The sequence below is a fragment of the Pantoea sp. SGAir0175 genome (assembly GCF_043547855.1).
This window is the reverse complement of the sequence record NZ_CP028081.1, coordinates 2,008,013-2,065,683: the sequence shown is the minus strand read 5'-3', so window position 1 is coordinate 2,065,683 and position 57,671 is coordinate 2,008,013. Positions and strand designations below refer to the sequence as shown.

Genomic DNA, 57,671 nt, shown 5'->3' with positions numbered 1-57,671 from the left:
CGGGTTCGTGCAGGCTGCCCGCGCCGACGCGCACCAGCGCCGCGCTTTCCCGCGCGTCGGGCTGGTGCGACAGATGACAGCGCAGACCGTTAGCCAGCGTCAGGCTGCGTTCGCACATCAGGTGACCCGCTGTTTGAAAATCAGCTCAGAATTGCTGCGGTTGCGGAACTGCAGCTGGGCGATTTTGATATCGCTGCAGCTGGCTTCTCGGCGTGCCTCAAGAATTTTTCCATGATGCGGCGACTTGCTGCACACCGGGTCGGTGTTATCGGCATCGCCGGTCAGCATGTATGCCTGGCAGCGGCAACCGCCGAAATCTTTCTCTTTCTCATCGCATGAGCGGCACGGTTCCGGCATCCAGTCGAAGCCGCGATAGCGATTGAAGCCAAACGAGTTGTACCAGATATCCTCCAGGCTCTGCTCCAGCACTGAAGGGAACTGCACCGGCAGCTGGCGCGCGCTGTGACAGGGTAACGCCGTACCTTCCGGCGTCACGCTGAGAAATATCGATCCCCAGCCGCCCATACAGGGTTTGGGCCGCTCTTCGTAGTAATCCGGCGTGACGAACATCAGATTGGTGAGATTACCGCTGCTGCCCATGCGCTCACGGTAGCGCGCAACCACCGCTTCGGCGCGGGCAATCTGTTCGCGTGTTGGCAGCAGCCCCTGGCGGTTAAGATGCGCCCAGCCATAGAACTGACAGGTGGCCAGCTCGACATCATCCGCCTCCAGCTCGATACACAGATCGATGATTTTATCGATCTGGTCGATGTTATGGCGATGCAGCACGAAGTTCAGCACCATCGGGTAGCCGTGCTTTTTCACCGCTTTTGCCATCGCCAGCTTCTGCTGAAACGCCTTCTGCGAACCGGCCAGCGCGGCGTTCAGCGTTTCATCGCTCGCCTGGAAACTGATCTGGATGTGATCCAGCCCGGCGTCGGCGAAGGCGTCGAGCTTTTTCTCCGTCAGGCCAATGCCGGAGGTGATCAGGTTGGTGTAAAAACCCAGATCGCGCGCGGCGCGAATCAGCTCCGGCAGATCTTTGCGCGTCAGCGGTTCACCACCGGAAAAGCCCAGCTGCACGCTGCCCATGGCGCGAGCCTGGCGGAACACCTCGATCCACTGTTCGGTGCTCAGCTCTTGTTCCTGCTGCGAAAAATCCAGCGGGTTCGAGCAGTAAGGACACTGCAGCGGGCAGCGATAAGTCAGCTCCGCCAGCAGCCACAGCGGCGCATTCACGCCAGGTTTATTCGGGTTCACGACACTGGATCCACTTCTGTTCAATGGCCGATTGCAGGAAGTCTTTGACGTCATCATCGACGCCGCCCGCCTCCGGAAAACGCGCATTGAGCGTGGCGATAATGGCCGCCACATCCTGCTTGCCGGTCACCAGTTCCAGAATGGCGGCAGCGGTTTCATTCAGCTTCGCCATCCCTTCCGGGTAAAGCACCACGTGGCTGTCCTGCGCGGCTTCCCACTGCAGACGATAGCCGCGGCGAAACGCCGGAATCAGAGTCTCTTTCATGTGATTACACCAGTCTTGTACTGTGCCAGGCGACCTGATCGGTCACCGTGTGGTACGGCGGACGCTGCAGTGCGTATGCCATGGTCATGGCATCCAGCATGGTCCAGAGAATGTCGAGTTTAAACTGCAGGATCTCCAGCATACGGTTCTGCTGCTCAGCGCTGGTAAAAACTTCCAGCGCCAGTGCCAGACCATGTTCCACATCGCGGTTCGCCTGGCTCAGGCGGCTGCGGAAGTAGAAATAGCCTTCCTCTTTGATCCACGGATAGTGTTGCGGCCAGCTGTCGAGGCGCGACTGATGAATCTGCGGGGCAAACAGCTCGGTGAGCGAGCTGCACGCTGCTTCCTGCCAGTTGGCGCGACGCGCAAAGTTGACATAGGCATCAACGGCAAACCGTACACCCGGCAACACCAGCTTCTCTGACAGCAAGACTTTGCGATCGAGACCAACCGCTTCTCCCAGCTGCAGCCAGGCTTCAATGCCGCCTTCCTCGCCGTTACGGCCGTCGTGATCGAGGATACGCTGTACCCATTTACGGCGCGTTGCCGGATCCGGACAGTTGGCCATGATCGCCGCATCTTTCAGCGGAATATTGGTCTGATAGTAAAAACGGTTCGCCACCCAGCCCTGAATCTGCTCGCGCGTCGCGGCACCGTTGTGCATCGCGATATGGTAAGGATGGTGAATATGGTAATACGCGCCTTTGGCACGCAGCGCCTGTTCAAAGGCTTCGGGTGACAACGCCTCGGTAATGATCACGATGCGGACTCCTGCAAATGAATCGCCATGCCGTCCCAGCTCACTTCAATGCCCTGCTGCGTCAGGAACTGGCGCTGCGGCGAATGCTCGTTGAGAATCGGATTGGTGTTGTTAATGTGAATCAGAATTTTGCGTCTGGCCGGCAGAGCGGCCAGCAGCGCCATCAGCCCCTGCTCTTCCGCCAGCGCCAGATGGCCCATGGCTTTGCCGGTATTTTTGCCGACGCCGGTGGTCAGCAGCTCATCATCCTGCCACACGGTGCCGTCGATCAGCAGGCAGTCGGCTTTTTGGAGCCACGGCATAATCACCGCATCCGGTTCGCCGAGGCCTGGCGCATACAGCAGCGTCTGCCCGCTGGCGGTGTTTTCGATAAACAGCGCCACGTTATGTCCCGGCAGCGGACGATCGCGATACGGCGAATACGGTGGCGCATTGCTGAGAATCGGAATGGCGGTGAATTGCAGACTGGCGCAGACGTCAACGCGAAACGGCTCAAGCGGCGTAAGCGCACGATGCTGCAGGCCACCGTTCCAGTGCTGCAGCATGGTAAAAATCGGGAAGCCGCTGGTGAGGTCGGCATGCACTTCCGGCGTGCACCATACCTGATGCGGGCAGCCCTCACGCAGGCTCAGCAGACCGGTGGTGTGATCGATCTGGCTGTCGGTCAAAATAATGCTGCCAATCGCGGTTCCGCGCAGCACGCCGTGTTTCACCAGTTCCGGTGTCCGGGCGATTTGCTGGCTGATGTCCGGCGAAGCGTTGCACAACACCCAGTCGGTACCGTTATCGCTGACAATGATTGAGGATTGGGTGCGCGCCTGCGCCTGGAGCGTGCCGTTACGCAGCCCGCTGCAGTTGGCGCAGTTACAGTTCCACTGCGGAAAGCCACCGCCAGCCGCCGAACCGAGGACTTTAATAAACATGTGAAGGACCGAAGCAGGAAAAGAAAATGCCCGCACGAACGGCGGGCAGGACGTCTTAGCGGTTGGAGATGTACAGCGTTACTTCCAGGCCCAGACGCAGGTCAACAAACTCAGGTTTTTTCCACATAATATTCTTCCTCATAGTCTTAAAACGCAGAGCAGGCTCTGCTAAAAACATTGCGACAGAAACAAAGCTTCCGCCAGCAATGGATAACGCGGGGCGATGTTGCGCCAATGTAGCGAGCAGATCAACCCTGATAGCGTAAGGAAATACACTTACGCCTGCCAGATTTGGTGCAATACCCGCTGCCAGTTGCCCCAGGCAAGTTGTTCCAGCAATGCCTGATCATAGTTGAGACTGCGCATCAGCGCATACAGCCGCGGCAAACCGGTGACATCTTTAAGCTCTGCGGGCACGCTGATGCCGTCAAAATCCGACCCCAGCGCGACGTGATCGCTTCCCATAATAGTCATCAGATGCTCACAGTGTTTAACAATTTCGATCAAGCCGCCATCATCGTCGCGCTTACCGTCGGCGCGCAGAAAGGCGTTGCCGAAGTTAATGCCGACCACGCCACCGCTATCGCGAATCGCCCGCAGCTGGTCGTCGGTAAGGTTGCGCGGCTGCGCGCACAGTGCGTGCGCATTCGAGTGGCTGGCGACCAGCGGCGCGGATGAGAGCCGGACCGTGTCCCAGAACGCTTTTTCATTCATGTGCGACACGTCGATCATCATGCGCTGCTGACTCGCCAGCGCGATCAGCCGCTCGCCATCGGCGGTCAGTCCCGGACCGCTATCCGGCGAACCGGGAAACGCGCCGGTGACGCCAGCGCCAAAGCGATTTTCCAGATTCCAGAACGGACCGATGCTGCGCACGCCCGCCTGCCAGAAGGCGGCAAGATCGGCGCCGTCGCCGTCAAAACCGTCCGCGCCCTCAATGTGCGCCACCATCGCCAGCACGCCGTCGCGCCGGCAGGCGGCGATATCGGCGGTGCTGAGGCACAGACGCGCCCGGCCGTCAGAACGGGCAACCAGTGTTTTGAGAATCTCCAGCTGCTGCCACAGGATCTCCAGCGGCTGCCACGCTTCACCGGCCAGCTGAGGTGCTACTTCGCTGACGTAGCGCTGCGGCGGCACAAACAGCGCAAACAATCCACCGGCAAAGCCGCCCTGCTGCATGCGCGGAAAATCGAGGTGTCCTTTTTCGATACCGGTAAAGAAGGCAGCGGCTGGATCGTCGCGATGATGCAACCACAGGTTGAGCAACAGGTCATTATGACCATCAAAGGTTTTGATTAACATTGGGTTATCCGCCACGGATTTGATGCCGCCATGCTACGCGCATCACGCCTGTTCGCCAAATACCGGCGCACAAAGCGTGTGTTCAGTCTGGCCAGCACAAAAAAAAGCCCGCAACACGAGGTGCGGGCAACGTAATACTGGAAGCAATGTGAGCAATGTCGTGCTCTTCTTCGGTAGAGCCACCGTCGAAGCGCAGAAGAATAATAATCATTCCTATTATCATCTGTAAAGCTCTAATTGAGAATTTTTCTCATTTACACACTAAGGTTGTGCTTACCCCCGTCGCCCGCTGGGTAAAAAAAGCGCAGATGCGCGGCGAATTTGGGGAGTGCGCGTGCTTTGCGATACACTCTCGCTATTGCCCGAGAATCGTTGAGTTCTATGCCAAAATTATTCCCCGCGCTGCTGCTTGGTCTCAGCGTCCTGAGTGCCTCTGCGTTCGCCGCGCCCGCGGACTCTATCCGCCACAGCGGCTTTGTCTATTGCGTAAACGGCACGGTTAACACCTTCAACCCGCAGATGGTCAGCAGCGGGCTGGTGGTCGATACGCTGGCGGCACAGTTGTATGACCGCCTGCTCGACGTCGACCCTTATACCTATCGCCTGATCCCCGATCTGGCGCAGAGCTGGGAAGTGCGCGATAACGGCGCGACTTACCGCTTCCACTTACGCAAAGATGTTTCGTTCCAGCACACCAACTGGTTTACGCCGACGCGCAAAATGAATGCCGACGACGTGGTCTTCAGTTTTGCCCGCATGTTTGATCGCCAGCATCCGTGGCATAACGTCAACGGCGGCAGCTATCCCTACTTCGACAGCCTGCAGTTTGCCGACTCGGTGCAGAGCGTGAAGAAGCTGGATAACAACACGGTAGAGATCCGCCTCAACAGCCCGGACGCCTCGTTCCTGTGGCATATCGCCACCCACTACGCGCCGGTGTTGTCGCAGGAGTACGCCAGCCAGCTGAGCGCAGCAGGCCAGCAGGAACAGCTGGATCGCCAGCCGGTGGGCACCGGCCCGTTCCAGCTGAGTGAGTACCGTACCGGGCAATATCTGCGTCTGGCGCGCAATCCGCACTACTGGAAAGGCGTGCCGCGTCTGCAACAGGTGGTGATCGACCTCGGCGTGGGCGGCACTGGCCGCCTGTCGAAATTGCTGACCGGCGAGTGTGACGTACTGGCCTACCCGGCCGCCAGCCAGCTGTCGATTCTGCGCGACGATCCGCGCCTGCGCATGACGCTGCGTCCCGGCATGAACATCGCCTATCTGGCGTTTAACACCCGCAAACCGCCGCTCGACCGTCCGGAAGTGCGCCACGCGCTGGCGCTGGCAATCAACAACGAGCGGCTGATGGAGTCGATTTATTACGGCACGGCGGAAACCGCAGCCTCGATTCTGCCGCGTGCCTCGTGGGCTTACGATAATGATGCGCGCGTGACGGAATACAATCCGGCAAAAGCGCGTGAGGCATTAAAAGCGCTGGGCATTGAGGATTTGCATCTGCGTCTGGTGGTGCCGACCACCTCGATGTCGTGGAACCCCAGCCCGCTTAAAACCGCCGAGCTGTTGCAGGCAGATCTGGCGCAGGTGGGCGTACGCGTCACCATCGCGCCGGTCGAGGGACGTTTTCAGGAAGCACAGCTGATGGCCATGAACCACGATTTAACCCTGACCGGCTGGGCCACCGACAGTAACGATCCGGATAGTTTCTTCCGCCCGTTGCTCAGCTGCGCGGCGATTCGTTCGCAGACCAATTACGCGCACTGGTGTTCGCCGGCGTTTGATGAAGCGCTGCAGCGCGCGCTGCTGTCGCAGCAGTTGTCGGCGCGTATCGATAGCTACGATCGCGCCCAGCAGATGCTGGCGCAGGCGCTGCCGGTCCTGCCGCTGGCGTCGTCGCTGCGTCTGCAGGCTTACCGGCACGATATTAAAGGCCTGGTGCTGAGTCCCTTCGGTAATGCCTCGTTCGCCGGGGTTTACCGCGATGAGCACGGCGAGGAGTAAGCATGATCATCTATCTGTTGCGTCGCCTGCTGTTGCTGATCATCACCCTGTTCTTACTCTCGCTGGTGAGTTTCAGCCTGAGCTATTTCACGCCCAACGCGCCGCTGGAAGGCGCCTCGCTGTTCGATGCCTGGTGGTTCTGGTTTAAAGGGCTGCTGCAGTTTGATTTTGGCGTCTCCAGTACCAACGGTCAGGCAATTGATATACAGCTGCGCGAGGTGTTTCCCGCCACGCTGGAACTGTGCGTGCTGGCTTTTATGCTGGCGCTGCTGGTTGGTATTCCGCTCGGCATCTGCGCCGGCGTAATGCGCAATAAATGGCAGGATAAAGCCATCAGCGCGCTGGCGCTGCTCGGCTTCTCGATGCCGGTGTTCTGGCTGGCGCTGCTGTTTACCCTGCTGTTTTCGCTGACGCTGGGCTGGCTGCCGGTTTCCGGCCGTTTCGACCTGCTCTATCCGGTGCAGAACATTACTGGTTTTGCCCTGATTGACGCCTGGCTTAGCCCTTCACCGTGGCGGCATGAGATGCTGGTCAGCGCGCTGACGCACCTGATTCTGCCGGTGATTGTGCTGGCTGTGGCACCGACCACCGAAGTGATTCGCCTGCTGCGCAACAGCACCAGCGACGTGATGGATAAAAATTACGTCAAGGCAGCGGCAACGCGCGGCTTGTCGCGCTTCACCGTGATTCGCCGTCACGTGTTGCACAACGCACTGCCGCCGGTGATCCCGCGTCTTGGCCTGCAATTCTCCACCATGCTGACGCTGGCGATGATCACCGAAGTGGTGTTCAACTGGCCCGGACTGGGGCGCTGGCTGATTAACGCCATCCGTCAGCAGGATTACGCGGCGATCTCCGCAGGCGTGATGGTGGTTGGCGGGCTGGTGATTCTGGTCAGCGTACTGTCGGATATTATCGGTGCGGCGCTCAATCCGCTGAAACACAAGGAGTGGTATGCCCTCAGATAGAGTTTTATTTTAGATAAAAACATTATATATCAATATAATGCATGAAGTGACTCAGCAAAATCATAATTGAAGCACTCTGAGATGGATACATTATTATGCTTTGGCAGCTGCGGCGATGAGTGACTAACACCCTGGTAAAAAACCAGCTCTGCAAAATAAGCTGTGCAGAGTATAATATTTGGTGGAAAGTTAAAGGCCGCAGGCTGGAGTAGAACTTTCAAATCATAGGCTTCAGATTATGGATGAAGCGGATTTGCGAGATTTCGAATGTTATGTTTCAGTGCGTGGTGACGACACATAGCAGATTACAACTCTTTTTGCGTAACGCAGTAGAATTATTTATATTATTGAGAGCTTTATTGGACGCGCCTCACTTAAGCTTTTTACACCAATAGTTGGAGAATGGAATCATGGCACGTAACATCGCCCCCGGATATTGTGTAGTAGAACGCGCCGGATCTCTGGATTATCAGGCAAGGGAGATCTTCAGGGACATTCGCAGCCCAGCCGTAAGCATGTTTATGCAACTAAATGCCGATACGCCCTGGTTAAGGCCGGGACAGATACTGATTGTAGCTGACCCGGATACACCCGCTCCTTTAACTATGCAGGCACTCACAACATTAAAACAGGCAAAATCACGCACTAATAACGCATTAATCGGCGTTAATGTCGAAGAAGCCGGTTTTATGCAAAAGCACTACGGCATGATTGCGGCGCTAACCAGTGCCGGAGATAAAATTTTCGGAACCGCCGGAGATGCCGGTGAAAAATATTTCAATGCCATTGAGCAGACGCTAAAGAAAATTGAGGCAAGTTATCAGAATCAGTTTCGCACTCAGGGAACGCTGATTGGGCAGCAGTTTTTTGTCGAGCGAAATCAGTTGCTGAATCAGTTAAAGGAATTAGTAAATAAGCCCTTACTCAAAAATCTGGCCCGATACTCCATAAAATTCCAGCAGTACGAGAGTATGAAACGTGCGCTGAACTTGTCCAGTCGTTCGATAGTTCACGAGTGGTCGACGGTGGGTATAGGCGCTATACCAGGATATTCCTACTATGTAGGCAATGCAGCTAAAGCCGCCAGATTCATGAAAATGGGAGGTTTTATTGGCATTGGATTTTCATTTGCTGGGACCACGAATGATGTGGTGGATGCTTGCAGTAAAGGCCGGGAAGGTGAATGTGGGAAAATTGCGGTTAAAGACTATTCAAAATTTGCGTTTACAACAGGTGGGGGCATGCTGGGTGGCGTATGGGGTAGTTCTGCCGCATTAGCTGGTTGTGCTGCTATAGGAATTGTAACAGCGGGTGCTGGAGGGGTTGCATGCGCAGTTGTTGGTTCAGTCGCCGGTGGTTATGTAGGAAGCACAGGGGCAGAGACAATACTCAACAAAGTAATAGACCATTATGATAACTAATAAAATATTGGCTGGCTCATCACTGTTTTTTGGGGCTTTAGGCTGCGTCCTTCTAATCGTGTCACTTGTCGTTTACATCTTTAAAAGACAGGATTACACTAATTTAGTATCCTCTTATCAAGAAAGGTATAAATTACCTGCCCCTTGCACATTCTATTATATGACTGGATTTTTTGGGGCATTCCCCGTCATTAGGTTTTTTATAAAATTAAGCAAAAAGAAAAAAATGAGCTACATTAACTTAAACGATCCCGCTTATTCTTTTTTTGATGACGAAAAAATGAAAATACGTAAGTGGATGAGGCTTTATTCTTTTCTTTGGTTCACTGCTACCGCATGTTATGTGTTATTTGCTATTTTTGGCCTGCTTTTGCCATGATACTTCAATGGTCCCTATAAGAGCCAAAGTATAGAATCAGTCCACCTCCAGACTGACATCACTTCATCCGGCATGTCGGTGAGCGCGCCGATGCCCTTTACATCCATCTTGCCGGTTGACACGATTTCGTTGGTGTTACAGATGTGCGTATCCAGGATCACATGGCAGTTGTGCTGGCCTTTCTTTTGCTGGAACCACGAAAGATGTGGTGGATGCCCCAGTAAGGGGAATGTGGGAAAATTGCTGTAAGGGACTACTCAAAATTTATAGTTGGCACTGCCGGAGGGGTAGTTGGAGGGGCATATGGCGGTGCTGCAATGGCCGGTGTTTGTGCTGCTGTAGGTATTGCTACCGTGGGTGTATGTGGGGTGGCATGTGCTGTTGTAGGATCTGTAGCAGGTGGTTACCTTGGCAGCACTGGTGCAGAAGCGATCGTCAATAAAGTAACAGAGCTACTATGATAACTGATAAATTATTAGCGAGCACATCATTATTTTTTGGCTTATTGGGTAGTGGGCTGATATTTTTTTCATTTCTTGTCTATGTGGCAAAAAGAAAAGGCTATTATAAATTAATCTCTTCTTACAGCATGAAATATAAATTCCCCTCCCCTTGTTCTTTCTATTACATGGTGGGGTTTTTTGGTGCATTTCCGGTTATACGGTTTTTTATAAAACTGAGCCAGAGGAAGAAAATATTTCTTATGGACATTAATGACCCGGCATACGCCTTCTTTGATGATAAAAACATCAAAATACCCCGCTGGATGAAGCTTTTTTCTGCACTGTGGTTTGCAGCTACGACATGTTTCATCGTTTTCGCTATTATCGGTCTCCTGTTACCATAATAATTAAAGGCCCACCTCAGGGCCTTTTCTCAGTCCCAGCTATCCATCTTCAGCCTGTCATCCAGCATCGCCAGGCAGCCTTCAATAAACCCGTTTGCCACCTGAAACTTTATCCGGGCACATTTGCTTCAGCCAGCACATACAGGAATCGATTATCAGAGCATCATTTTCTTTGCAACTGATACCGGGAGCGCTTTCCTGAAGCAAACTTTTAAAACCAGCCACTGTTGATGGACAGCCAATGTCGTTTTCAATTTTTATGCTGTCTGGAGCTACCTGCTGGCGAGGATCTAGCCCCTCGGTGATTAACAGTCTATATTGCTGACGCCCTTCCCTTGCCTGCGACAGGGGTATCGACGGATAATCCCCTATAGTTAGCTGGATGGGCTTGCCCTCCAGCGATACCGAAAAAAACGAAATCGAGATAACCGCCTGATATGAATTTTTTGAATAAAAATTGCGCGAATTAAACCCTAGTAAAACGGATACGTATGCCCTCAGATAACATCTACGCCGAGAAGCGGCTGCCGAGTGCATTTCGCCTCAGCTGGCAGCGTTTTTATCGCGATACCAGCGCCATGATTGGCCTGTACGGCTTCGGCATCCTGCTGTTTCTCTGCCTGTTCGGCGGGCTGCTGTCCCCTTACGGTATCGACCAGCAGTTTCTCGGCTATCAGCTGTTGCCGCCGTCGTGGTCGCGCTACGGCGATGTCTCCTTCTTTCTCGGCACTGACGATCTCGGGCGCGATGTGCTAAGCCGTTTACTGAGCGGCGTGGCGCCGACGGTTGGCTCTGCGTTGCTGGTAACGGTGCTGGCAGCAATCTGCGCGCTGCTGCTGGGCGTGCTGGCGGGAATTACCCACGGTTTGCGCTCGGCGGTGATGAATCACGTGCTGGATACGCTGCTGTCGATTCCCTCTCTGCTGCTGGCGATTATCGTGGTGGCCTTTCTTGGCCCGCGGCTGGAGCATGCGATGCTGGCGGTACTGCTGGCGCTGATCCCGCGTCTGGTGCGCGAAATCTACACGGCAGTGCATGACGAGATGGAAAAAGAGTATGTGGTGGCGCTGCGGCTGGATGGTGCGCGCAACCTGAATATTCTGTGGAATGCGGTGCTGCCAAACGTTCTGCCGCTGCTGGTCAGCGAATTTACCCGCTCGCTGTCAATGGCGATCCTCGACATCGCCGCGCTCGGCTTTCTTGACCTCGGCGCGCAGCTGCCCTCGCCCGAATGGGGTGCGATGCTGGGTGACGCGCTGGAGCTGATTTACGTGGCGCCGTGGACGGTGATGCTGCCGGGTGCCGCGCTGATGATAAGCGTATTGATTGTTAACCTGCTGGGCGATGGCATCCGTCGCGCCGTCGCTGCGGGAGTGGAATAATGCCGTTACTGGACATCCGAAATCTGACCATTGAATTCATGACCGCTGAAGGTCCGGTGAAAGCGGTCGATCGCATCAATCTGACGCTAAACGAGGGCGAAGTGCGTGGCCTGGTGGGCGAATCCGGCTCGGGGAAAAGTCTGGTGGCGAAAGCCATCTGCGGCGTGACCAAAGATAACTGGCGCGTCACCGCCGACCGTATGGTGTTCGATGATATCGACCTGCTGCGCCTGTCGCCGCGCGAACGGCGGCGCATCGTTGGCCATAACGTGTCGATGATTTTTCAGGAGCCGCAATCCTGTCTCGATCCTTCTGAAAGTGTCGGCCGCCAGCTGATGCAGGCCATTCCACGCTGGACCTTTAAAGGCCGCTGGTATCAGCGCCTGTGGTTCTGGCGCAAAGAGCGCGCCATTGAGCTGCTGCACCGCGTCGGCATTAAAGATCACAAAGACATTATGCGCAGCTTCCCGTATGAGCTGACCGAGGGCGAATGTCAGAAGGTGATGATCGCCATCGCGCTGGCCAATCAGCCGCGCCTGTTGATTGCCGATGAGCCGACCAATGCCATGGAGCCCACCACCCAGGCACAGATTTTCCGTCTGCTGAGCCGCCTCAATCAGAATAACAACACCACAATTTTGCTGATCAGCCATGACCTGCGCACCATGAGTCAGTGGGCGGACCGCATTAACGTGATGTACTGCGGACAAACGGTGGAAACCGCGCAGAGTGACGATCTGATGGAAACGCCGCACCATCCGTATACGCAGGCGCTGATCCGCGCCATGCCCGACTTTGGCCGCGCGCTGCCGCATAAAAGCCGCCTGAATACGCTGTCCGGCGCGATACCGTCGCTGGAACATCTGCCGATTGGCTGCCGTCTCGGTCCGCGCTGCCCTTACGCACAGCGTAAATGCATCGAAACGCCGCGCCTGAGCGGCAGCAAAGCGCATCTTTACGCCTGTCACTTCCCGCTGAATATGGAGAGCCAATAATGGAAACCCTGCTGGAAGTGCGCAACCTGAGCAAAACCTACCGCTACCGCACCGGGCTGTTCCGACGCCAGCATGTTGAAGCGGTGAAAAACGTCAGTTTTACCCTGCGTGAAAAGCAGACGCTGGCCATTATCGGCGAAAACGGTTCGGGCAAATCCACGCTGGCGAAGATGCTGAGCGGCATGGTGGCGCCAAGCGAAGGTGAGATGCTGATTGACGATCACCCGCTTAGCTACGGCGATTACGGCTACCGCAGCCAGCGGATTCGCATGATTTTTCAGGATCCGTCGACGTCGCTCAATCCGCGCCAGCGCGTCAGCCAGATCCTTGATTTTCCGCTGCGGCTGAATACCGAGCTTGATGATGAAGCACGCGAAAAGCGCATCATTGCCACGCTGCGTCAGGTCGGGCTGCTGCGCGACCACGCCGGCTACTATCCGCACATGCTGGCCCCCGGACAGAAGCAACGTCTGGCGCTGGCGCGCGCGCTGATTCTGCAGCCGAAGGTGATTGTCGCTGATGAAGCCCTCGCCTCGCTGGACATGACCATGCGTTCGCAGCTGGTGAACCTGATGCTGGAGCTGCAGGAGAAACACGGCATCGCCTATATTTATGTTACTCAGCATCTTGGCATGATGAAGCACATCAGCGATCAGGTACTGGTGATGCATCAGGGCGAAGTGGTGGAGCGCGGCGGCACCGCTGACGTGCTGGCCTCGCCGCTGCACGACTTAACCAAACGGCTGATTGCCAGCCATTTTGGCGAAGCGTTAACCGCCGAGGCGTGGCGGCGCGAGCGTTGAGTGCTACGGCCGTAGCGGAAAACGCGGCGCGATTTACCCCATTTGATACAGACGTGCTAGAATCCGCACGTCGATTAACGTCGGTCGCACAATTTTTAATCATCGCGACCGCCAACAACAATGACCATAAGGATTACAGCTATGGGTTTTCTTTCCGGTAAGCGCATTCTGATTACTGGCGTTGCCAGTAAACTTTCCATCGCCTACGGTATTGCGCAGGCGATGCACAAACAGGGCGCAGAACTGGCTTTCACCTACCAGAACGACAAACTGAAAGGTCGCGTGGAAGAGTTCGCTAAAGAACTGGGTTCAGACATTGTTCTGCCATGCGATGTGGCAGAAGACGAGAGCATCACTGCCCTGTTCACTGAACTGGCAAAAACCTGGCCGAAATTTGACGGCTTTGTTCACTCCATCGGCTTCGCCCCGGGCGACCAGCTGGATGGCGACTACGTGAACGCCGTTACCCGTGAAGGCTTCAAAATCGCGCACGACATCAGCGCCTACAGCTTTGTGGCGATGGCCAAAGAGTGCCGCGCGATGCTGAACCCGAACGCAGCACTGCTGACCCTCTCTTACCTGGGTGCAGAGCGCGCTATTCCGAACTACAACGTGATGGGTCTGGCGAAAGCGTCGCTGGAAGCCAACGTGCGTTACATGGCGAACGCGATGGGTCCGGAAGGCGTGCGTGTTAACGCCGTGTCTGCTGGTCCAATCCGTACCCTGGCTGCATCAGGCATCAAAGATTTCCGTAAGATGCTGGCACACTGCGAAGCGGTTACCCCGATTCGCCGTACCGTCACCATCGAAGACGTGGGTAACTCTGCGGCCTTCCTGTGCTCAGACCTGGCGGGTGGTATTACCGGTGAAGTGGTGCACGTCGATGGCGGCTTCAGCATTGCCGCAATGAACGAGCTGGAACTGAAATAAGTTCTGCGGGCGAGCCAGGTGCTCGCCCTTTTTCTTTTCTCTCCCCCGCCTTATAGCCACACGCTATTAATTATTCCCCATCATTCTTTTGCCGTGGACAGCCGTTCAGCGACGATAAGCTAGCCCTTGAGTGGCGATGCGCTTTTCAGATTTGCCCGTTGTGCACTCAGTCCGTTTTTTGCGAAAGGAATGACCATGGAACACCGCCGTTCTCCCGGCCATGACCACTGGTTTTATGAAAGCCAGACTCGCCCGAATACGTCCGCTGCTGCTCCCCTGGTTCCCGAAGCCGCTCATATTGATGACCGTTTTCTGCTCGGCCTGCAGCAGGAAGCCAGCGCACTGCAGCCGCTGCTGCAGCGCTTTCAGCCAGTGCTACAGGCGGCACGCGACCTGAGCCATACCCTGCTGCCTGATGTGGTCAGCACCTCGCTGACCCACACGCTAACGCTGTACGATCGTCTCAGCACCGCACTCACGGTGGCGCAGGTGGCTGGCGTGCAGCGGTTGTGCAATCACTACTCGGCGCGGCTTAATCCGCTGCCGGGACCGGATTCTTCGCGCGAAAGCAATAATCGCCTGACGCAAATCACGCAGTATGCGCGCCAGCTGGCGATGCAGCCTGAGCTGATTACCGCCAGCAGCATCAGCGCGCTGGATGCGGTAGGCCTGACTGAACCCGATATCGTTACGCTCAACCAGCTAGTCGGCTACGTCAGCTATCAGGCGCGCGTGGTCGCCGCGCTTCAGGCGATGATGGGCCTGCCGGTGCGCTGGATCCCTGGCGTCACGCCGCCCGCCGACGCCGATGCGGCGCTGTTCAGTCAGGCTGCTGCCTGGCAGCACGCCATCAAGCCGGTTGAGCTGCGTTATGCCAGTGCTGACCAGCTGGTGGCGGTGACCTTTTGTCAGGGTATGGCCGGACTCGACGACGCTGTCTGGCTGCTGGTGCACGATGCCCAGGCGCTGTATGGCTGGGCGACGCTGCGTCAGCGGCTTGAGGCTTATGGTGGGGAAGAGGAACAGCTGGCGCAGGCAGTCAGCGCGCGCGTACTGGGCTGCCGACGCCAGTTCGCGCAGCTGGCGAACGGCTGGCGCACGCGTTTGCTACACGATGTGGATCAGGCCAGCGATGACAGCCTGACGCAGCAGGTGATCGCGCTGAGCGCCCAGCTTACCCGGCTGCCGGAGCGCTTCAGTGCCGCCCATCTGCAGCCGCTGTTAAACGCGGGCTGGGGCAGCGAGCGCCTGTTCACACTGATGCAGGCGGTGGCATTTGCCAGCTGGCAGGATCGACTGCTGATGGCGCTGGGCGAAGCGCGCTAATCCGCCAGGTGGCGTCGTGCTTCGTCAAAGAAGTGCTGCGACAGCGGCGACGCCCTGCCCGGCTCGGCAATCACCAGCGCCGCCTGACGTCCCATCGGCGCGATATCAATCGGCCGGCGCGCCAGATGGTGCAACATTTCCGGTAGCAGATGGCCGCAGGGCGACACCATGACGCCCAGGCCAACCTGCGCACTCTGAATCAGCTGCATCACCGAGGCGCTTTCCACAATCACCCGCGGCAGCACGCCGGTTTCACGCAGCTGTCCGTCAAGGTAACGCCGGAAATAGCGCGTGGGCTCGGCCAGGCACAGCGGCTGGCTCGCCAGCGTGTGCAGCGACAGCCGCTCATGCTGCAGCAGCGCCGGGAAGTGATCAGGATGGAAAATGGCTTCGACACCGCGATCGTTGAGCAGCGCGGTCTGGAAATGCAGTTCCCGCAGTGACGTCAGCTCAAAAAAGCCGATACCGCCGTCCACGGTGTGGCTGTTAAGCGCTTCCAGCAGTTGATCGGCGCTCATGGCGGAAACGCGATAGTCGAGTTGCGGATAGCGCGCTTCCACCGCTTTCAGTAACGCCGGCAGCGCCACGCTGCACTGCGGCATCACGCCCAGCCGCAGCGTGCCGTTGACGCCGTGTTTGAGCGACTCCACTTCCAGCTTCAGTCCCTGATACACCGAAACAATTTCGCGCGCCCACGTCAGCACGCGTTCCCCTTCTGGCGTGAAGCCGTCAAAGTTGTTGCTGCGATTGATCAGCGACAGCCCAAGCTCACGCTCAAGGTTTTTAAGCCGCATCGAGAGCGTGGGCTGGCTGACGAAACTGGCCTCCGCCGCGCGGCCAAAATGGCGTTCTCGCTCCAGATTGCACAGGTAAATCAATTGCTTGATGTCGATTTTCTTATCCACCGTCGAATTTTTATCGCGTTATGGTAGCAAAACTCGTCGCGCCCCAACGCGCACTCAGCGAAGAAATTTCTGCGTTGTGAGGAGGATTGCTCAGGCGGATAGCGGGTGATGCATGTACTGAGACGCGGCGGGTCGCCACCGGCCGCGCCCCGCATGATTAAAGGTACCGCCCGGCATCAGGCGACGCCGAGCGCACTTTTCACCTCGTTAGCGATCTTCTCGACCTGCGGCCCGTAAATCACCTGCACATCGTGCTCGCTGACGCGGTTGACGCCGTTGGCACCGGTCGACAGCAGCGTTTGATCCACCACTTCTTTCATCTCTTTGACCCGCACGCGCAGGCGAGTGAAGCAGCAATCGACGTCCTCTATATTGGCCTCTCCGCCCAGCCCGCTGATGATCACGCGGGTGCGTTCATCCGCCGCCACCTGCAACGGTTTGGCTTCCTCTTCGGATTCGCGCCCCGGCGTTTCGACCTGCATCCGGGTAATCACCAGGCGAAAGCCCCAGTAATAAACCGGCGCATAAATGGCGCCCAGCACCAGCGTCCACCACCAGTGGGTTTTGCTGCCGCCGAGAATGCCAAACACCAGCAGATCAATCGCGCCGCCCTGCACATTACCGATCATCAGGTGCAGCATCGACATCAGCATAAATGACAGGCCGGTCAGCAGCGCGTGCATCACGTACAACACCGGCGAGACGAAGATGAAGCAGAACTCCAGCGGTTCGGTGATGCCGGTGGTAAACGAGGTCAGCGCGCCGGCCAGCACCAGCGCTTTGACCCGCTGCTTATGTTCAGGTTTGGCGGTGTGATAGATGGCCAGCGCGGCGGCGGGCAGACCGAACATCATCACCGGGATTTTGCCCTGGGCGAGAAACTGCGTGGCGGTGCGCACGGTGTCGTCCGGAATCGCGCCGGGATGGGTCAGCGAAGTGTTAAAAATATTCAGCGCGCCGACGATGGTCTGGCCGTCCACCGTCGCCATGCCGCCAATCGGCGTAAAGCGCACGGTTTCATTGAGGATGTGATGCAGGCCGGTCGGAATCAGCAGGCGCTCGCAGGCACCGAGCAAAAAGGCACCGTACTGACCGCTTTTACCGATCATCTGGCCGACCCACGCAATGCCCTGGCCGATGGTTGGCCAGATTAGCGCCAGCAGCACGCCCGTCAGCGGCAGCACCACCACCGTCACGATGGGCACAAAGCGACGGCCGCCAAAAAAGCTGATCGCCGTGGGCAACTGCTGGGTATAGAAGCGGTTGTGCAGCATCACAGTGAGCAGGCCGGCAATCACCCCGCCCAGCACGCTCATGTTGTAGGTAAAAATGCCGAGCATGTCGATGTACTCGGCTGACGTCATCATGGCGCTGGTCTGGTCCATACCCGCCTGCTGCAGCGCCTCGGGCGTGGTGGTGGCTGCCGTCAGCCCTTTCGCCGCCAGCGTGGCGCTGATCCCCACATTCATGGCGATATAGCCAATCACTGCCGCAAACGCGGCGGTGGGTTTCTCCGCTTTGGCCAGCCCAATTGCGCTGGCGACGGCAAAAAATACCGGCAGGTTGGCAAACAGCGCGCCCGCCACTTTACGAATAAAACCGATGATCAACTGCGGCACCTGTAAACTGGCAAATGCTTCACCGGTGATCGCCGGATTCTGCAACGCGGCGGCCAGACCGAGAAAAATACCGGCGGCAGCAATGACGGAGATCGGCATCATTAAGGCTTTGCCGAATGCGTGAACCTGACTGGCAAGTTGCTTCATGGAGCGCGCCCTTTTGCTAACGGAAAGAGCAATTATTAGCCACTATTTGGCCGCGCACTTACCCGCCGGCGCGCGACAGCCGATAATTTATGATGGCGATCACGCTTTTACCCCTGGCGCGCGATAAACGTTAACTATCGCACCATTAAGTCAATCAATTAGACAACTTTTGCCGTCAGTCGCACACTTCTCACCAACAGAAGTCATATTCTGATAACAATTCATAAACAATAAGCCTGCGACTATCATGAAATTTAAACGTAAGATTCAGCCCTATCGCGCCGCTGCGGGCGGCTGGGGCTCGCTGGAAGCCACCACCCGTTTTGTCCTTGACAGTAAAGCTGCCCTGAAAAACATGCGTAACCTGATGCGCATGAACAAAGCGCGCGGCTTTGACTGCCCGGGCTGTGCCTGGGGCGATGATAACAAGAGCACCTTCAGCTTCTGCGAAAACGGCGCGAAAGCCGTGACCTGGGAAGCGACACGCCGCGTCGTCGAGCCAGAATTTTTTGCCCAGCACAGCGTCAGCACCCTGTATCAGCAGAGCGACTATTTCCTCGAGTATCAGGGCCGCCTGACCCACCCGATGCGCTACAACAGCGCGACCGATCACTATGAACCGATTAGCTGGGATGACGCCTTTGCGCTGATCGCGCAGCATTTGCAGGCAATGGATCATCCGGATCAGCTGGAGCTGTACACCTCCGGTCGCGCCAGCAATGAAGCCTCGTGGCTGTACCAGCTGTTTGGTCGCGTGCTGGGCACCAACAATTTCCCTGACTGCTCCAACATGTGCCATGAAGCCAGCGGCACCGGACTGAAACGCAGCATTGGCGTCGGTAAAGGCACCATTCGCCTGGACGATTTCGACCACGCTGATGCGATTTTTGTCTTTGGCCAGAATCCCGGCACCAACCATCCGCGCATGCTGCACAGCCTGCGTCACGCCGCCGATCACGGCGCCAGAATTGTGACCTTCAATACCCTGCGCGAGCGCGGCCTGGAACGTTTTGCCGATCCGCAGAAGCCGCTGGAAGTGGTGACGTCGATGGCCGGCAACATCAGTTCTGCCTATTATCAGCCCAACCTCGGCGGCGATATGGCGGCGGTGCGCGGCATGGTTAAAGCGCTACTGGAAGAGCAGCGTAAACGGCTGGCTGCCGGTGAAAAAGGCATATTCGATCAGGCCTTTATTGACGCCAATACTCAGGGCGTTGAGCAGTATCTGGCCGCCGTGGACGACACCCGCTGGGAGCAGATTGTGCAGCAGTCGGGCCTGAGCGAAGCGCAGATTCGCGAAGCCGCCGCCATTTACCAGAGCGCCGAACGGGTGATCATCACCTGGGCGATGGGCATTACTCAGCACAAACACTCGGTCGATACGGTACGGGAAATCGTTAACCTGCAGCTGCTGTTTGGCCAGCTCGGCAAACAAGGCGCGGGTCTGTGTCCGGTGCGCGGCCACAGTAACGTGCAGGGCAACCGCACCATGGGCATCGACGAGAAACCGTCGAAAGCGTTCCTCGATGCACTGGGCGCACATTTTGCTTTTGAACCGCCGCGCGAGCACGGTCATAACACGGTTGAAGCGCTCAACGCCATGCTGCGTGATGAAGTCAAAGTGCTGATTGCGCTGGGCGGTAACCTCGCCGCGGCGGCGCCGGACTCACCGGTTACCGAAGAAGCGCTGCAGCATTGTGGTCTGACGGTACACATCAGCACCAAGCTGAACCGCAGCCATCTGGTACCGGGCCAAGAAGGCCTGATTCTGCCGACGCTGGGCCGTACCGAGCGCGATCGCCAGGCCAGCGGCAACCAGTTCATCACCGTGGAAGATTCGTTCAGCATGGTGCATGCCTCAGAAGGTGTCGGTATTCCGCTGGCGGAGACGCAGCGTTCGGAAACAGCCATTGTGGCCGGTATCGCGCACGCAACGTTGGGCAGCGACCACATCGACTGGCTCGGCATGGCCGCTGATTACAACATCATTCGCGATCACATTGCGGCGACCATCCCCGGCTTCGCTGATTTTAACCGTCAGTGTGATATTCCCGGCGGCTTTTACCTCGGTAACGCTGCCGCAGAACTGCGCTTCAATACGCCATCGCGTCAGGCAGAATTCAGCGCGGCGGCACTGCCGACCTCGCTGTTCCCGCAGCTGGGCAATGACGTTGAAGTGCCGTTCACGTTGCAGACGCTGCGCTCACATGACCAGTACAACACCACCATTTATGGACTGGATGACCGCTATCGCGGCGTGTACGGTCAGCGTGAAGTGGTGTTTATCCACCCGGACGACATGGCGTCACTCGGTTTCAGCGAAGGGCAGCTGGTTGACATTGAAACCCTGTGGAATGACGGTCTGACGCGTCGCGTCAGCGGCTTTAAGCTGGTGCCGTATAATATTCCGCGCGGTAACCTCGCCGCCTACTATCCGGAGACCAATCCGCTGGTACCGCTCTCCAGCTACGGTGACGGCAGCGGCACGCCCACCTCCAAATCGGTACCGGTGAAGCTGGCGCTGACCGCCGCCGCGCCCACCCAGCGTATCGCCTGAGTTCTGTGCGTTACCAGAAAGTAAAAAGCCGCGTAAAGCGGCTTTTACGCCTGTTTTAGCCTTGCCGCGCGGACCTGATTCGCGTAAAACTGTCCACCGCTCTTAGGCCACGAAACTAAATATATTATGTTCCAGGATAACCCGCTGCTCGCGCAGCTGAAAGAGAAGCTTCACGCGCAGACCCCGCGCGCCGAAGGTGTTGTGAAAGGCACGGAAAAAGGCTTTGGCTTCCTCGAAGTTGACGCTCAGAAAAGCTACTTCATTCCCCCTCCGCAGATGAAGAAAGTGATGCACGGCGACCGCATTTCCGCTGTGATCCACACTGATAAAGACCGCGAGAGCGCGGAGCCGGAAACCCTGATTGAGCCGTTTCTGACGCGCTTTGTCGGCCGCGTGCAGAAAAAAGATGACCGCCTGTCTATCGTGCCGGATCATCCGCTGCTGAAAGACGCGATTCAGTGCCGTGCGGTGCGTGGCCTGACCCACGATTTCCAGAACGGTGACTGGGCCGTAGCAGAGATGCGCCGCCATCCGCTGAAAGGCGATCGCGGTTTCTATGCCGAACTGACCGAATTTGTTGTCACCGCGGACGATCACCTCGCACCGTGGTGGGTCACGCTGTCGCGCCACAATCTGGAGCGCGAAGCGCCGGAAGTGGGCTTTGGCGAGATGCTGGACGAACAGCTGCAGCGTGAAGATCTCACTGCGCTGAACTTTGTCACCATCGACAGCGCCAGCACCGAAGATATGGACGATGCGCTGTATGTTGAAGAGCTGGCAGAAGGCAAGCTGGCGCTGACCATCGCCATTGCCGACCCGACCGCCTACGTTGCCGCCGGCAGCGAACTCGACCAGATGGCCTCCAGACGCGCCTTCACCAATTATCTGCCGGGCTTTAATATCCCGATGCTGCCGCGCGAACTGTCAGATGATGTCTGCTCGCTGCGCCCTAACGTCAGGCGTCCGGCGCTGGTGTGTCGCGTTACTGTGCTGCCGGATGGCAGCCTGGCTGACGATGCCCACTTCTTTGCCGCGTGGATCGAATCCAAAGCCAAGCTGGTGTACGACGAAGTGTCGGACTGGCTGGAGAACAGCGGCAGCTGGCAGCCGGAAAATGACACCATCGCGCAGCAGATTCGCCTGCTGCATCGCCTGTGCCTGGCACGTGGCGAGTGGCGTCAGACGCACGCGCTGGTGTTCAAAGATCGCCCTGACTACCGCTTCGTGCTCGGTGAGAAAGGCGAAGTGCTGGATATTATTGCGGAACCGCGCCGCATCGCTAACCGCATCGTGGAAGAAGCGATGATCCTCGCCAACGTCTGCGCCGCTAAAGTGCTGCAGGAGAAGCTTGGCTTCGGTATCTACAACCTGCACACCGGTTTCGACCAGGCGAACGCGGAACAGGCGGCTGGGGTACTGGCTGGTCATGGTATCACGGTTGATCCGCAGGCCATTACCACGCTGGAAGGCTTCCGTCAGCTGCGTCGTCAGCTTGATGCGCAGCCAACCCAGTATCTCGACAGCCGCATTCGTCGTTTCCAGAGTTTCGCCGAAATCAGCACCGAACCGGGCCCGCACTTTGGCCTCGGCCTCGACGCCTACGCGACCTGGACGTCACCGATTCGTAAATTCGGCGATATGATCAACCATCGTCTGCTGAAGGCTATCGTGCGCGGCGAAAGCATTGCGCGGCCACAGGATGACGTGACCCTGATCATGAGTGACCGTCGCCGTCTCAACCGCATGGCCGAGCGCGATGTCGGTGACTGGCTGTACGCGCGCTTCCTCGCGCCGTTTGCCGGCACTGACCGCAAATTCAGTGCCGAGATCATCGACGTTTCGCGCGGCGGCATGCGCGTGCGCCTGCTGGAGAACGGTGCGGTCGCCTTTATCCCTGCCCCGTTCATTCACGCCGTGCGTGACGAACTGGTGTGCTCGCAGGAGAGCGGGACCGTGCAGATCAAAGGTGAAGTGGCCTACCGCGTGACCGATGTGATTGATGTGACCATCGCCGAAGTGCGCATGGAAACACGCAGCGTGGTGGCCCGTCCGGCCGCCTGAGCATGAAATCGTGCGGGATAACAGCCGTTATCCCGCATTTTTCCCCGCCCGCCTGAACAGTTGTTAAATTTGTTTCCCGCTTCACACTTCTGATCCGATTCCCTGTCGTTAACAATTCATTACATTACTTTTAACTTGTTGTATTCCGATCGCCTTTTTCCCGGTCCCTACAAGGAGTTAACTCATGAACAACGTCAGAACCGGATTGATCTGGTTAGCGGTGGCGTTAATTGGTGCGGCTGCGTTCGCCATGCTGGCACTCAGTCGCGGCGAGCACGTTAATGCCGTCTGGCTGGTGATCGCCTCCGTCGCCTGCTATAGCATCGCGTATCGCTTCTACAGCCTGTTTATCGCCAGGCGCATTTTTGAGCTGGACGACCGGCGCCGCACGCCGGCAGAGCGCTTCAATGACGGGCTGGACTATGTTCCCACCAACAAATGGGTGCTGTTTGGCCACCACTTTGCCGCGATCGCCGGTGCCGGTCCGCTGGTCGGGCCGATCCTGGCGGCGCAGATGGGTTTTCTGCCCGGCACCATCTGGATTCTGGTTGGCGTGATGCTGGCCGGCGCGGTGCAGGATTTTCTGGTGCTGTTTATCTCCACGCGCCGCGACGGTCGTTCGCTGGGTGAGATGGCGCGCCAGGAACTGGGCTCGTTCGCCGGCGTGGTCACCATGCTCGGTGCGCTCGGTGTGATGATCATTATTCTCTCCGCGCTGGCGCTGGTGGTGGTGAAAGCGCTGGCTAACAGTCCGTGGGGGCTGTTTACCATCGCCGCCACCATTCCGATTGCCCTGTTCATGGGCGTGTATATGCGCTTTCTGCGTCCGGGCAAAATCGCCGAAGTGTCGATCATCGGCTTTGTGCTGATGATGGCGGCGATCATTTACGGCGGTGACGTGGCGGCCGATCCGTACTGGGGACCGATTTTTACCCTGAAAGGCACCGAGCTGACGTGGGTGCTGGTGATCTACGGTTTTGTTGCCTCGTCGCTGCCGGTGTGGCTGCTGCTGGCGCCGCGTGATTACCTCTCCACCTTCCTGAAAATCGGCGTAATCATCGGGCTGGCGGTGGGCATTCTGTTCGCCATGCCGGAACTGAAGATGCCGGCGGTGACGCGCTTTATCGACGGCACGGGCCCGGTGTTCTCCGGAGCGCTGTTCCCGTTCCTGTTTATCACCATTGCCTGCGGCGCGATCTCCGGCTTCCACGCGCTGGTGTCGAGCGGTACGACGCCAAAACTGGTGGAGCGCGAAAGCCATATTCGCTTCATCGGCTATGGCGCCATGCTAATGGAGTCCTTTGTGGCGATCATGGCGCTGATTTGTGCCTCGGTGCTCGATCCAGGCGTCTACTTTGCTATGAACTCACCGGCGGCGCTGATTGGCACCACGGTGGAGAACGCGTCGCAGGTAATTAACGGCTGGGGCTTTGTGGTGACGCCGGAGATGCTGAGCGGTATCGCCGGCGAAGTGGGCGAAAGCACCATTCTCTCCCGCGCCGGTGGCGCTCCGACGTTTGCCGTCGGGATGGCGCATATCATCACCGAGGTGTTTAACAGCCGCGCGATGATGGCGTTCTGGTATCACTTCGCCATTCTGTTTGAGGCGCTGTTTATCCTCACCGCCGTGGATGCCGGTACCCGCGCCTGCCGTTTTATGGTGCAGGATCTGGTCGGGACCGTGGTGCCTTCGCTGGCTAACAATCGCTCGTGGCTCGGAAACATGGCCGGTACCACCGTGGCGGTGGCCGGCTGGGGTTTCTTCGTGTATCAGGGCGTGGTCGATCCGCTCGGCGGCATCAATACCCTGTGGCCGCTGTTTGGCATCGGTAACCAGATGCTGGCGTCGATGGCGCTGATCCTCGGTACCGTGGTGCTGTTCAAAATGAAAAAGCAGCGTTACGCCTGGGTGACGATTGTGCCTACCGCCTGGCTGTTTATCACCTCCATGACCGCCGGCTGGCAGAAAATTTTCCATGAGAAACCGTCAATTGGTTTCCTCGCGCAGGCCAGTAAGTTCCGTAAAGGTCTCGATGAGGGCGTGATTATCGCACCGGCGAAAACCGTGGCCGACATGCAAACCATCGTGTTCAGCAACCAGATCAACGCGGCGCTGTGCGGCTTTTTCATGCTGGTCGCGGTAACCATGCTGATTGCGGCGTTCTTCGTGATCCGGCGCGCGCTGCGCAGTTCAGTGCCGACCACTCATGAGTCAGACGTGTCACTGCGTCAGGAGGTGCGAAATGTCTGAGGCCATTTTACGCTGGAAAAAGCCGCACGCGGGCTGGCAAATTCAGCAGTGCTTACCGCTCGCTGCCCGCGCCCCTGCCGTGCCGCGCTCACGCTGGCAGCGTCTGTGGCAGGGATTACAGCAGAGCTTCCGGTTAATGGTGGGCGTGCACGACTATCAAACTTATCTGAAGCATATGCGCGAAAAACATCCGGAACAGCCCCCCATGGATGAGCGCGCCTTCCATCGTTACTGCCTGGAGGCGCGTTTTCCCAGCCAGGCGGGCAAACTCGGCAAGTGCCCCTGCTAACCTTTCAGCCCCGGAATTCGGGGCTTTTTCGTGCCATTCTTTAATAAAAACAAAAATATATTCAGTTTGCATCTTGTGCTGGCGCAGGAGGTTGAATACTGTTGCTAAAATAATGAGATACCCCTGCTGCGCATTCCCCCGGAGGAAGTTTCCATGACCGATGAACAAGGGCAAACGTTGCTATATACCTTGTTTGGCACAACCAGCCCTCATTGGCGTTTAACTTCAGATAGCGATGCGCTACATTTTGCCGAAGATGAAAATGCCAATACCAATATGGCGGTGCCCCTGACGCCGGCTCAGGCCAGTCTGCTGCGTGCCATGACGGTGATTACCTCCAGCATTAACCTGACTCTTTCACTGCACGGCTCGCCAGTGCCGATGCACTTTGTTGGCCGTAAAGTGAATCAGTCCACCTGGGCCGGTACCGCATCCGCCTGGGGCGATACCTCGTCGGTGGCGCGCGATTTAACCCTTGGCCTCTCCTTCGCCGAACAGGTGGTGTCAGAAGCGAATTCGGTAATCGTCATCCTCGATCAGCGCGGCAACATTCAGCGTTTTAACCGCCTGAGCGAAGAGTACACCGGCCTGAAAGAGCAGGAAGTGATTGGCCGCAATGTGTTTCAGCTGTTCATGACCAAGCAGGAAGCGCAGGCGTCGCGCCGTAACATCGCCGGCTTCTTTCGCGACGGCAACTCCTACGAAGTGGAGCGCTGGGTTAAAACCCGAAAAGGTCAGCGACTGTTTCTGTTTCGTAATAAGTTCGTCCACAGCGGTAGCGGAAAAAATGAAATTTTCCTCATCTGTTCCGGAACCGACATCACAGAAGAGCGTCGGGCGCAGGAGCGCTTACGCGTTATGGCCAATACCGACACGGTGACGGGCCTGCCGAATCGCAATGCTATCCATCAGCAAATTAGCCTGGCACTGGAGCTGGCTAACGGCAGCCAGACCGGCGTGGTTTACCTCGATCTCGACAATTTCAAGAAGGTAAACGATGCCTACGGCCATATGTTTGGCGACCAGCTGCTGCAGGCGGTGTCGCTGGCGATCCTCAGCTGTCTCGGCAAGGACCAGACGCTGGCGCGCCTCGGCGGTGATGAATTTGTGGTGCTGGCTGAGCACACCAGTCAGGCGGCGCTGGAGGCGATGGCCTCACGCATTCTGGAGCGGCTGCGTCAGCCGTTCCGTATCGGGCTGATCGAAGTCTATAGCGGCTGCTCGATTGGTATCGCCCTCGCCCCGCTGCATGGTGAAGATCGCGAAAGTCTGATTCGTAACGCCGATACCGCGATGTACCACGCTAAAGAGAACGGGCGCGGCAAATTCTGCGTGTTCGCCAGCGAGATGAACCAGCGCGTATTTGAATATCTGTGGCTGGATACTAATCTGCGCAAAGCGCTGGAGCAGGATCATCTGGTGGTGCACTATCAGCCGAAGATCGATCGCGACGGTGAAGTGCGCAGTGCCGAGGCGCTGGTGCGCTGGAATTCACCTGAACGCGGCCTGGTGCCGCCTGGCGATTTCATCTCTTACGCGGAAGAGTCCGGACTGATTGTGCCGCTCGGGCGCTGGGTGATGCTGAACGTGCTGCAGCAAATCGTTAAATGGCGCAGCGAAGGCATTTACCTGCGCGTCGCAGTGAACGTTTCCGCCAAGCAGCTGATCGACCAGAGCATCTACAGTGACCTGAAACAGGCGCTGAGCGAAGCGGGCATCAGTGAGTGCCCGATAGACATCGAGCTGACGGAAAGCTGCCTGATCGAGAACGAGGCCGGTGCGCTGAAGCTGATGAAACAGTTTCAGGAGTTAGGCGCACAGGTGCATCTGGATGATTTCGGCACGGGCTACTCCTCGCTCTCCCAGCTGGCGCGCGTGCCGATCGATGCGATTAAGCTGGATCAAAGTTTTGTGCGCAATATCAACAAGCAACCGGTATCGCAGTCGCTGGTGCGCGCGATCGTTGCCGTGGCGAAAGCCCTGGATTTACAGGTCATTGCCGAAGGCATCGAAACCAAAGCCGAAGAGAAGTTTGTGCTGACCAACGGTGTCGATGGGCGTCAGGGTTATTATTATGCGAAACCAATGCCCGCAGAGCAGCTCGGGCATTGGCTGGCTAAGCATCCTGCCCGCGTTTAACGTCTTAGCGTACTGCTAACCGGCTTTACGCAGTGATGCGCTGTGACGATTTTGCAGCTGTACCAGACGTTCCATGTAGGCAATATCTTTCGGTTCCAGCGTGAAAGCATAGTCGACCCAATCCTCAGTGATATCCATCAGTTCTGCCCGTGACAGCTGCAGCACGCGCTGTCGCGCTTTCAGCATGGCACGGACTCCATTCAGTTTTGGCCGCAGCGTATCGATGAAGGTACGCGTGGTGCGGTAGCTGTCACCGGGCTGGAACACTTTGTCGACCAGACCACGGGTTTCATACCACTCTGCGCTGTGCGACTCCCCTTCACAGATCAGCTCTTCGGCCAGCTTCATCCCGGAGCGGCGCGCGACCAGCGAGTAGCCGCCCATGCCGGGGAACAGGTTGAAGGCAATTTCCGGGAAGCCCATACGCGCACTGTTCTGCGCCAGAATGAAGTGGTGCGCCAGCGCTGCTTCAAAACCGCCGCCTAAGGCACTGCCCTCAATCATCGCCAGCGTCACTGCGCCGGTATCAAACCCACGGGCCGCCGAATGGATGCAGTCAACACAGGCGCGGGCGTAGGCGCGCAGTGCTTCACGGCGGTTGTTGCGAATGCATTCGACAAAGAAACGCAAATCGCCCCCGGCGTTAAACATCTGCGGCACCAGCGATCCGGTCACCCAGAAATCAATCGGCAGACCGGAACGCTGGGCTGCGTAGCTCAGGTTCATGATCTCCTCAATTAATTCGTGGTTGAAACTGGGGCGCGGCTGAGCGCGCAGCATCATCCACATGGTGTGTCGACCTTCCTCATAATAGGCGGCGAGCTGTGTGGTTTGGCCGACTTCGGTAAACAGGCGGCAGGTTGGTTGGTTAATTACTGTCATCGTCTCATCCTCTATTTATGTGATGCGTTAAACGCCACATCAGCGTAATGCAGAGTGAGGCCAGACCAAATGAGAGTTTGATTTATAACGTAAAATCCAGAGAGATCCCCGAGCCCCTGCCTGAGGAAAGATTAGCGGGCTTACTTAATGACGGCGCAACAGCCGGCAAGCGCATAAATACGCTTAACGCATAGTGAATAAATCACAGCATTAACAGTCCCCGTCTCGTCCGGGCACGCAATCCCCTTAAATAAAAAAGGCACCCGCCGGTGCCTTGAGAAAACATCACGCGCTCAGCCTTGCCCGTACCAGGCGCTCTTCCCGTGCTTGCGCAGATAGTGCAGGTCAAGCAGGGTCTGAGCGATAGGCGGCAGCTCCGCGCGCAGCTGCTCAGTGTGCAGCGCCATGTAGGCCACCTCTTCCAGCACCACCGCACTGTGCACTGCGCTATGTGCGTCTTTACCCCAGGCAAACGGCCCGTGGGAGTTCACCAGCGCAGCAGGAATCGCGCCGGGCTCGATGCCGCGCTGCGCAAAGGTTTCAATGATGACCTGGCCGGTGTGCCATTCATATTCCTGCTCAATCTCTGCCCGTTGCATCGCGCGAGTGCAGGGAATGGTGCCATAGAAATCGTCAGCGTGCGTGGTGCCCCATGCCGGGATGTCCCTGCCCGCCTGCGCCCAGATGGTGGCGTGGCGCGAATGGGTGTGCACGATGCCGCCAATATCCGGCCACGCCAGATACAGTGCGCGGTGTGTTGCGGTATCCGAAGATGGCCGCAGCTGGCCCTCGACGACATTGCCGCTTTCCAGTTCGACCACCACCATGTCGTCGCGCTGCATCTGCTCATATTTAACGCCCGAGGGTTTGATCACCAGCAGCCCGCGCTCGCGGTCTACCGCGCTGACATTGCCCCACGTAAAGGTCACCAGGTTGTAACGCGGCAGGTCGAGATTGGCCTCCAGAACCTGCTGTTTCAGCGCTTCCAGCATTGTGTTTTCTCCGCCATACAGTCATCACTGAATTGTGCGGAGCCACCGGTAAAAACGTTATGGAGGGAATGGCTGGATTAGCAGCGGAAAGTGGCTAAAGCGGGCAAAGTGTGGGGTTTGATACGGGATCCGGATGCGGACACCACGTCAGGATTTCAGAGTTTTCTTTCTGCATACACATCCGCTTACGCCTAGAATTATCTCAAGCCTGCGGCGGTACCAAAATGGTCTTTGCCAGCAGCGTGAACAACGCGCGCTAAGGGCTGCGCGCCAGCGTGCAGGCTGAAGGAAAAGCACCGCCTGAGTGCATTGGGCGAACAACTTCAGGGCGTAACATCTATACTTAACGAGTTGCCTCTGAGCAAACCATCAAGGAGATGTCCATGACTACAACAATGAAACGCGTGACGGTTGCCGTGCTGGCAACGGCGTTAGTGGTGGCCCTGAGCGGCTGTTCCAACTGGTCAAAACGTGACCGCAACACGGCGATTGGCGCCGGTGCCGGTGCTATTGGTGGATCGGTGCTCACCAACGGCAGCGCGCTGGGTACCGTCGGTGGCGCTGCGGTGGGCGGCATTATTGGCCATCAGGTTGATTAATAATAATATTGTAGCAGGCTACGCAGCGCATCTACGTCACATCGGGCCACCTTGCGTGGCCCGCTTTTATTAACCGCCCGCCAGTTTAACCTTCATGCCTTTGGCTTCCAGCAGCGTTTTAAGCAAATCGCGCTTATCGCCCTGAATCTCAATCACGCCCTCTTTCAGCGCCCCGCCGCAGCCGCACTTCTTCTTAAGCTCGGCCGCCAGCTTTGTCAGCGCGTCATCATCGAGATCGATGCCGGTAATCAGGCACACGCCTTTACCTTTACGCCCGCTGGTCTGGCGCTGAATGCGCACGATGCCATCGCCTTTCGGTCGCTGCGGTTTCTCTTCGCTATGTGTAATACGACCGGTTTCGGTAGAGTAAACCAGCGGATTGTCCTGAGCCATTAGCCCTCCTGTAAACTGTGCAGGATTTGCTGCAGCGTCTGCGCCGGATCGGCAGATTGGGTGATCGGTCGCCCAATCACCATGTAATCCACGCCGGCCTGTTGTGCCTGCTGCGGCGTCATGATGCGGCGCTGATCGCCGGCCTCGCTCCCCGCCGGGCGAATACCCGGCGTGACCAGCGCGAAATCCTGCCCGATAACCTGTTTAAAGTGCGCGGCTTCCTGCGCCGAGCACACCACACCATCAAGACCACACTCGCGCGTCAGCCGTGCCAGACGCTCAGCCTGCTGCGCCGGCGATGTGGTGATGCCAAGACCTTTGAGATCGTCTTCATCCATGCTGGTCAGCACCGTTACCGCAATCAGCAAGGGCGCATCACTGCCAAACGGCAGCAGCGCTTCGCGCGCCGCATTCATCATCCGCGCCCCGCCGCTGGCATGCACGTTGACCATCCACACGCCGAGATCCGCTGCCGCCGCGACCGCATGTGCCGTCGTGTTCGGGATGTCATGAAATTTGAGATCGAGGAATACCTCAAAACCGCGCGCCTGCAACGTCTTCACCAGCGACGGTCCAAACAGGGTAAACATCTCTTTACCCACTTTCAGACGGCACTGGCCCGGATCGATACGGTCAACGAACTGCAGTGCGCTATTGAGATCATGATAGTCGAGTGCCACCAGAATCGGTGAGTGAGTAACAGGCATAACGTTTCCTCAGAGGCTGGCACCCGCAGGCGCGATGGACAAACGGCAAGCATTCTACCCGTGCAACCCGGCCACGACAACGTTGCGACGGCGATTGCCTTGCTGTTTGACGAGCGGATGCACAGTGCTGATGCGTGGATGATAATCCCTCTATTAGTATGTTGTAACTACTATGCGTTATGAATAATCACCGAACGCGGCCAGCTTACTGGCCGTCGAGTCCGCGAATCGGTTTAACGGAAGACCAGGCACGGCACGATGGGCAGTGCCAGTAAAGCGCATGCGCGGTGAAGCCGCACTTCTGGCAGCGGTAGCGCGGTTTAGTACGAATCTGTTCGCCAACCATGTCACGCAGCACCATCAGACTCTCTTTGGCGCGGCCATCTTCTGCCTCGTGCAGGTGGAAATCCATCAGACGATGGAACACGCGCATGGTGGGATGACGCTGCAGCTGACGGTTAATGTAGAGCTGTGCCGCTTCCGGCCCCTGCTGCTGCTCCAGAATGTCCGCCAGATAGAGTTCCGCCGCGGCACCGGTGTTCTCTTCAACGCAGCGTTGCAGGAACTGCGCCCAGCTGTCAGGCTGCTCCAGCCGCAGATAGCAGGTTTCCAGCATCGGCAGCGTTTCGCTCACCAGTTCTTTGTCCTGCTCCAGCACACGCTGCAGCCGCTGCGCCGCTTTCGCGTATTCGCCCTGCTCCATCAGGATACGTCCCATCATGATGGAAACGCGCGCGCTTTGGTGGTCGGCCGCTTCACCCTTTTTCAACAGGCTCATGGCACGATCGAGGTCATCACTGCTCAGCGCCTGCAGCGCCAGCTCGCAGTAGAAATGGGCGATTTCGCCCTTTTGCTTATCTTTGCCGAGTTTTACCAGCCGTTCCGCCACTTCGATAGCTTTCTGCCAGTCGCTGGTCGCCTGATGAATCAGCAGCAGCTGCTGCAGCGCGCTGATGCGAAAATCAGTTTCATCGATCAGCTGACTGAACATGTCTTCGGCGCGATCGTACAAGCCGGCGGCCATGTAGTCGCGTCCCAGCTGCTGGATGGCCAGCAAACGCTGATCGTAGGTAAGCGACGCGCTTTCCATTAACGACTGGTGGATGCGGATGGCACGGTCGACTTCGCCGCGCGAACGGAACAGGTTACCGAGCGTCAGGTGGGCTTCAACGGTACCGCTGTCCTCTTTCAACATATCGAGGAACAGATCGACCGCTTTATCCTGCTGATTAGAAAGAAGAAAGTTAACCCCTGCCACGTATTCGCGTGACAGACGGTTAGCTTCCTGTTGCTTATCCTGCTGCGCACTGCGGCGGCCCATATACCAGCCGTACGCCGCCGCGACAGGAAGAAGCAGAAACAGCAATTCAAGCATCGAACATTAATCCCGACGCACTGCAGTGGAGGTGCTATTTACCGCAGCAGATTGTTCATTTTGCGCCTGCATACGTTTCAGTTTGCGCTGTGCATGCGCCAGCGAAACACGAATGCGCAGCCAGAACAGGCCACAGATCGCCCAGCCCAGCAAAAATCCGGCACCAAACAGGCAGGCCAGCAAGGTTGAAATGCGGAATTCGCCCTGCGCCAGCAGATAGTTGAAGGTGACAATCTGGTCATTATGCGCTCCGAGCGTGACGGAGATGATGAAAATGACCAAAACCACGAGAAAAATCAGCAAATATTTCACAATGCGTCCTGTCGTGAGGTTATCCGGTAGAGTATGCCAAAAAAGTGCCGCCGTTGCTGCTTATCCGCGCAGCAGTTAGTGCCCTTTCTGCAAGTACAATCAATCATATGGGGGCAAAGGGAGAAATTACAATCCGTCATCGCGCCCGGCAATCTCACGCTGCTCTTCCGGCGGCACGCTGAGCGGGCCACAAAAGCGCTGCGCCAGCCAGGTTGCCAGCGTCACCAGCAGCCACGAGATCAGCGTCGCGACCACCAGATCGCGCGGCCAGTGCATGCCCAGTACCAGCCGGCTGCCCATGACCAGCGTCGCCCAGACAAACAGCACCACCACCGTAACAACATGCCGGCGCGGCCATAACAGGCCAATCACCAGCAGCGCCCAGCTGGCGGCAAACATGGTATGGCCAGACGGAAAAGCAAAGCCCGTCTCAAACGCCCAGTGATTTTTTAACCAGGCGGGCAGCTTTGTGTCATTGGCGAGCAAGGCGGACACCATTTCGCCGCGCTGCTGCCGTTTCAGCTGATAAAACTGCTGTTCGTTGACGCCGTGGCTGTGCTCAAGCCAGACCACATACGGCCGCGGCTCCTGCACCTGCTCTTTAATAAAGGTTTTGGTCGACTGACCGGCCAGAATCGCGCCGTTCATGATAATCAATAACAGAATGGCCGGCCTGAGGCGAAAGCGCAGGCACCACAATACCCAGCCGCTCAGAATCAGGCTGGTCAGCGTGCCCCACGGACTGGTGACGGTTTCGGTGATCCAGAACAGCACGCGCAACAGATGCCCGCTCTCCCCCGGTTGCCACTGCCAGCCGGAAAGCCATACGCCCAGCGGCATCAGCAATAATAAAAACGCGCCCAGCGTGGTGCGTTGCACAATTTTTAACATCTTGTCCCTTTATTGTTTCCCGACCTGACAGGCGTATTGCATAACTTTAGTTGAAAAAAGAATAACATACCCGTTGCGGCTTAGATAATTGTGCTTTATCACTACAATCACTCTGACTGATTAGCGGCCCTGGTTCAGGTTGTGGCACAATATTGGCAGTTTCGTCGGGCCAGTCGGGCCCGTGCGTTATCATGATGATAGCGCATCCTCTGAAGGTTCTGGAGAGTCACATGCAGCTGAAACGGGTAGCAGAAGCCAAACTGCCCACGCCATGGGGAGATTTCCTGATGGTTGGTTTTGAAGAACTGGCAACCGGCCACGACCACGTCGCGCTGGTTTATGGTGATATTAGCGATCACAATCCGGTGCTGGCGCGCGTCCACTCCGAATGTCTCACCGGCGATGCGCTGTTCAGCCTGCGCTGCGACTGCGGCTTCCAGCTGGAGGCAGCGCTGACCGCCATTGCGGAAGAAGGACGCGGCGTGCTGCTGTACCATCGTCAGGAAGGCCGCAACATCGGGCTGCTCAACAAAATTCGCGCCTATGCGTTGCAGGACAAAGGCTACGATACGGTGGAAGCGAACCATCAGCTGGGCTTTGCCGCCGATGAGCGTGACTTCACCCTGTGCGCCGACATGTTTAAACTGCTGGGCATTAATGAAGTGCGTTTGCTGACCAATAATCCGCGCAAAGTGGAGATTTTGTCAGAAGCGGGCATCAATATTGTCGAGCGCGTGCCGCTGATCGTTGGCCGTAACCCGAAAAATGCGCACTATCTCGATACGAAAGCTGAGAAGATGGGGCATCTGCTACCGAAATCGTAATGCGGCGGTGCGCTCTCGCATCATGCACTTTCTGCGTCAATAATAAAGCCGGGCATGCCCGGCTTTGTTTTTTAGTTGAGCATATTGCGTATCACGTAATGCAGGATACCGTCGTTCTGGTAATAGGTCAGCTCATTACCGGTATCGATACGACAACGAGTATCCAGCGTCTGCTGACTGCCGTCAGCCCGCGTCAGCGTCACCGGGACGCTGCAACCGGGCTGCAGCTGCGCCAGATTTGCCACGTCGATACGCTCTTCCCCGGTCAGCTGCAGCGTCTTACGCGTTACGCCCGCCGGGAATTCCAGCGGTAAAATACCCATGCCGATCAGGTTAGAGCGGTGAATACGCTCGAACGATTCGGCAATCACCACGCGCACGCCCTGCAGACGCGGACCTTTCGCCGCCCAGTCGCGGCTGGAGCCGGAGCCGTACTCTTTCCCGGCGATCACCGCCAGCGGCACGCCCTCCTCCTGATACTTCATCGCCGCATCGTAGATAGCCAGCTGTTCCTGGCTCGGATAGTGCCGGGTATAACCGCCCTCGACGCCAGGCACCATTTCGTTGCGAATACGGATGTTGGCGAAAGTACCGCGCATCATGACTTCGTGGTTGCCGCGTCGTGAGCCATACGAGTTGAAGTCGTTACGCTCAACGCCGTGCGCAAGCAGATAACGCCCCGCCGGACTCTCCGCTTTAATGCTGCCAGCAGGGGAAATATGGTCGGTCGTCACCGAATCACCGAGCATCGCCAGGATGCGCGCGCCACTGATGTCCTGCACCGGCTGCGGCGTTTTTTCCATATCGTCAAAGAACGGGGACAGCCGGATATAGGTGGAGCCTTCATCCCAGTCGTAGGTGGCGGCTTCGCTGACTTTGATCTGCTGCCACTCGGGCGTACCGTCGAACACCTCGGCATACTCTTTATGGAACATGTCGCTGGTGACTTTCTGCACCGATGCGGCAATCTCTTCCGGCGATGGCCAGATGTCCTGCAGATAGACATCATTGCCCTGCTGATCCTGACCGATCGGATCGGTCTGCAGGTTGATCTTCATGTTACCCGCCAGCGCATACGCCACCACCAGCGGCGGAGACGCCAGCCAGTTGGTTTTCACCAGCGGATGGATGCGCCCTTCAAAGTTACGGTTGCCGGACAATACGGCACCCACCGTCAGATCGCCCTCTTTGATGGCGCTTTCGATCTCATCCGGCAGCGGGCCGGAGTTACCGATACAGGTGGTACAGCCGTAACCCACGAGGTTAAAGCCCAGCTCATCGAGGTACGGTGTCAGCTGCGCCACGGCGAGATAATCTGACACCACTTTTGATCCTGGTGCCAGCGAGGCTTTAACCCAGGGCTTGCGCATCAATCCACGCTCAACGGCTTTTTTCGCCAGCAGGCCAGCCGCCATCAGCACGCTGGGGTTGGAGGTGTTGGTACAGGACGTAATCGCCGAAATCACTACTGCCCCATCATCCAGCTGAATTGAGTCGCCGGTTTCGCTGTCCCGATAGCTGACGGTTTTGTGCGGCTTCTGCGCGTGATTCACTTCCAGCTCGTTGCTGGCATCAAACGCCGCCGGCACATCACCAAGTGATACGCGGTCCTGCGGACGTTTCGGACCGGCCAGGCTGGATTCGACCTCGGCCATATCCAGCGCCAGCGTGCTGGTGAAGATGGGCTCATCGCCCGGTTTACGCCACAGCCCCTGCTGTTTTGCATAGGCTTCCACCAGCTCAACCTGCTGCGCATCGCGCCCGGTGAGCGTCATGTAGCTGAGCGTTACTTCATCAATCGGGAAGAAACCGCAGGTTGCACCATATTCCGGCGCCATGTTGGCGATGGTTGCGCGATCCGCCAGCGGCAGATCGGCCAGTCCATCACCGTAGAATTCGACAAACTTACCGACCACTCCGTGCTTGCGCAGCATCTGCGTCACAGTTAATACCAGGTCGGTGGCGGTGATACCGGGGCGCAGTTTGCCGGTCAGCTTGAAACCCACCACATCGGGAATCAGCATTGAAACCGGCTGGCCCAGCATGGCGGCTTCAGCTTCAATGCCGCCTACGCCCCAGCCAAGCACACCCAGGGCGTTGATCATGGTGGTATGGGAATCGGTGCCGACCAGCGTATCCGGATAAGCCACTTCTTTGCCGTCCAGCGTTTCATGCCAGATGGCTTTACCAAGGTACTCCAGATTGACCTGATGACAGATACCGGTGCCCGGCGGCACGACGCGGAAACGGTTAAAGGCTTTTTGCCCCCAGCGCAGGAAAACATAGCGTTCGTGGTTGCGTTCCATCTCCAGGCGCACGTTTTCTTCAAATGCATCGTCATCGCCAAAATGGTCGACCGTGACCGAGTGGTCAATCACCAGATCGACCGGTGACAGCGGGTTAACTTTCGCCACATCACCGCCCAGCCGCTTAACGGCTTCACGCATCGCCGCAAGGTCAACCACGGCCGGTACACCGGTGAAATCCTGCATTAATACGCGCGCCGGACGATAAGCAATTTCGCGATCGGCATGTGCAGTTTGCTGCCACGCCACCAGCGCCTGAATATCTGCTGCCGTTACGGAATCTTCATCCTGCCAGCGCAGCAGGTTTTCCAGCAGAACCTTGAGGGATTTTGGTAAGCGATCGATGTCACCGACCTGCTGAGCGGCTTTCGGCAAGCTGTAGTAATGATATTTTTTTGCCCCTACTTCCAGCGCATCCTGACTCTGCTCACGTAACGTTAACGACATAACTCCTCCTTTTATGGGCTCTTCTGCTAAACCTCAGAGAGTGCAAGGTTTAGCTTAAAGATAGACCACATTTTCGTTAACGTTTTGATAACAACACGAATTGACACACAAAACCGCAACGAAAAATGCCCTGACTAATGTCAGGGCATTCAGAAAGCGTTAACTGGCAGGATTAGCGAATTACAGGACGGCCCAGACGGCCGCAGCCCAAAAGGCCATTGAGAAGGCATAAACGCTGAGCCATGAAAAAGTTGTGGTATTCATCTGTCACTCCTCCCGGATCGCGGGCAACAAAAAGCCATCGTCTTCAGCGTTGTACTGATGACACCGTTTTTTTAGATGCTGAGTGTTAAAGGACGGGCTTTTAACGTGCCCACCGGAGAGTCCGGTAAAATGCGCGACAGTATGTCTTAATAAGAATTGGACGCAGACTGCGTTATTTAGACTTCGGATCCATGAATGATTCAATAAAGCTGCGCTGCTGCTCACTCAGTTCCCAGGAAGCCGGGATTGCCACTTGCGGTTCAGCAGGCGCTTCTTTGGCTTTGCACACCGGTGCTTTAGGCTGACGTGCAGCGACCGGATATTTACGACTGAGTGTATTTGCCCACATGGCTTAACCCCACATACGCCAAATCATTAACGCCACCACTACCCAGAACAGTGCTGAAGCAGCGAAGACAGTCAACCAGGCTTTGCGACGGATGTTACCTGAACGCTCTACCTTGGTGCTTTTAGCCCGGAAGTCCGGTTGTACAGTTAATCTCGTAGTCATAGTTTTTGATAATCACTCTCAATAAAACGATTGATAACAACGATGAAGATTTAGGACGAATCCTAAACTTGTTAAGTCCAAAAATCCAGTTATTTTTATTGAGCACAACGATTAACGCTATTTATCAAAACCGCCAAAATTGATGAGATAAATTTAAGCACGCTGCAAACTATTAATTTAATAGTTACATTGTAAATTTGGCTTAAACCAAAATTAGATCCACTCTAAATTTGAGTTTAATTTAACGAGCCAGTTAAAAAGCCCTTTCTCATCAGCTCTTAACTGGAGTATGGGAATATTCCTGGCAGTCCGCAAAGCGGCAAAGTAAAAATTGTGTACTGATTCGCATTTAATAAATAACAATGAAAAAACATGTGACGCATGTTTCATTTACAAAAAAATAATGGAATTTTTTGAGGTTCTGCTGGTGCTAAGCGGCGGGAGGTGTGCGGGAAGTCGCTGGACATCCCGCAAAAATAATGAGTTAGGTGATTACCTGAAAGGAAGCTTGATATCGCGGAACATCGCTTCGATATCTTCGTTTGAGCGCAGCGCCACAGCGGCGTCCACCACGTCTCGCGTCAGATGCGGTGCGAAGCGCTGAATGAAATCATACATATAGCTGCGCAGGAAGGTGCTGCGCCGGAAACCAATCTTGGTAGTGCTATTGGTGAAGATTTCTGAAGCTTCGATGCGCACCAAATCCGGATCGGAAACCGGGTCCACCGCCATGCTGGCAATCACCCCAACCCCCAGGCCTAAACGCACGTAGGTTTTGATCACGTCGGCATCGGTTGCGGTAAAAACAATACGCGGCGTTAAACCGGCACGGTTAAACGCAGTATCCAGTTCTGAGCGGCCGGTAAAACCGAAGGTGTAAGTTACCAGCGGGAAATCAGCCAGCTCCTCAATCGACACATTGGATTTCCCCGCCAGCGGATGATCCGGCGTGACCACAATGGCACGGTTCCAGTGATAGCACGGCAGCATAATTAAGTCGTCGTACAGGTGCAGCGCTTCGGTGGCAATGGCGAAATCGGCATTGCCTTTGGAGACCGCCTCAGCAATTTGTGTGGGCGAGCCCTGATGCATATGCAGGGAGACGCGCGGATAGCGTTCGATAAAGCCTTTGATTACGCCAGGCAGTGCATAACGCGCCTGAGTGTGGGTCGTGGCCACGTACAGCGATCCTTTATCTGGCCAGGTGTGCTCACCGGCAACCGATTTGATCGCATCCACTTTGGACAAAACTTCGCGGGCAATACGGATAATCTCTTCACCCGCTGGCGTCACCTGCGTCAGATGTTTGCCGCTGCGGGCAAAAATCTGCACGCCCAGCTCATCTTCCAGCATGCGCACCTGCTTACTGATGCCCGGTTGCGAGGTATACAGCCCCTCTGCCGTGGAGGAGACATTGAGGTTGTGGTTAACGACTTCAACGATGTAACGCAACTGCTGCAATTTCATAGTTATATCTTCCCGATAGCGACAGAGGTGCATTCCCTGCAGGCGTGTATCCGCCCTGATGGCGTAATAATGAGGGAAAGCGAGTCAGCAAAATGCAATAAGCTATAACTACTATATCAGTTAACGTAAGAATGTAGAACGATTAGCTATAAGGATGGGAAAAAGGCCAGCGAACGCTGGCCTTCAGGGAGATTACTTCTTCGTTTCCTGCCACTTACCGTCGATATAGAAAACTGACCAGCCGGTCGCTTTGCCCTCTTTTTCTGAGGCAACATACTGCTGTTTGGTCTTACGGCTAAAACGCACCAGCGTTTTATTGCCTTCCGGGTCCACTGCCGGCGCTTCGGCCAGATATTTCAGTTTCTCCGGCAGACGGTCAGCAAAGCGCTGCAGCTCTTCCACCAGCGGCGCACGGGTTTCACGCGATTTCGGGAAGGTGTTAGCGGCCAGGAACACGCCCGCAGCTCCGTCACGCAGCACAAAATACGCATCCGATTTTTCGCACGGCAGCTCCGGCAGCGGTACCGGATCTTCTTTCGGCGGCGCGACTTCGCCGTTACGCAGAATCTTACGGGTATTTTTACACTCGTCGTTGGTACAGGCCATGTACTTACCAAAACGCCCCATCTTCAGGTGCATTTCAGAGCCACATTTTTCGCACTCAACAATCGGACCGTCATAACCTTTAATACGGAATTCACCCTGCTCGATTTCATAACCGTCACACTCCGGGTTATTACCACAGACGTGCAGTTTACGGCCGTTATCGATCAGGTAGCTGTCCATCGCGGTGCCGCATTTCTGGCAGCGACGACGGGCGCGCAGCGCGTTGGTTTCGGCATCATCGCCTTCCAGCACGTTAAGCACTTCGTTTTCCGGGATCAGGTTAATGGTCTGCTTGCAGCGCTCTTTCGGCGGCAGTGCATAACCGGAACAGCCCAGGAACACGCCGGTGCTGGCGGTGCGAATCCCCATTTTGCGTCCGCAGGTTGGGCAGTCGATGGAGGTCAGCACCATCTGGTTCGGCTGCATGCCGCCCTCTTCCGGATCTTTCTCCGCCTGCTCCAGCTGCTGGCTGAAATCACTGAAGAATGAATCCAGCACCGCTTTCCATTGCGCTTCGTTATTCGCGACCTGATCGAGACTGTCTTCCATGTGCGCGGTGAAATCATAATTCATCAGCTCACGGAAGTTCTCTTCCAGACGATCGGTAACAATCTCACCCATCTTCTCGGCGTAGAAACGGCGGTTTTCCACCCGCACGTAACCGCGATCCTGAATGGTAGAAATGATCGAAGCATAGGTAGACGGACGGCCAATGCCACGCTTCTCCAGCTCGCGTACCAGCGAAGCTTCGCTGAAGCGCGCCGGCGGCTTGGTAAAGTGCTGGCCCGGCAGCAGGGATTTCAGATCCAGCGTGTCGCCCACGTTCACCGGCGGCAGCGTCAAATCTTCATCATTTTTACGCAGCGCCGGCATCACTTTGGTCCAGCCGTCGAAACGCAGCGTACGCCCTTTCGCTTTCAGTTTGAAATCTGCCGCGCCGACGGTCAGCGTGGTGGAATCATATTGCGCGGGCACCATCTGGCAGGCCACGAACTGGCGCCAGATCAGCTGATACAGCTTCTGCGCATCCGCTTCCATATCCTTCAGCTGCTCGGCGGCAACGTTGACATCAGAAGGACGAATCGCTTCGTGCGCTTCCTGTGAATTCTCTTTGCTGGCGTAGGTGTTGGGCGCATCCGGCAGGTAGTTCTTACCGAATTTTTTCTCCACGTAGCCACGCGCCATCGCCACCGCATCCTGACTCAGGTTGGTGGAATCGGTACGCATATAGGTGATGTGACCGGCTTCATACAGACGCTGTGCCATCATCATGGTTTTCTTCACGCCAAAACCAAGGCGGGTGCTCGCCGCCTGCTGCAGCGTCGAGGTAATAAACGGCGCCGACGGTTTGCTGCTGGTCGGCTTGTCTTCACGATCCAGAACGGCGTAACGCGCCTTTTCCAGGATGGCCACGGCCGCTTCGGTTTGCTCGCGGTTCACCGGGCGGAACGCTTTGTCGCCCTGATGCGTCACCCTGACCGCCAGCGCATCGCCTTTCGGCGTCGACAGATCGGCGTCAATTTCCCAGTACTCTTCCGGTACGAAGGCTTTGATTTCGCGCTCGCGCTCCACCACCAGGCGCACGGCAACCGACTGCACGCGTCCGGCTGACAGGCCACGGGCAATTTTTTTCCACAGCAGCGGTGAGACCATATAGCCCACCACGCGGTCCATAAAACGACGCGCCTGCTGCGCATTGACGCGCTCAATATTCAGTTCGCCCGGCTTCTCGAACGCCTGACGAATCGCATTTTTGGTGATTTCGTTAAACACCACGCGGCTGAAGCGTTTGTCATCGCCACCGATCACTTCCCGCAGGTGCCAGGCAATGGCTTCCCCTTCGCGGTCAAGGTCGGTTGCGAGATAGATGTGGTCGGCATCGGCAGCCAGGTTCTTCAGTTCGGAGACGACTTTTTCCTTGCCGGGCAGAATCTGATAGTCCGCTTCCCAGCCGTGCCACGGGTCAACGCCCATGCGATTAACCAGCGCGGCCTTTTCATCTTTCTTTACTTTCTTGCCGGTTTTCGCCTTTTCCCCGTCGGCACTTTTACGGGCCGTTGAACCACTGGTCGGCAAATCACGGATATGACCGACGCTGGATTTCACCACGTAGTCATTACCGAGGTATTTATTGATTGTTTTGGCCTTTGCCGGGGACTCAACGATGACGAGTGCTTTACCCATATGTACCTTTACCTAATTGAAACGTCCTGATAAACGGGAGAGGATTGGCAGCCCCAAAACCCAATGGGTTCAATATTGCTGCTGACTTTTTGCTTTTCAAGCCAGCGGGGACAATCTCTGGTCAGATTGCATCGGCATTTGCAACTTGATGATTAAGAGCGAGTTTTCCGTCTGACGGTATCACACATCCTGGTGTGATCTCCCTGAAAGCTGAATCGCCCACACTCTACCTGATAAAATCTGTTACGCAACTTAATTAGCATTCTGTTTAATTTCTCGCCAGTTTTCTGACCGAACGCTGATTTGCTGAACGCACCGACAGGCAAGTAATATAGAAGGAGAAAATTCGCTGTCAAAAAAGAGGTGAAAAATGTCAGCAGAAACGGAATCCATTTCACACCAGGCGCTACTGGAAATCGCTAATCAGCTCATTGAGCAGCACGATGAATATTTTGCCGGGATGGAAGCCACTGAGGTGATTCAGCAGGGCGAGGTTCTGGTGTTTCGCGGCCCGTGGTTCCTCGATGATGAAGGGTTGCCGACCGCCAAAACCACAGCGGTGTTTAACGTGTTTAAGCACCTTGCCGTGGTGCTCTCCACGCAGTATCACCTGGCATAAAAAAACCCGGCCTGCGCCGGGTTTATTCACAACAGCGGTTTATCACCGCGCTGCCAGATTTTCAGAATCAGCCGCTCGGCTGCCACACTGGCACTGTGGGTCACGCGATCAATCATCTTTTTCTTGCGCGCGAAGTGCACGCCCAGCACGCTAAAACGGTCCATGTGCGCAATGATCAGCGCATCGCTGGTACCAATCTCATCAATCAGCCCCAGATCCAGCGCCTGACGGCCATACCAGTGTTCGCCCGTCGCCACTTTGTCCAGATCCAGCGCCGGACGCATCTGGTGCACAAAATCTTTAAACAGCTGATGGGTTTCATTCAGGTCTTCCTGAAACTTCTCCCGCCCTTCCTCGGTATTCTCACCAAATAGCGTCAGCGTACGCTTGTACTGGCCGGCAGTGTGCAGCTCCACATCAATGTCGTTGCGCTTCAGCAGCCGGTTAAAGTTGGGGATTTGCGCCACCACGCCGATGGAACCAATGATGGAGAATGGCGCCGCCACGATGCGATCCGCAACGCAGGCCATCATGTAGCCACCGCTGGCGGCAACTTTATCCACTACCGCCGTCAGCTGCAGCCCCGCATCACGCAGACGTTGTAGCTGCGACGCGGCCAGGCCATAACCGTGCACCACGCCACCAGGGCTTTCCAGCCGCAGCAGCACTTCATCACCCGGCTGCGCCACCGCCAGCACAGCGGAGATCTCTTCGCGCAGCGAGCTGACTTCACCGGCGTCCATACTGCCTTTGAACTCCAGCACATAGAGAGTCGGCTTCGCCGCTTCAGTTACACCGGCTTTGGCATTGCGCTTTTCGGCTTTGGCTTTCTGTTTCTCTTCTTTCTTATGCTGCTTCAGCCACACTTTTTGCGCCTGCGGCTTCATCTTCGCCAGCAGCAGGTCTTCTTTCATCTCGCGATAGACTTCGTCAAGATGGGTTAAGCGCAGCTGACCGCCGCTGTGACGTTTACGCAGCGCGGCATTGAGCACAATCAGTACAATAGCTGCGATCGCCACCACGACGGTGACGGCCTTGGCCAGAAATAATCCATAGCTGGAGAGTAAATCCATTCTGCCGCCTTATTAAACAGTGAATTACAGTCAAACCCTGAGTTTACCCGCTTTGATGCCGTTCGTCGCCTGAAATGCCGGCAGGCGGCACAGAATGCGCGTTGCGGCGATTGCACCTTGCGCCAAATTGAGGCATAAAGCCAAAAAACCCTCTGACCTGCAAAGGACATCGCTGTGCATTATCAACCGAAAAGCGACCTGCTGGACAATCGCATCATTCTTGTGACCGGCGCTTCCGACGGCATCGGCCGCGAAGCCGCCCTGACCTATGCGCGCTACGGTGCGCGCGTGATTCTGCTCGGCCGCAATGCCACCACGCTACAGCAAACCGCTGAGGCGATTAATCAGCTCAATAAACAGCCCGCCGCTACGCTGCTGCTGGATCTGGCGCACGCCACACCAGAAAGCTGCCAGCAGCTGGCACAACAGGTTGCCGCGCTGGTGCCGCGGCTGGATGGCGTGCTGCATAACGCTGGCATTCTCGGTGAGATCGTGCCGCTGGCGGAACTCGATCCGGCGGTCTGGCAGCAGGTGATGCAAATCAACCTCGACGCCACCTTCTATTTAACGCAGGCGCTGCTGCCGCTGCTGCTGAAATCCGACGCCGGTTCGCTGGTGTTCACCACCTCCAGCGTGGGCCGCACCGGCCGCGCAGGCTGGGGCGCGTATGCCGTGTCGAAATTCGCCACCGAAGGCATGATGCAGGTGCTGGCCGATGAGTATAAAAACCGCCATCTGCGGGTGAACTGCATCAATCCCGGCGGCACGCGCACCAAAATGCGTGCCAGCGCCTTCCCGGAGGAGAATGCCAGCCTGCTGAAAACCCCGGCCGACCTGATGCCGCTCTACCTCTATCTGATGGGCGATGACAGCCGCCGTAAAACCGGCATCAGCTACGATGCACAACCGGGGCGCAAGCCGGGACCGGCCAGCGCATGAGCGATCGTCACCAGCAACGCCAGCAGCGGCTGAAAGAACAGGTTGACGCCCGCATCGCCGCCGCCACCGAAACGCGCGGCATCCTGATGGTGTTTACCGGCAACGGCAAAGGTAAAACCACCGCCGCTTTTGGCACCGCGCTGCGCGCCTGCGGCCACGGTAAAAACGTGGCTGCCGTGCAGTTTATTAAGGGTGAATGGCCTAACGGCGAACGCAATCTGCTGGCGCAGCACGGCGTGGAGTTTCAGGTGATGGCCACCGGTTTTACCTGGGAGACGCAAAACCGTGCCGGCGATACGGCCGCCTGCCAGCAAGTGTGGCAACAGGCCAGACGTATGCTGCAAGACGCGTCGCTGGATCTGGTGATCCTCGATGAAATCACCTACATGGTGAGTATGGATTATCTCGATCTGGATGAGCTGATTGCTGCATTGAAGCAGCGTCCGCCGCAGCAAAGTGTGATCATTACCGGGCGCGGCTGTCACCGCACGCTACTGGAACTGGCGGATACCGTCAGCGAGATGCGTCCGGTCAAACACGCGTTCGACGCTGGAATTCAGGCACAGCAGGGAATCGACTGGTAAAACTGACGCCGCAGGCGCGGCGTCAGGGAGCATCAGGAACCGCGTTTGGTGTTGTTGCGACGCGGGCTGTTATTGCTTACCGCGCTATGGCGTTTCACCGCCCGGCGGATTTGGTTCGCTTTGGTGCGGCGACGATCTTTCTCGACCGCCACTTTGGTCACCGTCTCTTCCGGCAGTCCCACCAGCTTACGCAGGTAGTTGACCGCCGGCAGTTCCATCTCCATCCAGCCGCCGCGCGGCAGACCTTTTGGCAGCTGAATATCGCCGTAGCGCACGCGCATCAGACGGCTAACCTGCACGCCAACCGCTTCCCACAGACGACGCACCTCACGGTTACGCCCTTCCGTCAGGGTGACGTTGTACCACTGGTTAATGCCTTCGCCGCCGGCGAATTTGATGGTTTTGAACGCTGCCGGGCCGTCTTCCAGCTGCACGCCCTTGCTCAGCTGACGCACTTTTTCGTCATCCACTTCACCGAATACGCGCACTGCGTATTCACGCTCAACTTCGCGGCTTGGGTGCATCAGGCGGTTGGCCAGCTCACCGTCGGTGGTGAACAACATCAGACCGCAGGTGTTCACGTCCAGACGGCCGACGGCAATCCAGCGTGAACCGCGCAGGCGCGGCAGACGATCAAATACTGTTGGGCGCCCTTCCGGATCGTTGCGCGTGCATAGCTCACCTTCCGGTTTGTAATACGCGAGTACGCGACACACCTCGGTGGCCGATTCAGCAATCGATACCAGATGGCCATCAATACGGATTTTCAGGGTTTTGTCATTTTCGATGCGATCGCCCAGCGTCGCCAGTTTGCCATCAACGCTGATGCGTCCGGCTGAAATCATTGCTTCGATTTCACGGCGCGAACCGTGTCCGGCGCGCGCTAATACTTTTTGTAATTTCTCGCTCATGGAGCTGCCTCGTTGTCGCCTTCCCAGGCGTCGTGGTAATGAAGAGGTAAGATACCGGCGTTACCAGGTCCGGCATCAGAATCTGTGACCGCTTCGCGCCAGGTGCCAGCGCGGACGGCCGGAGATTTTACACCAGCTACAGTTTCGTTAACACCTTTTCCTTTTCTGCCGATAATAAAGCGCCTGTGATCCGGAGGCTGAAGCGGGCAGTAAGGTCATTGATTCAGATTTCTGATTGATTTGCGTAACGAGCGTCAGGATAGCAGGCGCAACCCGCTGAAATTACGTCGTTTTGCCTGAGACCGTTTATTTATTTAATGACGCGCCGATTAGTGCCGCAATAGATTAAAGAGACTCACCAGTCCGTTACCCGCAGTGTTCCCGGCCATGCCGCAGTTGTGCAAACAGAAAATCGGCGCAAAACACCAAAATCAGCACAAAGAACTGAATAGTGGTGTTAGTAAAGCTTATTGCAGCCAGCAGCCCTAGCCATACAGCGGATTGGCGCTGCAGGTTGGATTAAGTCTGTATTTTCGTTTTTATTTGATAAAGATTAAATATGATGAATTGTTCTGCCGCGAAAACTGTGTAAAATTTAATCCTGAATTCGGCTAAGCAGTATCAGAAATTATTTTAATTACTTTTTATAAGCTTTCAAACAACAAGCCATTAACAAATAATGGTACAGCTGGCCTGATAATATAATCCGGCGCGCTCAGGAAATGGCGCGCTAATCGTTTCACGGATTGAATTTAATTTGTCTGTCGAAAGTCTTCACCAGGGATTTTGCTGACGGACATTAAATGAAGACCGCCATCATGAGAACCTCCCTGCTTTGGCCGGCGCTTACAGCGCTGGCACTGAGCGGCTGTTCCGTGGGCCATACTGAGTACAGTCGTACGGCGCTGCAGCACGTAGATATGAGCGTGACCGGCATCCCGACGGTACTCGGTTTGGGCATCCTCGGTACAACCATTCCGTTAACGCCGGAATACAGTCTGACTGCCGCGCACGTGGCCAAAACCGCCGTGCAGCGCGTGAAGGCTTATCACCCCTATTGCGACGTCGCGATTATTTATCATAAAAACAGTCCGGATACGCTGGCGAAATTCCGCAGCAGCGCGGTGGGCGAGCCAATTAAAATGTATGGCTACAGTTTTATTTCCGCGATGCCGGTCGAGTCGAGCGGCGTTAATCTGGCGCGCACCGCCATTAATAATCGCTGGAATAAAAAGCCCTGCATGGCAATGGCTTCCGATGCCGGTGTCGTTCAGGGGATGTCGGGTGGAGCTGTCTATAATGCCGACCAGACAATCAGCGGAGTGATTGTGGGTTACAGCCATGAAATTGCTAACGTACGCAGCAAAAAAGTCATCTTAAAAGATGTCTCGCTGTACATTCCGTACGGCGATTTCAAACACTGGCTGGAAGCCAATATCGGCCAGACGCCACAAACAGCGCCCGGCCCGGCGTAATCACAGGAACGGGCGGGTATCGCCTGCCCCTTCACGCACGATGACGGGCGCATCGCTGGTGAGATCGATCACGGTGGTTGGCTGCTGGCCCAGCGTGCCGCCATCGATAATTAAATCCACCAGCTTGCCGATGCTGTGCTGGATCTCTTCCGGATCGGATTCAGTGAAATCATTGCCTGGCAGCATCAGTGAGGTCGACATCATCGGCTCATTGAGGCGTTCCAGCAGCGCCAGCGCCACCGGGTTTGACGGGACGCGCAGGCCGATGGTTTTACGTTTGTCGTTCATCAGACGACGCGGCACTTCTTTGGTGGCCTTCAGAATGAAGGTGTAATTGCCTGGCGTGTTATTTTTCAGAATGCGAAACGCGCTGTTATCCACCTGCGAATAGGTCGACAACTCAGAGAGATCGCGGCACATCAGGGTAAAGTTATGGTTACCATCGAGCTGACGGATGCGGCAGATACGCTCCATGGCATTCTTCTCTTCCAGACGGCATCCCAGCGCGTAGCCGGAATCGGTCGGATAGACAATAACGCTGCCTTTGTTGAGATAATCCACCGCCTGATTAACCAGACGCGGCTGCGGATTTTCCGGATGAATGTGAAAAAGTTGACTCATAAAAACCTCATATCACCCATCAACGTGCGATCTGACCGGCGCTAAAGCGGGAAAACGCTCCCAGACCGGCTCCACGCCGCCCGGCAGCCATAGCTTGCGCCCCAGTTCAATCCACGGACAGGGTTGGTGAAAATCGGACCCCTGCGAGGCCGCCAGCTGATTATCGCGCGCATAGCTCGCCAGCTGGGTACGTTCATTCGGTGCCTGCTGACACTGCGCCACTTCCATCGCATCGCCGCCTTCTGCGGCAAAATGCGCAATCAGTCGCTTCAGCCATTTGGCCGACAGCCCGTAGCGCGCAGGATGGGCCAGCACCGCCACGCCGCCAGAATGATGAATAGCATCAATGGCTTGTTTAATTGTACACCATTGTGGCGGCACGTAGCCGGTTTTGCCGCGCGCCAGATAGTTTTTAAATACCTGCGCCATGTTATCGGCTTTGCCCAGCTCTACCAGATAGCGGGCAAAATGCCCGCGGGTAATCACCCCGCCCTGCGCCAGACGCTGAGCGCCGGCCAGTGCGTCAGGAATGCGCGCGCGCTCCAGCCGTTCGGCAATCAGTTCTGCACGTGCCATACGGCACTGGTGCTGCTGCGCCAGAAAAGCGGTTAACGCCGGATGCTGCGTATCAACGTTGAGCCCGACGATATGAATTTCGTGGTTTTCCCACAGCGTCGACGCTTCCACACCGGCCAGTACCCGCAGCGGTAGCTGAAGCTGCTGCACCGCCGCCTGCGCTTCAGGAACGCCCGCCACGCTGTCGTGATCGGTAATCGCCAGCACGCCGACATGCATCTCAACGGCGCGCTGCACCAGCGCGGTCGGCGTCAGCAAACCGTCAGAAGCCTGGGTATGGCTGTGTAAATCATAAAGTGGAAAACGGGCGATATCTGACAAGGTCACTCCAGCGACTGCATTAAACCGGCTGGCATAATAACGATTTTGCCCGTAACTGAAAAAGGGTATTGACTTTTTTCACCCGAACCAGTTAACTAGTACACAAGTTCACACGTAACGGGTATTTAATCATGGCTCTTATCGGTACGCATGTTAATGGTTGGTGGCGCGATGATCCCTTTCACGGGCGACGTCGTCATGCACATTTTGCGTAACCGCAGTGCAGATACCTGAGCCCGCCACCGAGCGGGCTTTTTTTTTGAGCGAAATTCAGAGAATCCATTATGGCTAATGCGAAACCTACATTGAAGTTGATTACCGGTACCGCGCCCTACCGCGAAGATCCGGCCGCAGTGTTTCATCAATTATGCGGCGCACGTCCGGCAACTCTGCTGCTTGAATCTGCCGATATCGACAGCAAGCAGAACCTGAAAAGCCTGCTGATTGTCGACAGCGCGCTGCGCATCAGCGCCCTGGGCAATGTTGTTACCCTGCAGGCGCTGTCGGAAAACGGCCGCGCGCTGTTGCCGCTGCTGGACGAAGCGCTGCCACCCGAGGTGCGCATCGCCGTGCGCCCGGACGGACGTGAGCTGCATTTCACGCCGGTTGAGGGTCTGCACGATGAAGACTCCCGCCTGAAGGCGCTGTCGGTGTTTGATGCACTGCGTCTGATTCCGCATCTGGTGAACAGCCAGGCCGAAGAACGTGAAGCTATGCTGCTGGGCGGCCTGTTTGCCTACGATCTGGTGGCGGGATTTGAAGATTTGCCGCCGCTGCGCAATGACCAAAGCTGCCCGGACTACTGTTTCTACCTCGCCGAAACGTTACTGGTGATCGATCACCAGCAGCGCAGCGCCCGTCTGCAGGCCAGCCTGTTTGCGCCGTCGACCAGCGAGTTTCAGCGTCTGCAGAGCCGTATTGAACAGCTGCACGGTCAGATGACGCAGCCAGCGCCTGCGCTGCCGGTGCAGCGCGTCGAGCAGATGACGCTGAGCACCAGCCAGAGCGATGAGGCTTACTGCAATGTAGTGAGCGAACTGCAGCAGGCCATTCGCATCGGCGAAATCTTCCAGGTGGTACCATCGCGCCGCTTCTCGCTGCCGTGCCCGTCACCGCTGGCGGCTTACGATACGCTGAAAAACAGCAACCCCAGCCCGTACATGTTCTTTATGCAGGATCAGGATTTTGCGCTGTTCGGCGCTTCGCCGGAGAGTTCGCTGAAGTATGACGCCAGCTCGCGCCAGATCGAAATCTACCCGATTGCCGGTACGCGTCCGCGCGGTCGCCATGCGGATGGCTCGCTGGATCGCGACCTGGACAGCCGTATTGAACTGGAAATGCGCACCGATCATAAAGAGCTGGCTGAGCACCTGATGCTGGTTGATCTGGCGCGCAACGACCTGGCGCGTATCTGTGTGCCCGGCAGCCGTTATGTGGCGGATTTAACCAAAGTGGACCGCTACTCGTTTGTGATGCATCTGGTGTCCCGCGTGGTAGGCACGCTGCGCAACGATCTTGATGTGCTGCACGCCTATCGCGCCTGCATGAACATGGGCACGCTGAGTGGCGCACCGAAAGTGCGTGCGATGCAGCTGATTGCGGAAAAAGAAGGCACGCGGCGCGGCAGCTACGGCGGCGCGGTCGGCTACTTCACCGCCAGCGGCGACCTTGATACCTGCATCGTCATCCGCTCCGCCTGGGTGGAAGGTGGCGTTGCCACCGTGCAGGCCGGTGCCGGCGTGGTGCTGGATTCTCAGCCTCAGGCTGAAGCGGATGAGAGCCGCAACAAAGCCCGCGCGGTATTGCGCGCCATCGCTACTGCCCATCACTGCAAGGAGATTTTCTGATGGCTGATATCCTGCTGCTCGATAATATCGACTCCTTTACCTACAACCTCGTTGATCAGCTGCGTACCTTTGGCCACAACGTGGTGATTTACCGCAACAACGTCCCGGCAGAAGTGCTGATCGACCGCCTGCAGCAGATGGAAAACCCGGTGCTGATGCTCTCACCCGGCCCTGGCGCACCGAAAGATGCGGGCTGCATGCCGCAGCTGTTACAGGCGCTGCGCGGTCAGCTGCCGATCATTGGTATCTGTCTCGGCCATCAGGCCATTGTCGAAGCTTACGGCGGGCACGTCGGCCAGGCGGGCGAAATTCTGCACGGCAAAGCCTCCGCCATTACCCATGATGGCGAGGCGATGTTTACCGGCCTCAGCAACCCGCTGCCGGTGGCGCGTTACCACTCGCTGGTGGGCAGCAATACGCCGGCGGAACTGACGGTCAACGCCAGCTACAACGGCATGGTGATGGCGGTGCGTCACGAAACGGACCGCGTGTGCGGCTTCCAGTTCCATCCCGAGTCGATTCTCACCACGCAGGGCGCACGTCTGCTGGAGCAAACACTGGCCTGGGCGCTGGCGAAATAACAGGGAGATGATGATGCAAACTATTCTGGAAAAACTGTATCAGGCGCAAACGCTGAGCCAGGCCGAGAGCCACCAGCTGTTCAGCGCGATTATTACCGGACAGCTGGAGCCAACGCAGCTGGCAGCAGCGCTGATCGCCATGAAAGTGCGTGGCGAGCGCCCGGAAGAGATCGCCGGTGCCGCCTCCGCGCTGCTGGCCGATGCCAGACCGTTCCCACGTCCGGACTATACCTTTGCCGATATCGTTGGCACCGGCGGTGACGGCAGCAACAGTATTAATATTTCCACGGCCAGCGCCTTTGTCGCCGCCACCTGCGGGCTGAAAGTGGCCAAGCACGGCAACCGCAGCGTCTCCAGCAAATCCGGATCTTCCGATCTGCTGGCCGCTTTTGGTATCAATCTCGACATGCCGGCGCAGCAGGCACGGCAGGCGCTGGACGATCTCAACGTCTGTTTCCTGTTTGCGCCGCAATATCACAGCGGTTTCCGCCACGCGATGCCGGTGCGCCAGCAGCTGAAAACCCGCACGCTGTTTAACGTGCTGGGTCCGCTGATCAACCCGGCGCGCCCACCGCTGGCGGTGATTGGCGTCTACAGTCCGGAACTGGTGCTGCCCATCGCCCAGACGCTGAAAGTGCTGGGCTACCAGCGTGCTGCCGTGGTGCACGGTGGCGGCATGGATGAAGTAGCGCTGCACAGTGCGACCCAGGTCGCTGAGCTGCGTGACGGTGAGATCACCAGTTACCAGTTGACGCCGGAAGACTTTGGCTTCAGCTTCCAGCCGAAAGAGGCGCTGGCCGGCGGCACACCGGAAGAAAACCGTGACATTCTGACGCGTTTGCTCCAGGGTAAAGGCCAGCCCGCCCACGAGCAGGCCGTTGCGGTAAATGTCGCAATGTTGCTGAAAGTATTCGGAAATGAAGATTTGCGCGATAACGCTGAGCGCGCCATGGCTGCCATTCGCAGCGGTCAGGCGTACGAGCGCGTTGTGGCACTGGCAGCGAGAGGATGAAATGAGTATCAAGGGCACCGTATTAGAGAAAATTGTGCAGGATAAAGCCCTGTGGGTTGAAGCACGTAAATCGCAGCAGCCGCTGGCCTCCTTCCAGAACGATCTGCAGCCGGCGGAGCGTCATTTTTACGAGGCGCTGCGCGGCACGCGCACCGTCTTCATTCTGGAGTGTAAAAAAGCCTCCCCGTCGAAAGGGCTGATTCGCGCCGATTTTGATCCCGCGACTATCGCCGGGATCTATTGCCATTACGCCTCTGCAGTGTCAGTGCTGACTGATGAGAAATATTTCCAGGGCAGCTTTGATTTCCTGCCGGTGGTCAGCGCCGCCATCACGCAGCCGGTGCTGTGCAAAGACTTTATTATTGATCCCTACCAGATTTACCTGGCGCGCCATTATCAGGCCGATGCCATTCTGCTGATGCTGTCAGTACTGGATGATGAGCAGTATCGTCAGCTGGCTGCGGTGGCGCATAGCCTGAAAATGGGCGTGCTGACCGAAGTCAGCAACGAAGAAGAGCTGGAGCGCGCTATCGCGCTGGAAGCTAAAGTGGTCGGCATCAACAACCGCGATCTGCGTGATTTGTCGATTGACCTGGATCGCACGCGTCAGCTGGCCCCGCGTCTCAGCCATGGCGTCACCGTAATCAGCGAGTCCGGCATCCATAATTACGCCCAGGTGCGCGAGCTGAGCCATTTTGCTAACGGCTTTTTAATTGGCTCGGCGCTGATGGAAGAGCACGACCTCGACGCCGGTGTGCGCCGCGTGCTGCTGGGCGATAACAAGGTGTGCGGCCTGACCCGCCCGGAAGATGCGCAGGCCGCGCATCAGGCTGGCGCGCTTTATGGCGGCGTGATCTTTGCCGCCGGTTCGCCGCGCCAGGTTAACGAGGCGCAGGCACAGGCGGTGATCGCCGCCGCACCGCTGAAGTATGTCGGCGTGTTCCGCAATCAGGCTATCAGTGACGTTGTCACTTCAGCCTCGCGTTTATCGCTTGCGGCCGTCCAGCTGCACGGCGACGAAGACAGAGCCTACGTTGCGGAACTGCGCCAGGCGCTGCCAGCCAGCGTGCGCATCTGGAAGGCACTGAGCATTAAAGATCGGTTGCCGCCACGCGACTGGCCGCACGTTGATCGCTACGTGCTGGATAATGGCCAGGGTGGCAGCGGTCAGCGCTTTGACTGGTCGCTGCTGCAGGGTGAAGACCTGGCTGATGTGCTGCTGGCCGGTGGCCTGAGCGCCGATAACTGCGTCGAAGCCGCTCAGCTCGGCTGTGCCGGCCTCGACTTCAACTCCGGCGTGGAGTCCGCGCCGGGCATCAAAGATGCCAGCAAAGTCGCGGCGGTATTCCGCACGCTGCGCGCCTATTAATTGCGTCTGCCCGCCTGCGGGCGGGCCGGATAAGGAAGAGGACACGATGACGACATTACTTAATCCCTATTTTGGCGAATTCGGCGGCCAGTATGTGCCGCAGATTTTGATGCCAGCATTGCGTCAGCTGGAAACGGCCTTTGTTGAAGCACAGCGCGATCCGGCGTTTCAGGCTGAATTTACTGACCTGCTGAAAAACTACGCCGGTCGCCCGACGGCCCTGACGCTGTGCAGCAACCTGACCAAAGGCAGCAAAACCCGCCTGTACCTGAAGCGCGAAGACCTGCTGCACGGCGGCGCACACAAAACTAACCAGGTGCTGGGCCAGGCGCTGCTGGCAAAACGCATGGGCAAAAACGAGATCATCGCGGAAACCGGTGCCGGTCAGCACGGCGTGGCGTCGGCGCTGGCGTGTGCCCTGCTCGGCATGAAATGCCGTATTTACATGGGCGCAAAAGACGTTGAGCGTCAGTCACCCAACGTGTTCCGTATGCGGCTGATGGGCGCAGAGGTGATTCCGGTACACAGCGGCTCGGCCACGCTGAAAGATGCCTGTAACGAGGCGCTGCGCGACTGGTCCGGCAGCTACGAAACCGCGCACTACATGCTCGGCACTGCCGCAGGTCCGCATCCATTCCCGACCATTGTGCGTGAATTCCAGCGCATGATTGGCGAAGAGACCAAAGCGCAGATTCTGGAAAAAGAGGGTCGCCTGCCGGATGCGGTACTGGCGTGCGTCGGCGGCGGTTCTAACGCCATCGGCATGTTTGCGGATTTCATCGAAGAGAGCAGCGTGCGCCTGATCGGCGTGGAGCCTGCGGGTCACGGTATTGACACCGGTGAGCACGGTGCGCCGCTCAAGCACGGTCGCGTCGGCATCTATTTCGGCATGAAGGCGCCGATGATGCAGACCGAAGAGGGACAGATCGAAGAGTCCTACTCCATCTCTGCCGGTCTCGATTTCCCGTCGGTCGGTCCGCAGCATGCGCACCTGAACAGCACCGGCCGCGCTGACTACGTGTCAATCACGGATGATGAAGCGCTGGAGGCCTTTAAGACGCTGTGTCGTGCAGAAGGCATCATTCCGGCACTGGAGTCATCGCACGCGCTGGCGTATGCGCTGAAAATGATCCGCGAAAACCCGGACAAAGAGCAGTTGCTGGTGGTGAACCTTTCCGGCCGCGGCGACAAAGACATCTTTACCGTTCACGATATTCTGAAAGCTAAGGGAGAGATCTGATGGAGCGTTATAATCAGCTGTTTCAACGTCTGTCCGCGAAACAGGAAGGCGCGTTTGTGCCCTTCGTCACCCTTGGCGATCCGTCGCCGGCGCTGTCGCTGAAAATCATTGATGCGCTGGTCGCGGGCGGTGCGGATGCGCTGGAGCTGGGCATTCCGTTCTCTGATCCGCTGGCCGATGGACCGACGATTCAGGGCGCTACGCTGCGCGCCTTTGCCGCCGGCACCACCGTAGCGCAGTGTTTTGAAATGCTCGCCACCGTGCGCCAGAAATACCCCGATCTGCCGATTGGCCTGCTGATGTACGCCAACCTGGTGTTCAGCAGAGGTATCGACAACTTCTACGCGCAGTGCGCTGCGGTGGGCGTTGACTCGGTGCTGGTGGCTGACGTGCCGGTGGAAGAGTCGGCCCCGTTCCGCCAGGCGGCGATGCGTCACAACATTGCGCCGATCTTTATCTGTCCGCCCAACGCGGATGACGATCTGCTGCGCGAAATCGCCTCGCACGGCCGTGGCTACACCTATCTGCTGTCACGCGCCGGCGTTACCGGTGCGGAAAATCGCGCCAGCCTGCCGCTGCACCATCTGATCGAGAAGCTGCGCGAATATCATGCTGCGCCGCCGCTGCAGGGCTTCGGCATTTCTGAGCCGGGTCAGGTGAAAGAGGCCGTTGCCGCCGGAGCCGCCGGAGCCATCTCCGGCTCGGCCATCGTGAAAATCATCGAGCGTAATCAGAACGACCCAACGGCGCTGCTCAGCGAACTGCAAACGTTCGTCAGCGATCTCAAAGCGGCTACCCGCTAAGTTGGCACGGCCCTGCACTGGCTGCGGGGCCCTTCTTACTTCTTACCCCTTTTTTCTCCCCTGCGACAAACTTTTTCATCGCGCCTGAGTTGCCGAAATGCGAGGCACGGCCCACACTTAAGCGTGCCGTCACGTTACGGTGCACCACCATCTATGACAGGGAGATAACCAATGAAATTGTTCAAAGTCGTTGCGGGTTTTTTAGTGGCTACAGTGATGGCGCTCACCTTAAGTGCCTGTGCACCAACAGCAACAAAGGAAGGGACCGGCGGTTACATCGATGACACGGTCATTACCACCAAAGTGAAGGCACAGCTGCTGAATGACGAGGCGCTGAAATCGACAGAAATTAACGTTGAGACCTTTAAAGGGAAAGTACAGCTGAGCGGCTTTGTCAGCTCGCCGCAGATGGCCAACCGTGCGGTTGCGGTAACGCGTAACGTGGCGGGGGTAAAATCCGTCGTCAACAATATGCAGATTAAGTAACTAAACGGGCGACCTGCGGGTCGCCCTTTTTCTTTCTGGTGTAAAAATCAGAAACGGTAGCCCGCGCCAAAGAAGAACACCCACGGATCGATGCGGGTATTGATATTCTGCTGTTCGCCCGCCGCTTTGAATTTCACTTCGGTATCGATGTCCATGTACCACAATGATGCGTTGAGCATCCAGTCGCGGTTGATCTGATAATCCAGCCCGACCTGACCCGCCACGCCCCAGGAGTCTTTCACGCTCAAATCGCTCAGCTGCGCATCCTGCCCGGTCTGGTTGAACTTCGCATCGTAGAAGGTGGTGTAGTTGATCCCGACGCCAACGTAAGGGCGCAGCGCGCTTTGGCTGTCGAAAAAGTAGTACTGCGCCATCAGGGTGGGCGGCAGCTGACGCACGGTAGCGAGGTTGCCGGTCGGGCCAAGTCCCACTTTGTGGCGGAACGGCGTGGCCGCCAGCAGCTCAACGCCGATATTGTCGGTCGCCATCCAGGTAAACGTCAGACCCAGCTGGGTATCATTACTGACGCTGAAGCCGCCCATACCCAGCACATTATCAGAGCCTTCGGTCGGACGAACGGTCGCGCTACCGGCGCGCACAAAAAAATCACCGGCCTGGTGAGCCAGTGCCAGTTGCGGGATCGCCAGCGCCAGCAGCAGCGCGCATTTAGCCAGTTTCATAATCACTCCTTTGCCGGAAAACAGGGTATTGAGGTTAATCGCGGCACAAGATTTACCCCTTTTTTGCGAAAAGATCATCAGCATCAATTCAAATTAATCACTTATAAAACAATGAATTGATTCAGATCAATTTTGCCTTTACAAGCGGACATAAAAATCCTGTTGCGGCCATGACATGGCGTGATTATGTTGCTATTCCCCTTTTGTGATTTTGGTTCGAAGCCTCAGGAGTGGCGGGCGA

At 56.9% G+C, this 57,671-nt stretch carries 51 protein-coding genes, 2 pseudogenes and 1 other annotated feature (1 of these 54 cut by a window edge); of the genes and pseudogenes, 26 read left to right on the top strand and 27 right to left on the bottom strand.

From position 1 onward, the window contains the following. From pqqF to C1N56_RS09515, 7 genes are all read right to left on the bottom strand, one after another. Positions 1 to 118 carry the 5' end (the start) of a pyrroloquinoline quinone biosynthesis protein PqqF gene (gene pqqF / locus C1N56_RS09545; RefSeq protein ID WP_394517435.1) on the bottom strand. The gene continues 2,207 nt to the left of window position 1, outside the view, so 118 of the gene's 2,325 nt are visible here — the first part of the coding sequence; it begins with the start codon at positions 116 to 118; its stop codon lies off the left edge, out of view. Further along, positions 118 to 1,260 (bottom strand): pyrroloquinoline quinone biosynthesis protein PqqE, encoded by a 1,143-nt coding sequence (gene pqqE, locus C1N56_RS09540; protein ID WP_394517434.1) that lies wholly within the window; start codon positions 1,258 to 1,260, stop codon positions 118 to 120. The genes pqqF and pqqE overlap by 1 nt, the downstream gene beginning before the upstream one ends. Then, entirely contained in the window at positions 1,247 to 1,525 is a 279-nt protein-coding gene (gene pqqD, locus C1N56_RS09535) for a pyrroloquinoline quinone biosynthesis peptide chaperone PqqD (RefSeq protein WP_021505975.1), read from the bottom strand. The genes pqqE and pqqD overlap by 14 nt, the downstream gene beginning before the upstream one ends. Before the next feature lie 4 nt (positions 1,526 to 1,529). After that, the gene (pqqC, locus tag C1N56_RS09530; RefSeq protein WP_021505974.1) at positions 1,530 to 2,285 is read right to left on the bottom strand and encodes a pyrroloquinoline-quinone synthase PqqC; all 756 of its coding nucleotides are present in this window, start codon (positions 2,283 to 2,285) and stop codon (positions 1,530 to 1,532) included. Continuing rightward, positions 2,282 to 3,208 carry a pyrroloquinoline quinone biosynthesis protein PqqB gene (gene pqqB / locus C1N56_RS09525; protein WP_021505973.1) on the bottom strand — a complete coding sequence of 309 codons (927 nt, stop codon included), beginning with the start codon at positions 3,206 to 3,208 and terminating at the stop codon, positions 2,282 to 2,284. Before pqqB ends, pqqC begins: the two co-directional genes overlap by 4 nt. Before the next feature lie 55 nt (positions 3,209 to 3,263). Beyond that, positions 3,264 to 3,335, bottom strand: a complete 72-nt coding sequence (pqqA, locus tag C1N56_RS09520) for a pyrroloquinoline quinone precursor peptide PqqA (RefSeq protein WP_010617686.1) — start codon at positions 3,333 to 3,335, stop codon at positions 3,264 to 3,266. A gap of 149 nt (positions 3,336 to 3,484) precedes the next feature. Beyond that, a complete protein-coding gene (locus C1N56_RS09515; RefSeq protein ID WP_275029053.1) occupies positions 3,485 to 4,504 on the bottom strand; it encodes a dipeptidase in 1,020 nt (339 codons plus the stop codon). Between the two features lie 387 nt (positions 4,505 to 4,891). On the opposite strand from C1N56_RS09515, the gene sapA reads away from it, so the two are divergent. The 4 genes from sapA to C1N56_RS09495 all read left to right on the top strand — a co-directional run bounded on the left by sapA (position 4,892) and on the right by C1N56_RS09495 (position 10,129). Further along, positions 4,892 to 6,514, top strand: a complete 1,623-nt coding sequence (sapA, locus tag C1N56_RS09510; protein ID WP_394517433.1) for an ABC transporter substrate-binding protein SapA — start codon at positions 4,892 to 4,894, stop codon at positions 6,512 to 6,514. Positions 6,515 to 6,516: 2 nt separating this feature from the next. Continuing rightward, complete coding sequence (gene sapB / locus C1N56_RS09505; protein ID WP_021505968.1) at positions 6,517 to 7,482, top strand: putrescine export ABC transporter permease SapB; 966 nt, start codon at positions 6,517 to 6,519, stop codon at positions 7,480 to 7,482. Between the two features lie 410 nt (positions 7,483 to 7,892). Beyond that, positions 7,893 to 8,903 (top strand): hypothetical protein, encoded by a 1,011-nt coding sequence (locus C1N56_RS09500; protein ID WP_136546947.1) that lies wholly within the window; start codon positions 7,893 to 7,895, stop codon positions 8,901 to 8,903. An 836-nt stretch (positions 8,904 to 9,739) separates the two neighbouring features. Beyond that, positions 9,740 to 10,129 carry a hypothetical protein gene (locus C1N56_RS09495; protein WP_394517432.1) on the top strand — a complete coding sequence of 130 codons (390 nt, stop codon included), beginning with the start codon at positions 9,740 to 9,742 and terminating at the stop codon, positions 10,127 to 10,129. Positions 10,130 to 10,384: 255 nt separating this feature from the next. Here C1N56_RS09495 and C1N56_RS09490 read toward each other — a convergent pair. Continuing rightward, positions 10,385 to 10,542: pseudogene (locus tag C1N56_RS09490) on the bottom strand (Arm DNA-binding domain-containing protein); the annotation flags it as partial. A 78-nt stretch (positions 10,543 to 10,620) separates the two neighbouring features. Between C1N56_RS09490 and sapC the strand changes: the two are divergent. The 5 genes from sapC to C1N56_RS09465 all read left to right on the top strand — a co-directional run bounded on the left by sapC (position 10,621) and on the right by C1N56_RS09465 (position 15,565). Beyond that, positions 10,621 to 11,511, top strand: coding sequence for a putrescine export ABC transporter permease SapC (gene sapC / locus C1N56_RS09485; RefSeq protein WP_104092980.1), 891 nt, complete (start codon positions 10,621 to 10,623; stop codon positions 11,509 to 11,511). Continuing rightward, positions 11,511 to 12,506, top strand: coding sequence for a putrescine export ABC transporter ATP-binding protein SapD (sapD, locus tag C1N56_RS09480; RefSeq protein ID WP_058774637.1), 996 nt, complete (start codon positions 11,511 to 11,513; stop codon positions 12,504 to 12,506). Before sapC ends, sapD begins: the two co-directional genes overlap by 1 nt. After that, positions 12,506 to 13,309: a putrescine export ABC transporter ATP-binding protein SapF gene (gene sapF / locus C1N56_RS09475; RefSeq protein WP_021505965.1), complete on the top strand. Its 804-nt coding sequence runs from the start codon at positions 12,506 to 12,508 to the stop codon at positions 13,307 to 13,309. The genes sapD and sapF overlap by 1 nt, the downstream gene beginning before the upstream one ends. Before the next feature lie 141 nt (positions 13,310 to 13,450). After that, the gene (fabI, locus tag C1N56_RS09470) at positions 13,451 to 14,239 is read left to right on the top strand and encodes an enoyl-ACP reductase FabI (protein WP_021505963.1); all 789 of its coding nucleotides are present in this window, start codon (positions 13,451 to 13,453) and stop codon (positions 14,237 to 14,239) included. Between the two features lie 195 nt (positions 14,240 to 14,434). Continuing rightward, a complete protein-coding gene (locus tag C1N56_RS09465; RefSeq protein WP_394517431.1) occupies positions 14,435 to 15,565 on the top strand; it encodes a CMD domain-containing protein in 1,131 nt (376 codons plus the stop codon). Here C1N56_RS09465 and C1N56_RS09460 read toward each other — a convergent pair. Further along, the gene (locus tag C1N56_RS09460; RefSeq protein WP_058758655.1) at positions 15,562 to 16,458 is read right to left on the bottom strand and encodes a LysR family transcriptional regulator; all 897 of its coding nucleotides are present in this window, start codon (positions 16,456 to 16,458) and stop codon (positions 15,562 to 15,564) included. The two genes, C1N56_RS09465 and C1N56_RS09460, sit on opposite strands and share 4 nt — an antisense overlap. Positions 16,459 to 16,646: 188 nt before the next feature. Then, a complete protein-coding gene (locus C1N56_RS09455) occupies positions 16,647 to 18,236 on the bottom strand; it encodes a PTS transporter subunit EIIC (protein WP_104092982.1) in 1,590 nt (529 codons plus the stop codon). Between the two features lie 247 nt (positions 18,237 to 18,483). Here C1N56_RS09455 and C1N56_RS09450 point away from each other — a divergent pair, with 247 nt between their 5' ends. The 5 genes from C1N56_RS09450 (at position 18,484) to pdeR (ending at position 27,533) form a co-directional block, all read left to right on the top strand. Next, on the top strand, positions 18,484 to 20,793 hold the full coding sequence (locus C1N56_RS09450) for an FdhF/YdeP family oxidoreductase (RefSeq protein ID WP_394517430.1): 2,310 nt from the start codon (positions 18,484 to 18,486) through the stop codon (positions 20,791 to 20,793). A 126-nt stretch (positions 20,794 to 20,919) separates the two neighbouring features. Next, positions 20,920 to 22,854, top strand: coding sequence for an exoribonuclease II (locus tag C1N56_RS09445; protein WP_394517429.1), 1,935 nt, complete (start codon positions 20,920 to 20,922; stop codon positions 22,852 to 22,854). 184 nt (positions 22,855 to 23,038) lie between these two features. Further along, the gene (locus C1N56_RS09440) at positions 23,039 to 25,105 is read left to right on the top strand and encodes a carbon starvation CstA family protein (RefSeq protein ID WP_059012964.1); all 2,067 of its coding nucleotides are present in this window, start codon (positions 23,039 to 23,041) and stop codon (positions 25,103 to 25,105) included. Further along, a complete protein-coding gene (locus tag C1N56_RS09435; protein ID WP_125308584.1) occupies positions 25,098 to 25,394 on the top strand; it encodes a YbdD/YjiX family protein in 297 nt (98 codons plus the stop codon). The genes C1N56_RS09440 and C1N56_RS09435 overlap by 8 nt, the downstream gene beginning before the upstream one ends. Positions 25,395 to 25,547: 153 nt before the next feature. Beyond that, on the top strand, positions 25,548 to 27,533 hold the full coding sequence (pdeR, locus tag C1N56_RS09430; protein ID WP_058758614.1) for a cyclic di-GMP phosphodiesterase: 1,986 nt from the start codon (positions 25,548 to 25,550) through the stop codon (positions 27,531 to 27,533). Between the two features lie 15 nt (positions 27,534 to 27,548). Here pdeR and C1N56_RS09425 read toward each other — a convergent pair whose 3' ends face one another. Both C1N56_RS09425 and araD read right to left on the bottom strand, forming a co-directional pair. Further along, positions 27,549 to 28,415 (bottom strand): crotonase/enoyl-CoA hydratase family protein, encoded by an 867-nt coding sequence (locus C1N56_RS09425; RefSeq protein ID WP_021505954.1) that lies wholly within the window; start codon positions 28,413 to 28,415, stop codon positions 27,549 to 27,551. Positions 28,416 to 28,708: 293 nt separating this feature from the next. Further along, positions 28,709 to 29,407, bottom strand: a complete 699-nt coding sequence (gene araD, locus C1N56_RS09420; protein ID WP_394517428.1) for an L-ribulose-5-phosphate 4-epimerase — start codon at positions 29,405 to 29,407, stop codon at positions 28,709 to 28,711. A gap of 383 nt (positions 29,408 to 29,790) precedes the next feature. Here araD and osmB point away from each other — a divergent pair, with 383 nt between their 5' ends. Further along, positions 29,791 to 30,006 (top strand): osmotically-inducible lipoprotein OsmB, encoded by a 216-nt coding sequence (osmB, locus tag C1N56_RS09415; RefSeq protein ID WP_150360541.1) that lies wholly within the window; start codon positions 29,791 to 29,793, stop codon positions 30,004 to 30,006. A 69-nt stretch (positions 30,007 to 30,075) separates the two neighbouring features. Here osmB and yciH read toward each other — a convergent pair whose 3' ends face one another. The 5 genes from yciH to pgpB all read right to left on the bottom strand — a co-directional run bounded on the left by yciH (position 30,076) and on the right by pgpB (position 33,684). Then, complete coding sequence (gene yciH, locus C1N56_RS09410) at positions 30,076 to 30,399, bottom strand: stress response translation initiation inhibitor YciH (protein WP_215785863.1); 324 nt, start codon at positions 30,397 to 30,399, stop codon at positions 30,076 to 30,078. After that, positions 30,399 to 31,106: an orotidine-5'-phosphate decarboxylase gene (pyrF, locus tag C1N56_RS09405; RefSeq protein ID WP_394517427.1), complete on the bottom strand. Its 708-nt coding sequence runs from the start codon at positions 31,104 to 31,106 to the stop codon at positions 30,399 to 30,401. Before pyrF ends, yciH begins: the two co-directional genes overlap by 1 nt. Before the next feature lie 205 nt (positions 31,107 to 31,311). Continuing rightward, on the bottom strand, positions 31,312 to 32,481 hold the full coding sequence (gene lapB / locus C1N56_RS09400) for a lipopolysaccharide assembly protein LapB (RefSeq protein WP_394517426.1): 1,170 nt from the start codon (positions 32,479 to 32,481) through the stop codon (positions 31,312 to 31,314). 6 nt (positions 32,482 to 32,487) lie between these two features. Next, complete coding sequence (locus C1N56_RS09395; protein ID WP_058771279.1) at positions 32,488 to 32,793, bottom strand: LapA family protein; 306 nt, start codon at positions 32,791 to 32,793, stop codon at positions 32,488 to 32,490. 126 nt (positions 32,794 to 32,919) lie between these two features. Next, positions 32,920 to 33,684: a phosphatidylglycerophosphatase B gene (gene pgpB / locus C1N56_RS09390; RefSeq protein WP_021505947.1), complete on the bottom strand. Its 765-nt coding sequence runs from the start codon at positions 33,682 to 33,684 to the stop codon at positions 32,920 to 32,922. Positions 33,685 to 33,914: 230 nt separating this feature from the next. On the opposite strand from pgpB, the gene ribA reads away from it, so the two are divergent. Next, positions 33,915 to 34,508, top strand: coding sequence for a GTP cyclohydrolase II (gene ribA / locus C1N56_RS09385; RefSeq protein WP_058758620.1), 594 nt, complete (start codon positions 33,915 to 33,917; stop codon positions 34,506 to 34,508). 71 nt (positions 34,509 to 34,579) lie between these two features. Here ribA and acnA read toward each other — a convergent pair whose 3' ends face one another. The 5 genes from acnA to topA all read right to left on the bottom strand — a co-directional run bounded on the left by acnA (position 34,580) and on the right by topA (position 42,293). After that, the gene (gene acnA / locus C1N56_RS09380) at positions 34,580 to 37,261 is read right to left on the bottom strand and encodes an aconitate hydratase AcnA (RefSeq protein ID WP_159378132.1); all 2,682 of its coding nucleotides are present in this window, start codon (positions 37,259 to 37,261) and stop codon (positions 34,580 to 34,582) included. Positions 37,262 to 37,697: 436 nt separating this feature from the next. Further along, on the bottom strand, positions 37,698 to 37,874 hold the full coding sequence (locus C1N56_RS09375; protein WP_021314644.1) for a hypothetical protein: 177 nt from the start codon (positions 37,872 to 37,874) through the stop codon (positions 37,698 to 37,700). Between the two features lie 3 nt (positions 37,875 to 37,877). Next, complete coding sequence (locus C1N56_RS09370) at positions 37,878 to 38,036, bottom strand: YmiA family putative membrane protein (RefSeq protein ID WP_071813666.1); 159 nt, start codon at positions 38,034 to 38,036, stop codon at positions 37,878 to 37,880. A gap of 492 nt (positions 38,037 to 38,528) precedes the next feature. Next, complete coding sequence (gene cysB, locus C1N56_RS09365; RefSeq protein ID WP_021510116.1) at positions 38,529 to 39,503, bottom strand: HTH-type transcriptional regulator CysB; 975 nt, start codon at positions 39,501 to 39,503, stop codon at positions 38,529 to 38,531. A gap of 192 nt (positions 39,504 to 39,695) precedes the next feature. Then, positions 39,696 to 42,293, bottom strand: coding sequence for a type I DNA topoisomerase (gene topA / locus C1N56_RS09360; protein WP_215800068.1), 2,598 nt, complete (start codon positions 42,291 to 42,293; stop codon positions 39,696 to 39,698). Positions 42,294 to 42,663: 370 nt separating this feature from the next. On the opposite strand from topA, the gene C1N56_RS09355 reads away from it, so the two are divergent. Then, positions 42,664 to 42,912, top strand: a complete 249-nt coding sequence (locus tag C1N56_RS09355; RefSeq protein ID WP_394517425.1) for a DUF2498 family protein — start codon at positions 42,664 to 42,666, stop codon at positions 42,910 to 42,912. Positions 42,913 to 42,938: 26 nt separating this feature from the next. Here C1N56_RS09355 and sohB read toward each other — a convergent pair whose 3' ends face one another. Next, on the bottom strand, positions 42,939 to 43,985 hold the full coding sequence (sohB, locus tag C1N56_RS09350; protein ID WP_394517424.1) for a protease SohB: 1,047 nt from the start codon (positions 43,983 to 43,985) through the stop codon (positions 42,939 to 42,941). 174 nt (positions 43,986 to 44,159) lie between these two features. Here sohB and C1N56_RS09345 point away from each other — a divergent pair, with 174 nt between their 5' ends. Together C1N56_RS09345 and cobO are read left to right on the top strand one after the other, a co-directional pair. Continuing rightward, the gene (locus C1N56_RS09345; RefSeq protein ID WP_021510112.1) at positions 44,160 to 44,924 is read left to right on the top strand and encodes a YciK family oxidoreductase; all 765 of its coding nucleotides are present in this window, start codon (positions 44,160 to 44,162) and stop codon (positions 44,922 to 44,924) included. Then, positions 44,921 to 45,508, top strand: a complete 588-nt coding sequence (gene cobO / locus C1N56_RS09340; RefSeq protein ID WP_058771274.1) for a cob(I)yrinic acid a,c-diamide adenosyltransferase — start codon at positions 44,921 to 44,923, stop codon at positions 45,506 to 45,508. Before C1N56_RS09345 ends, cobO begins: the two co-directional genes overlap by 4 nt. Positions 45,509 to 45,540: 32 nt before the next feature. Here cobO and rluB read toward each other — a convergent pair whose 3' ends face one another. Continuing rightward, positions 45,541 to 46,419, bottom strand: coding sequence for a 23S rRNA pseudouridine(2605) synthase RluB (gene rluB, locus C1N56_RS09335; RefSeq protein WP_058782079.1), 879 nt, complete (start codon positions 46,417 to 46,419; stop codon positions 45,541 to 45,543). An 818-nt stretch (positions 46,420 to 47,237) separates the two neighbouring features. Here rluB and C1N56_RS09330 point away from each other — a divergent pair. Continuing rightward, positions 47,238 to 47,894: a serine protease family protein gene (locus C1N56_RS09330; RefSeq protein WP_394517423.1), complete on the top strand. Its 657-nt coding sequence runs from the start codon at positions 47,238 to 47,240 to the stop codon at positions 47,892 to 47,894. Here the strand turns inward: C1N56_RS09330 and C1N56_RS09325 are convergent, their stop codons facing one another. Together C1N56_RS09325 and C1N56_RS09320 are read right to left on the bottom strand one after the other, a co-directional pair. Beyond that, a complete protein-coding gene (locus C1N56_RS09325) occupies positions 47,895 to 48,515 on the bottom strand; it encodes an L-threonylcarbamoyladenylate synthase (protein ID WP_021510107.1) in 621 nt (206 codons plus the stop codon). A gap of 12 nt (positions 48,516 to 48,527) precedes the next feature. Continuing rightward, positions 48,528 to 49,412 carry an RNase RNM gene (locus C1N56_RS09320; RefSeq protein ID WP_278708037.1) on the bottom strand — a complete coding sequence of 295 codons (885 nt, stop codon included), beginning with the start codon at positions 49,410 to 49,412 and terminating at the stop codon, positions 48,528 to 48,530. Positions 49,413 to 49,567: 155 nt separating this feature from the next. After that, positions 49,568 to 49,672: a sequence feature (Trp leader region), on the top strand. 24 nt (positions 49,673 to 49,696) lie between these two features. Between C1N56_RS09320 and C1N56_RS09315 the strand changes: the two genes are divergently transcribed. The 6 genes and pseudogenes from C1N56_RS09315 to C1N56_RS09290 all read left to right on the top strand — a co-directional run bounded on the left by C1N56_RS09315 (position 49,697) and on the right by C1N56_RS09290 (position 56,750). Next, complete coding sequence (locus C1N56_RS09315) at positions 49,697 to 51,259, top strand: anthranilate synthase component 1 (RefSeq protein WP_394517422.1); 1,563 nt, start codon at positions 49,697 to 49,699, stop codon at positions 51,257 to 51,259. After that, positions 51,259 to 52,852, top strand: a pseudogene (gene trpD, locus C1N56_RS09310) (bifunctional anthranilate synthase glutamate amidotransferase component TrpG/anthranilate phosphoribosyltransferase TrpD). Before C1N56_RS09315 ends, trpD begins: the two are co-directional and overlap by 1 nt. A gap of 1 nt (position 52,853) precedes the next feature. Further along, entirely contained in the window at positions 52,854 to 54,221 is a 1,368-nt protein-coding gene (gene trpCF, locus C1N56_RS09305; protein WP_394517421.1) for a bifunctional indole-3-glycerol-phosphate synthase TrpC/phosphoribosylanthranilate isomerase TrpF, read from the top strand. A gap of 46 nt (positions 54,222 to 54,267) precedes the next feature. Continuing rightward, positions 54,268 to 55,461, top strand: a complete 1,194-nt coding sequence (trpB, locus tag C1N56_RS09300) for a tryptophan synthase subunit beta (protein WP_058758632.1) — start codon at positions 54,268 to 54,270, stop codon at positions 55,459 to 55,461. After that, complete coding sequence (trpA, locus tag C1N56_RS09295; RefSeq protein ID WP_058771266.1) at positions 55,461 to 56,264, top strand: tryptophan synthase subunit alpha; 804 nt, start codon at positions 55,461 to 55,463, stop codon at positions 56,262 to 56,264. Before trpB ends, trpA begins: the two co-directional genes overlap by 1 nt. A 171-nt stretch (positions 56,265 to 56,435) precedes the next feature. Then, a complete protein-coding gene (locus C1N56_RS09290) occupies positions 56,436 to 56,750 on the top strand; it encodes a BON domain-containing protein (protein ID WP_059011630.1) in 315 nt (104 codons plus the stop codon). Between the two features lie 47 nt (positions 56,751 to 56,797). On the opposite strand, the gene ompW is transcribed toward C1N56_RS09290, so the two are convergent. After that, positions 56,798 to 57,430: an outer membrane protein OmpW gene (gene ompW / locus C1N56_RS09285; RefSeq protein WP_058771265.1), complete on the bottom strand. Its 633-nt coding sequence runs from the start codon at positions 57,428 to 57,430 to the stop codon at positions 56,798 to 56,800. Between the last annotated feature and the right edge of the window lie 241 nt (positions 57,431 to 57,671).

Bases quoted from the DNA above. Each gene is read 5' to 3' on its own strand.
- pqqD (WP_021505975.1), bottom strand. From the start codon at position 1,525: ATGAAAGAGACTCTGATTCCGGCGTTTCGCCGCGGCTATCGTCTGCAG.
- pqqB (WP_021505973.1), bottom strand. From the start codon at position 3,208: ATGTTTATTAAAGTCCTCGGTTCGGCGGCTGGCGGTGGCTTTCCGCAG.
- sapA (WP_394517433.1), top strand. From the start codon at position 4,892: ATGCCAAAATTATTCCCCGCGCTGCTGCTTGGTCTCAGCGTCCTGAGT.
- sapB (WP_021505968.1), top strand. From the start codon at position 6,517: ATGATCATCTATCTGTTGCGTCGCCTGCTGTTGCTGATCATCACCCTG.
- C1N56_RS09500 (WP_136546947.1), top strand. From the start codon at position 7,893: ATGGCACGTAACATCGCCCCCGGATATTGTGTAGTAGAACGCGCCGGA.
- C1N56_RS09495 (WP_394517432.1), top strand. From the start codon at position 9,740: ATGATAACTGATAAATTATTAGCGAGCACATCATTATTTTTTGGCTTA.
- sapC (WP_104092980.1), top strand. From the start codon at position 10,621: ATGCCCTCAGATAACATCTACGCCGAGAAGCGGCTGCCGAGTGCATTT.
- sapD (WP_058774637.1), top strand. From the start codon at position 11,511: ATGCCGTTACTGGACATCCGAAATCTGACCATTGAATTCATGACCGCT.
- sapF (WP_021505965.1), top strand. From the start codon at position 12,506: ATGGAAACCCTGCTGGAAGTGCGCAACCTGAGCAAAACCTACCGCTAC.
- fabI (WP_021505963.1), top strand. From the start codon at position 13,451: ATGGGTTTTCTTTCCGGTAAGCGCATTCTGATTACTGGCGTTGCCAGT.
- C1N56_RS09465 (WP_394517431.1), top strand. From the start codon at position 14,435: ATGGAACACCGCCGTTCTCCCGGCCATGACCACTGGTTTTATGAAAGC.
- C1N56_RS09455 (WP_104092982.1), bottom strand. From the start codon at position 18,236: ATGAAGCAACTTGCCAGTCAGGTTCACGCATTCGGCAAAGCCTTAATG.
- C1N56_RS09450 (WP_394517430.1), top strand. From the start codon at position 18,484: ATGAAATTTAAACGTAAGATTCAGCCCTATCGCGCCGCTGCGGGCGGC.
- C1N56_RS09445 (WP_394517429.1), top strand. From the start codon at position 20,920: ATGTTCCAGGATAACCCGCTGCTCGCGCAGCTGAAAGAGAAGCTTCAC.
- C1N56_RS09440 (WP_059012964.1), top strand. From the start codon at position 23,039: ATGAACAACGTCAGAACCGGATTGATCTGGTTAGCGGTGGCGTTAATT.
- C1N56_RS09435 (WP_125308584.1), top strand. From the start codon at position 25,098: ATGTCTGAGGCCATTTTACGCTGGAAAAAGCCGCACGCGGGCTGGCAA.
- pdeR (WP_058758614.1), top strand. From the start codon at position 25,548: ATGACCGATGAACAAGGGCAAACGTTGCTATATACCTTGTTTGGCACA.
- C1N56_RS09425 (WP_021505954.1), bottom strand. From the start codon at position 28,415: ATGACAGTAATTAACCAACCAACCTGCCGCCTGTTTACCGAAGTCGGC.
- araD (WP_394517428.1), bottom strand. From the start codon at position 29,407: ATGCTGGAAGCGCTGAAACAGCAGGTTCTGGAGGCCAATCTCGACCTG.
- osmB (WP_150360541.1), top strand. From the start codon at position 29,791: ATGACTACAACAATGAAACGCGTGACGGTTGCCGTGCTGGCAACGGCG.
- yciH (WP_215785863.1), bottom strand. From the start codon at position 30,399: ATGGCTCAGGACAATCCGCTGGTTTACTCTACCGAAACCGGTCGTATT.
- pyrF (WP_394517427.1), bottom strand. From the start codon at position 31,106: ATGCCTGTTACTCACTCACCGATTCTGGTGGCACTCGACTATCATGAT.
- lapB (WP_394517426.1), bottom strand. From the start codon at position 32,481: ATGCTTGAATTGCTGTTTCTGCTTCTTCCTGTCGCGGCGGCGTACGGC.
- pgpB (WP_021505947.1), bottom strand. From the start codon at position 33,684: ATGTTAAAAATTGTGCAACGCACCACGCTGGGCGCGTTTTTATTATTG.
- ribA (WP_058758620.1), top strand. From the start codon at position 33,915: ATGCAGCTGAAACGGGTAGCAGAAGCCAAACTGCCCACGCCATGGGGA.
- acnA (WP_159378132.1), bottom strand. From the start codon at position 37,261: ATGTCGTTAACGTTACGTGAGCAGAGTCAGGATGCGCTGGAAGTAGGG.
- C1N56_RS09375 (WP_021314644.1), bottom strand. From the start codon at position 37,874: ATGTGGGCAAATACACTCAGTCGTAAATATCCGGTCGCTGCACGTCAG.
- C1N56_RS09370 (WP_071813666.1), bottom strand. From the start codon at position 38,036: ATGACTACGAGATTAACTGTACAACCGGACTTCCGGGCTAAAAGCACC.
- cysB (WP_021510116.1), bottom strand. From the start codon at position 39,503: ATGAAATTGCAGCAGTTGCGTTACATCGTTGAAGTCGTTAACCACAAC.
- topA (WP_215800068.1), bottom strand. From the start codon at position 42,293: ATGGGTAAAGCACTCGTCATCGTTGAGTCCCCGGCAAAGGCCAAAACA.
- C1N56_RS09355 (WP_394517425.1), top strand. From the start codon at position 42,664: ATGTCAGCAGAAACGGAATCCATTTCACACCAGGCGCTACTGGAAATC.
- sohB (WP_394517424.1), bottom strand. From the start codon at position 43,985: ATGGATTTACTCTCCAGCTATGGATTATTTCTGGCCAAGGCCGTCACC.
- cobO (WP_058771274.1), top strand. From the start codon at position 44,921: ATGAGCGATCGTCACCAGCAACGCCAGCAGCGGCTGAAAGAACAGGTT.
- rluB (WP_058782079.1), bottom strand. From the start codon at position 46,419: ATGAGCGAGAAATTACAAAAAGTATTAGCGCGCGCCGGACACGGTTCG.
- C1N56_RS09330 (WP_394517423.1), top strand. From the start codon at position 47,238: ATGAGAACCTCCCTGCTTTGGCCGGCGCTTACAGCGCTGGCACTGAGC.
- C1N56_RS09325 (WP_021510107.1), bottom strand. From the start codon at position 48,515: ATGAGTCAACTTTTTCACATTCATCCGGAAAATCCGCAGCCGCGTCTG.
- C1N56_RS09315 (WP_394517422.1), top strand. From the start codon at position 49,697: ATGGCTAATGCGAAACCTACATTGAAGTTGATTACCGGTACCGCGCCC.
- trpCF (WP_394517421.1), top strand. From the start codon at position 52,854: ATGAGTATCAAGGGCACCGTATTAGAGAAAATTGTGCAGGATAAAGCC.
- trpB (WP_058758632.1), top strand. From the start codon at position 54,268: ATGACGACATTACTTAATCCCTATTTTGGCGAATTCGGCGGCCAGTAT.
- trpA (WP_058771266.1), top strand. From the start codon at position 55,461: ATGGAGCGTTATAATCAGCTGTTTCAACGTCTGTCCGCGAAACAGGAA.
- C1N56_RS09290 (WP_059011630.1), top strand. From the start codon at position 56,436: ATGAAATTGTTCAAAGTCGTTGCGGGTTTTTTAGTGGCTACAGTGATG.
- ompW (WP_058771265.1), bottom strand. From the start codon at position 57,430: ATGAAACTGGCTAAATGCGCGCTGCTGCTGGCGCTGGCGATCCCGCAA.